52 protein-coding genes and 5 tRNA genes (1 of these 57 running past the window's edge) are annotated in these 57,671 nt (G+C 50.7%); 48 read left to right on the top strand and 9 right to left on the bottom strand.

The window, feature by feature from the left end; all coding sequences use genetic code 11:
- Both CWE06_RS10365 and CWE06_RS10360 read left to right on the top strand, forming a co-directional pair.
- Positions 1-1,504: the 3' portion of a M28 family metallopeptidase gene (locus tag CWE06_RS10365; protein WP_126793830.1), read on the top strand. Its footprint begins 227 nt before the window's first position; only the last 1,504 of its 1,731 coding nucleotides appear in the window; its start codon lies beyond the left edge, outside the window; it ends in the stop codon at positions 1,502-1,504.
- Between the two features lie 60 nt (positions 1,505-1,564).
- Positions 1,565-1,984 carry an HIT domain-containing protein gene (locus CWE06_RS10360; protein WP_126793828.1) on the top strand — a complete coding sequence of 140 codons (420 nt, stop codon included), beginning with the start codon at positions 1,565-1,567 and terminating at the stop codon, positions 1,982-1,984.
- Positions 1,985-2,093: 109 nt separating this feature from the next.
- Here the strand turns inward: CWE06_RS10360 and fldB are convergent, their stop codons facing one another.
- Complete coding sequence (gene fldB / locus CWE06_RS10355; RefSeq protein WP_126793826.1) at positions 2,094-2,630, bottom strand: flavodoxin FldB; 537 nt, start codon at positions 2,628-2,630, stop codon at positions 2,094-2,096.
- A gap of 239 nt (positions 2,631-2,869) precedes the next feature.
- Between fldB and CWE06_RS10350 the strand changes: the two genes are divergently transcribed.
- Together CWE06_RS10350 and CWE06_RS10345 are read left to right on the top strand one after the other, a co-directional pair.
- Entirely contained in the window at positions 2,870-3,154 is a 285-nt protein-coding gene (locus CWE06_RS10350) for a YfcL family protein (protein WP_126793825.1), read from the top strand.
- Positions 3,155-3,305: 151 nt separating this feature from the next.
- The gene (locus CWE06_RS10345; protein ID WP_126793823.1) at positions 3,306-3,926 is read left to right on the top strand and encodes a DUF6088 family protein; all 621 of its coding nucleotides are present in this window, start codon (positions 3,306-3,308) and stop codon (positions 3,924-3,926) included.
- A 56-nt stretch (positions 3,927-3,982) separates the two neighbouring features.
- Here the strand turns inward: CWE06_RS10345 and mnmC are convergent, their stop codons facing one another.
- Positions 3,983-6,070 (bottom strand): bifunctional tRNA (5-methylaminomethyl-2-thiouridine)(34)-methyltransferase MnmC2/FAD-dependent 5-carboxymethylaminomethyl-2-thiouridine(34) oxidoreductase MnmC1, encoded by a 2,088-nt coding sequence (gene mnmC, locus CWE06_RS10340; RefSeq protein WP_126793821.1) that lies wholly within the window; start codon positions 6,068-6,070, stop codon positions 3,983-3,985.
- 209 nt (positions 6,071-6,279) lie between these two features.
- Between mnmC and fabB the strand changes: the two genes are divergently transcribed.
- The 11 genes from fabB (at position 6,280) to CWE06_RS10285 (ending at position 18,327) form a co-directional block, all read left to right on the top strand.
- Positions 6,280-7,491, top strand: a complete 1,212-nt coding sequence (fabB, locus tag CWE06_RS10335) for a beta-ketoacyl-ACP synthase I (protein WP_126793819.1) — start codon at positions 6,280-6,282, stop codon at positions 7,489-7,491.
- A 141-nt stretch (positions 7,492-7,632) separates the two neighbouring features.
- A complete protein-coding gene (locus CWE06_RS10330) occupies positions 7,633-9,009 on the top strand; it encodes a 4-phosphoerythronate dehydrogenase (RefSeq protein WP_126793817.1) in 1,377 nt (458 codons plus the stop codon).
- Positions 9,006-10,022, top strand: coding sequence for an aspartate-semialdehyde dehydrogenase (locus CWE06_RS10325; RefSeq protein WP_126793816.1), 1,017 nt, complete (start codon positions 9,006-9,008; stop codon positions 10,020-10,022). Before CWE06_RS10330 ends, CWE06_RS10325 begins: the two co-directional genes overlap by 4 nt.
- Before the next feature lie 57 nt (positions 10,023-10,079).
- Entirely contained in the window at positions 10,080-11,582 is a 1,503-nt protein-coding gene (locus CWE06_RS10320; protein WP_126793814.1) for a FimV/HubP family polar landmark protein, read from the top strand.
- A 17-nt stretch (positions 11,583-11,599) separates the two neighbouring features.
- Positions 11,600-12,403, top strand: coding sequence for a tRNA pseudouridine(38-40) synthase TruA (gene truA / locus CWE06_RS10315; protein ID WP_126793812.1), 804 nt, complete (start codon positions 11,600-11,602; stop codon positions 12,401-12,403).
- Between the two features lie 113 nt (positions 12,404-12,516).
- Positions 12,517-13,389 carry an acetyl-CoA carboxylase, carboxyltransferase subunit beta gene (gene accD / locus CWE06_RS10310; RefSeq protein ID WP_126793810.1) on the top strand — a complete coding sequence of 291 codons (873 nt, stop codon included), beginning with the start codon at positions 12,517-12,519 and terminating at the stop codon, positions 13,387-13,389.
- A 35-nt stretch (positions 13,390-13,424) separates the two neighbouring features.
- On the top strand, positions 13,425-14,699 hold the full coding sequence (folC, locus tag CWE06_RS10305) for a bifunctional tetrahydrofolate synthase/dihydrofolate synthase (RefSeq protein ID WP_126793808.1): 1,275 nt from the start codon (positions 13,425-13,427) through the stop codon (positions 14,697-14,699).
- 3 nt (positions 14,700-14,702) lie between these two features.
- A complete protein-coding gene (locus CWE06_RS10300) occupies positions 14,703-15,311 on the top strand; it encodes an SPOR domain-containing protein (RefSeq protein ID WP_126793806.1) in 609 nt (202 codons plus the stop codon).
- 126 nt (positions 15,312-15,437) lie between these two features.
- Entirely contained in the window at positions 15,438-15,926 is a 489-nt protein-coding gene (locus CWE06_RS10295) for a CvpA family protein (protein ID WP_126793804.1), read from the top strand.
- Between the two features lie 18 nt (positions 15,927-15,944).
- On the top strand, positions 15,945-17,456 hold the full coding sequence (purF, locus tag CWE06_RS10290; RefSeq protein WP_126793802.1) for an amidophosphoribosyltransferase: 1,512 nt from the start codon (positions 15,945-15,947) through the stop codon (positions 17,454-17,456).
- 4 nt (positions 17,457-17,460) lie between these two features.
- Positions 17,461-18,327 carry a TraB/GumN family protein gene (locus tag CWE06_RS10285; RefSeq protein ID WP_157981169.1) on the top strand — a complete coding sequence of 289 codons (867 nt, stop codon included), beginning with the start codon at positions 17,461-17,463 and terminating at the stop codon, positions 18,325-18,327.
- 144 nt (positions 18,328-18,471) lie between these two features.
- Here the strand turns inward: CWE06_RS10285 and astB are convergent, their stop codons facing one another.
- On the bottom strand, positions 18,472-19,809 hold the full coding sequence (astB, locus tag CWE06_RS10280; protein ID WP_126793798.1) for an N-succinylarginine dihydrolase: 1,338 nt from the start codon (positions 19,807-19,809) through the stop codon (positions 18,472-18,474).
- A gap of 327 nt (positions 19,810-20,136) precedes the next feature.
- Between astB and topA the strand changes: the two genes are divergently transcribed.
- The 12 genes from topA (at position 20,137) to CWE06_RS10220 (ending at position 31,808) form a co-directional block, all read left to right on the top strand.
- Entirely contained in the window at positions 20,137-22,863 is a 2,727-nt protein-coding gene (gene topA / locus CWE06_RS10275) for a type I DNA topoisomerase (protein WP_126793796.1), read from the top strand.
- Positions 22,864-22,989: 126 nt separating this feature from the next.
- Positions 22,990-23,529 carry a hypothetical protein gene (locus CWE06_RS10270; protein WP_126793794.1) on the top strand — a complete coding sequence of 180 codons (540 nt, stop codon included), beginning with the start codon at positions 22,990-22,992 and terminating at the stop codon, positions 23,527-23,529.
- A complete protein-coding gene (locus tag CWE06_RS10265; RefSeq protein WP_126793792.1) occupies positions 23,526-25,031 on the top strand; it encodes a hypothetical protein in 1,506 nt (501 codons plus the stop codon). Before CWE06_RS10270 ends, CWE06_RS10265 begins: the two co-directional genes overlap by 4 nt.
- Before the next feature lie 10 nt (positions 25,032-25,041).
- Complete coding sequence (locus tag CWE06_RS10260) at positions 25,042-26,283, top strand: hypothetical protein (protein WP_126793790.1); 1,242 nt, start codon at positions 25,042-25,044, stop codon at positions 26,281-26,283.
- Positions 26,280-26,822, top strand: coding sequence for a hypothetical protein (locus CWE06_RS10255; RefSeq protein ID WP_126793788.1), 543 nt, complete (start codon positions 26,280-26,282; stop codon positions 26,820-26,822). Before CWE06_RS10260 ends, CWE06_RS10255 begins: the two co-directional genes overlap by 4 nt.
- A complete protein-coding gene (locus tag CWE06_RS10250; RefSeq protein WP_126793786.1) occupies positions 26,819-28,333 on the top strand; it encodes a GspE/PulE family protein in 1,515 nt (504 codons plus the stop codon). Before CWE06_RS10255 ends, CWE06_RS10250 begins: the two co-directional genes overlap by 4 nt.
- 27 nt (positions 28,334-28,360) lie before the next feature.
- Positions 28,361-29,356, top strand: coding sequence for a type II secretion system F family protein (locus CWE06_RS10245; protein WP_126793784.1), 996 nt, complete (start codon positions 28,361-28,363; stop codon positions 29,354-29,356).
- Positions 29,357-29,384: 28 nt separating this feature from the next.
- Positions 29,385-29,828 carry a type II secretion system protein gene (locus tag CWE06_RS10240; protein ID WP_157981168.1) on the top strand — a complete coding sequence of 148 codons (444 nt, stop codon included), beginning with the start codon at positions 29,385-29,387 and terminating at the stop codon, positions 29,826-29,828.
- 141 nt (positions 29,829-29,969) lie between these two features.
- Entirely contained in the window at positions 29,970-30,410 is a 441-nt protein-coding gene (locus CWE06_RS10235; protein WP_126793780.1) for a hypothetical protein, read from the top strand.
- Between the two features lie 49 nt (positions 30,411-30,459).
- Entirely contained in the window at positions 30,460-31,068 is a 609-nt protein-coding gene (locus CWE06_RS10230) for a TadE family protein (RefSeq protein ID WP_126793778.1), read from the top strand.
- Positions 31,069-31,167: 99 nt separating this feature from the next.
- Positions 31,168-31,395, top strand: a complete 228-nt coding sequence (vapB, locus tag CWE06_RS10225; protein WP_126793776.1) for a type II toxin-antitoxin system VapB family antitoxin — start codon at positions 31,168-31,170, stop codon at positions 31,393-31,395.
- A complete protein-coding gene (locus CWE06_RS10220; RefSeq protein WP_241972542.1) occupies positions 31,392-31,808 on the top strand; it encodes a type II toxin-antitoxin system VapC family toxin in 417 nt (138 codons plus the stop codon). The genes vapB and CWE06_RS10220 overlap by 4 nt, the downstream gene beginning before the upstream one ends.
- Before the next feature lie 27 nt (positions 31,809-31,835).
- Here CWE06_RS10220 and folD read toward each other — a convergent pair whose 3' ends face one another.
- The gene (gene folD / locus CWE06_RS10215; RefSeq protein ID WP_126793772.1) at positions 31,836-32,696 is read right to left on the bottom strand and encodes a bifunctional methylenetetrahydrofolate dehydrogenase/methenyltetrahydrofolate cyclohydrolase FolD; all 861 of its coding nucleotides are present in this window, start codon (positions 32,694-32,696) and stop codon (positions 31,836-31,838) included.
- Between the two features lie 312 nt (positions 32,697-33,008).
- Between folD and CWE06_RS10210 the strand changes: the two genes are divergently transcribed.
- The 7 genes from CWE06_RS10210 to CWE06_RS10180 all read left to right on the top strand — a co-directional run bounded on the left by CWE06_RS10210 (position 33,009) and on the right by CWE06_RS10180 (position 36,677).
- Positions 33,009-33,085, top strand: a tRNA-Pro gene (locus CWE06_RS10210).
- Between the two features lie 30 nt (positions 33,086-33,115).
- A tRNA-Arg gene (locus CWE06_RS10205) sits at positions 33,116-33,192 on the top strand.
- A gap of 54 nt (positions 33,193-33,246) precedes the next feature.
- A tRNA-His gene (locus CWE06_RS10200) sits at positions 33,247-33,322 on the top strand.
- A 22-nt stretch (positions 33,323-33,344) separates the two neighbouring features.
- A tRNA-Pro gene (locus CWE06_RS10195) sits at positions 33,345-33,421 on the top strand.
- A gap of 72 nt (positions 33,422-33,493) precedes the next feature.
- Positions 33,494-34,774: a flavohemoglobin expression-modulating QEGLA motif protein gene (locus tag CWE06_RS10190; protein WP_126793770.1), complete on the top strand. Its 1,281-nt coding sequence runs from the start codon at positions 33,494-33,496 to the stop codon at positions 34,772-34,774.
- Positions 34,775-34,896: 122 nt separating this feature from the next.
- Entirely contained in the window at positions 34,897-36,072 is a 1,176-nt protein-coding gene (locus CWE06_RS10185) for a trans-sulfuration enzyme family protein (protein WP_126793768.1), read from the top strand.
- A gap of 2 nt (positions 36,073-36,074) precedes the next feature.
- The gene (locus CWE06_RS10180; RefSeq protein ID WP_126793766.1) at positions 36,075-36,677 is read left to right on the top strand and encodes a YigZ family protein; all 603 of its coding nucleotides are present in this window, start codon (positions 36,075-36,077) and stop codon (positions 36,675-36,677) included.
- Here CWE06_RS10180 and CWE06_RS10175 read toward each other — a convergent pair.
- A complete protein-coding gene (locus CWE06_RS10175) occupies positions 36,658-37,389 on the bottom strand; it encodes a hypothetical protein (protein WP_126793764.1) in 732 nt (243 codons plus the stop codon). The two genes, CWE06_RS10180 and CWE06_RS10175, sit on opposite strands and share 20 nt — an antisense overlap.
- Before the next feature lie 83 nt (positions 37,390-37,472).
- Entirely contained in the window at positions 37,473-39,002 is a 1,530-nt protein-coding gene (locus CWE06_RS10170; RefSeq protein ID WP_126793762.1) for a GGDEF domain-containing protein, read from the bottom strand.
- Between the two features lie 461 nt (positions 39,003-39,463).
- Here CWE06_RS10170 and tig point away from each other — a divergent pair, with 461 nt between their 5' ends.
- From tig to rimI, 8 genes are all read left to right on the top strand, one after another.
- Positions 39,464-40,765 carry a trigger factor gene (gene tig, locus CWE06_RS10165; RefSeq protein WP_126793760.1) on the top strand — a complete coding sequence of 434 codons (1,302 nt, stop codon included), beginning with the start codon at positions 39,464-39,466 and terminating at the stop codon, positions 40,763-40,765.
- Positions 40,766-40,847: 82 nt separating this feature from the next.
- A complete protein-coding gene (clpP, locus tag CWE06_RS10160) occupies positions 40,848-41,471 on the top strand; it encodes an ATP-dependent Clp endopeptidase proteolytic subunit ClpP (RefSeq protein ID WP_126793758.1) in 624 nt (207 codons plus the stop codon).
- Positions 41,472-41,604: 133 nt separating this feature from the next.
- The gene (clpX, locus tag CWE06_RS10155; protein ID WP_126793756.1) at positions 41,605-42,882 is read left to right on the top strand and encodes an ATP-dependent protease ATP-binding subunit ClpX; all 1,278 of its coding nucleotides are present in this window, start codon (positions 41,605-41,607) and stop codon (positions 42,880-42,882) included.
- Positions 42,883-42,994: 112 nt separating this feature from the next.
- Positions 42,995-45,355 (top strand): endopeptidase La, encoded by a 2,361-nt coding sequence (lon, locus tag CWE06_RS10150; protein WP_126793754.1) that lies wholly within the window; start codon positions 42,995-42,997, stop codon positions 45,353-45,355.
- Between the two features lie 203 nt (positions 45,356-45,558).
- On the top strand, positions 45,559-45,915 hold the full coding sequence (locus CWE06_RS10145; RefSeq protein WP_476692313.1) for an HU family DNA-binding protein: 357 nt from the start codon (positions 45,559-45,561) through the stop codon (positions 45,913-45,915).
- Positions 45,916-46,045: 130 nt separating this feature from the next.
- A complete protein-coding gene (locus tag CWE06_RS10140) occupies positions 46,046-47,911 on the top strand; it encodes a SurA N-terminal domain-containing protein (RefSeq protein ID WP_126793750.1) in 1,866 nt (621 codons plus the stop codon).
- A gap of 140 nt (positions 47,912-48,051) precedes the next feature.
- On the top strand, positions 48,052-48,606 hold the full coding sequence (locus CWE06_RS10135; RefSeq protein ID WP_126793748.1) for a hypothetical protein: 555 nt from the start codon (positions 48,052-48,054) through the stop codon (positions 48,604-48,606).
- Entirely contained in the window at positions 48,603-49,202 is a 600-nt protein-coding gene (rimI, locus tag CWE06_RS10130) for a ribosomal protein S18-alanine N-acetyltransferase (protein ID WP_126793746.1), read from the top strand. Before CWE06_RS10135 ends, rimI begins: the two co-directional genes overlap by 4 nt.
- Here rimI and prfC read toward each other — a convergent pair.
- A complete protein-coding gene (gene prfC / locus CWE06_RS10125; RefSeq protein ID WP_126793744.1) occupies positions 49,199-50,782 on the bottom strand; it encodes a peptide chain release factor 3 in 1,584 nt (527 codons plus the stop codon). The genes rimI and prfC overlap by 4 nt on opposite strands.
- 224 nt (positions 50,783-51,006) lie before the next feature.
- Between prfC and CWE06_RS10120 the strand changes: the two genes are divergently transcribed.
- Positions 51,007-51,083, top strand: a tRNA-Trp gene (locus CWE06_RS10120).
- A gap of 96 nt (positions 51,084-51,179) precedes the next feature.
- Here the strand turns inward: CWE06_RS10120 and radA are convergent.
- Positions 51,180-52,553, bottom strand: a complete 1,374-nt coding sequence (gene radA / locus CWE06_RS10115; RefSeq protein ID WP_126793742.1) for a DNA repair protein RadA — start codon at positions 52,551-52,553, stop codon at positions 51,180-51,182.
- 31 nt (positions 52,554-52,584) lie between these two features.
- Here radA and CWE06_RS10110 point away from each other — a divergent pair, with 31 nt between their 5' ends.
- From CWE06_RS10110 to CWE06_RS10100, 3 genes are read left to right on the top strand one after another with little or no spacing between them, the layout of a single operon-like run.
- Positions 52,585-53,496, top strand: coding sequence for a TroA family protein (locus tag CWE06_RS10110; protein WP_126793740.1), 912 nt, complete (start codon positions 52,585-52,587; stop codon positions 53,494-53,496).
- Positions 53,497-54,570, top strand: coding sequence for a FecCD family ABC transporter permease (locus CWE06_RS10105; RefSeq protein ID WP_126793738.1), 1,074 nt, complete (start codon positions 53,497-53,499; stop codon positions 54,568-54,570).
- The gene (locus CWE06_RS10100) at positions 54,558-55,256 is read left to right on the top strand and encodes an ABC transporter ATP-binding protein (protein WP_126793736.1); all 699 of its coding nucleotides are present in this window, start codon (positions 54,558-54,560) and stop codon (positions 55,254-55,256) included. Before CWE06_RS10105 ends, CWE06_RS10100 begins: the two co-directional genes overlap by 13 nt.
- A 98-nt stretch (positions 55,257-55,354) precedes the next feature.
- Here CWE06_RS10100 and serB read toward each other — a convergent pair whose 3' ends face one another.
- Positions 55,355-56,011 carry a phosphoserine phosphatase SerB gene (serB, locus tag CWE06_RS10095; protein ID WP_126793734.1) on the bottom strand — a complete coding sequence of 219 codons (657 nt, stop codon included), beginning with the start codon at positions 56,009-56,011 and terminating at the stop codon, positions 55,355-55,357.
- A 79-nt stretch (positions 56,012-56,090) separates the two neighbouring features.
- Between serB and CWE06_RS10090 the strand changes: the two genes are divergently transcribed.
- A complete protein-coding gene (locus CWE06_RS10090) occupies positions 56,091-56,774 on the top strand; it encodes an AhpA/YtjB family protein (protein ID WP_126793732.1) in 684 nt (227 codons plus the stop codon).
- 21 nt (positions 56,775-56,795) lie between these two features.
- Complete coding sequence (locus tag CWE06_RS10085) at positions 56,796-57,533, top strand: TatD family hydrolase (protein ID WP_126793730.1); 738 nt, start codon at positions 56,796-56,798, stop codon at positions 57,531-57,533.
- Positions 57,534-57,671 lie beyond the last annotated feature (138 nt).

The following is a 57,671-nucleotide window of genomic DNA, read 5'->3' as shown; positions in this document are numbered from 1 at the left end:
TGAAATTGCTTCGGCTTATATTGCCGGTCAATTTACTGCCTTAGGCCTGCAGCCTGCAGGCACTGACGGTTACTATCAGCGCATTACCTTCCGCAGCGCACGTTTAACCGAAACTCAGCCGACGTTTGTGTTGCACACAGACTCTGGCGATCACACGCTGGAGTACCGCAAGCATTTCTCAACCGGCGCAAGCGTGTCCCATGAACTTGCTGAAGTGAGTGCGCCGTTAGTATTTGCTGGTTACGGTGTGGTGTCGGAAGCGTTTGGCATTGACGACTACGCTGGTGTCGATGTGAATGGCAAAATTGTGATTACCTTGAGTGGTGGAACCGAAGGTTTGCCAAGCGAAGAAGCGGCGCACCTTGGCGCGCAGAAATCGCGCAATGCGGTTGAACGTGGTGCGGTGGGTGTGATTACGTTGCACACGCCAGCGATGGAAGAAATTCGTCCGTTCGAGCGTTCGGTGTTGTTTGGCGGAGGCCCGCGCATGCGTTGGTTGTCGCCTGAAGGTCAAGTGACTGAAGAGTTTAGCCAAATTGTTGGTAGTGCGTATGTGGACTATCGTGCGGCCGAGCCAGCTTTTGAAAACTCACCGTATAGTTTAGAAGATATTTTTGCTGTGCTCGAAGCGGGTGAACGTCCAGCAGCATTTGAATTATCAGCGTCGGCCAGTTTAATGCGCGAGTCGCGGTTTGAAGAAATTACCAGCCCGAACGTGATTGCGATGATTGAAGGTTCGGACCCAGACTTGAAGCACGAGTATGTGATTTACACCGCACACTCAGACCACGTTGGTTTGGCACGTGACTTCAGCTCAACGTCGGCGGTAAACAATGGTGCGCTAGACAACGCAGCTGGTGTGGCGGTGTTAATTGAAACCGCTCGTATGTATGCCGAAGCAGCGGCAGCTGGCCATGGCCCGCGTCGTTCGATTCTGTTCGCAGCAGTCACGGCAGAAGAGCGTGGCTTGTTGGGTGCCGATTACTTCGCTCACCATCCGACCGTGCCGCTGGAGCAAATCGTCGCGAACGTGAACCTCGACATGCCGGTTTTACTGTATCCGTTTGCGGACGTGGTGGCGTTTGGTGCGGACCATTCTTCGTTAGGTGCTGTGGTTGCGCGTGCTGCGGGGCAGTTTGATATCGCTTTAAGCCCAGACCCAATGCCAGAACAAGCTATTTTCACGCGCTCTGATCACTATACTTTGGTGCGTCAAGGTGTGCCTGCAGTGTTCCTGATGACTGGCTTTACGTCACAAGACCCAGACCAAGACGGCGGTGAAGTGTGGGGTGAGTTCTTTGCTAACCATTACCATCGTCCGAGCGATGACTTACCAAGCTTGATGGAAAACTTTGGTGGCATTCGTTATGACTTCGGCGCGTTGTTTACTGACATTAACTTTGCGATTGGTATGGAAATTGCCAATGACGACCAAGCACCGTATTGGTTGAGCGACAGTTACTTCGGCAAGATTTTCCGTGGTGACGCAACGTTTGCTAACTAAGTACGAGTGCTTAGCACTTAGGTAAGTTCAAGTGCTTAGCACCGGGAAAAGGAAACAAGTATGACCGAATTTCAGCTCGCAGCAGCACTTGAACAAGATTGCTTTGTGCTTGGTGACTTGCCGCTGTGCCGAGTGTTACTGATGAATGATAGCCAGTATCCGTGGTTCATTCTGGTGCCTCGGCGCGCTGAAATTCAGGAGCTGTTTCAAATGAATTCAAGCGATCAGCGCGAGTTCATGCGTGAGTCGAGTTGGTTCGGTGAGCGGATCATGCAGCATTTTAACGGTGATAAGTTAAATGTCGCGGCACTGGGCAATATGGTGCCGCAACTGCATGTTCATCATGTGGTGCGTTTTCAAACTGACCCGGCTTGGCCAAAGCCAGTGTGGGGCGCGAGCCCTGCGGTGGCGTATACCAGCGACCAGGCTGACGAGTTGATTGCGACCGTGAGAGCTTGGCTGGATGGGTATTCTTTATAACGCTAGCGCGTTGGCTCAGGGCTGTTTTTATAACGCTATCGCGTTGGCTCAGGGCTGGCTTTTGTAACGCTAACGTCTGCTTTTGCTAAAACGCTAGCGCGTTCGCTCATTAGCCTTCAGCGATTTCCTCAAGTATTTGTGTACACCAAGCGGCGATGCGTTCGTCGGACAATTCATATTGCTGATCTTCGTCGAGTGCCAAGCCTACAAAGTGGCTGCGGTCGGCGGTCAGCGCCTTCGACTCCATAAAGTCATAACCTTCGTTTGGCCAATAGCCAATGCGCCGTATGGTGTTGTCTGGGTCAATTTGCTGAATGGCTTCGTCGAGCATGCCAAGTGCGTCTTGGAACCACTCGCTGTAACCGATTTGGTCGCCCATGCCATAGAGTGCAATGGTTTTGTGGCGCAGGTCGAGGTTGGCAATTTCTGGCCAACGGCTTTCCCAGTCTTCTTGAATTTCACCAAAGTCCCAGGTGCTTAAGCCAAAAATAAGCAGGTCGTAAGACTCCGCTAATGCCAGTGGGGTGTCTTTGATATTGTGCAATTCGACAATTTCAGGACCGATAAAGTCGCGCATTTTCTCGGCCGCAATTTCGGTAAAACAGGTGGTAGACCCGTAAAACAAACCAATTCGAAAGTCAGACATTGAATATACCAGTTGAATGCAATTGCAAATGTGCGGGCAAGAATAGCAGAAATTACCGAGTGGCGCAGCTGTTGCTGGGCTATTGGTGGGGGTCTTTGGGAATGACGACACGGAGAATCAAAAAGCATGAGATTTGGCTCGATTTCAAGTACACTTGCGGCCTGAAAATATCAGTGCTTTTGATAGAAATAAAAGCGCAAATTGTCGAAATAAGAGCGCAAATTTGGAAGGGGAAATGCATGTCGAATGAGTCTGCAGTATCGATTATTGCTTATGCGGAGCAGCTTGAGCCGGTGTTTGACCATGCGGTAGAAACGGGTAGTGATGATGAGCTATTTGCTAGCGGTTATTTGCGCGGGCATTTTGACCTGATCGTGGCGCAGTGCGACCTTGCTGGCGAGCACAACCCGGAACAATTTTGGGCACAGCTTGATGCGGCACTTGAGCGCAGTAAAGAAGAGCTGAACCCACAAGACCGCGCTCACGTTCAAAACATGCTGACGCGCCTGAAAGACGCAGGTTAGTTTACAAGCTTCAAGACCTTTAAGATTCATCAGTTTGAAGTCTTAATTTTACTTACCTTATAAGAATAAACCTGACATAAAAGCTGCTATACATGTTGTTTTTATTGGCCTATAATGATTTAACATTGAAGTTAAGTGTCAGGTTTTGTTTATGTCTATTGCCGCGCAAGTTGAAGCTCGAATTGCTCGTATGAGAAAAGGGACTCCCTTTTCCATAGAGGGATTTTACGAGCTAGGTTCTGAAGCTACAGTTCAAAAAGCTTTTAGCCGCCTGGCGAAGTCAGGTGAAATTGTGCGTGTGTCAAAAGGATTTTACGTTCGTCCTAGGTCAATCGAAAGCTTACCAGGTGTAAGAGTCATGCCTAGCCCTGAAGAGGTAGCAAAGGTTTGGGCACGAACGCATGGTTACAAACTCGCTGAGCAAGGTTTTGAAGCTGCTTATCGTCTTGGACTGCAAACGCAAGCTCCTGCTCGGACCGTCTATTGGACAAATGGTCCTTCGCGCGAATTTAAGGTCGGAAATTCGATCGTTGAAGTGAAACATGTCGCAGCTAGTAAACTGAAATGGCTGAACCAACCTGAAGGCTTAATTCTTCGGGGGCTGTCGGTTATGGAGCCCGAGCAGTTAAAGCCAGAGCAGTTTCGTAAAGCATTTAAAAGATTATCTTTAAATCGCATTGAGCGAGAGCGTGTTCTTGAAAATCTCAAACACTCAACGTTAAGTTCTCAGTGGCGCCAAAAACTGACACAAATTCAAAGTGCGTCAATGTAATGGATATTTTTGATTTCTAAGCAGCAACTGATTAATTATTATTTGATTGAAGGACGTTAGCGCAGGCTTAAGGGATCTTGCTTGCGCAAGATAGCTTTTTGTACAAACCGGTCGGCGGCGAGTGCTGCGGCGAGTGAAGCTGATAACGGGTTTGGGCGCTGCATAATTTGACTGGCTAACGCTTCTGCACATAAAGGTGCGCTAGTAAAACCGCGGGCACCGAGTCCACTCAATACCCATAAGTTTGTATAGGTTTCTGCGACATTTTCCGCCACCGATTCTGCGTTGTATCGCGTCCGTACCCAAGGAACTTGGCCAATTACAGGCAGATGGTCTGGTGTTGTGGCGCGGACGCTAGCGCGGCTGGCTGCGATGGCGCTGGCGTCGACGGTATAGCCAAGTTCGTCACAGAGTTGTTGTAAGTTGGCATCGTCGTCGGCAGCGATATAGTCGTTGCTGCTGCGGGTTTTGTCGAAAGTCGCACCAATGCACAACGTTGCTTGGTCGCCGGTTTTTGTGGCTGGCGTTATATAGCCTTTGTGACACACCACGGTTCTCAATTGCGCTAGCTCAGAGTTTGGTTCTACATTTAATTGAGTAATTTGCCCACGTACTGGGCGAATCGGAATCGTCGCTTGCGGTAACAAGTCAGCGAGCTGTGCGCCATTGGCGAGTACCAGTTGGTTAAACGCATCGCTGCTGCCGGTTGTGTTGGTGACGGTCCACAACAACGCGGTTTTTTCTATTGCGACAACCTGTGTCGCAGATTTCACTTCTGTTGTTAATCCATGTTGCTGGCGATACGCCAATGCTTGCTCTGCGATGCTGGCTACCAGTTCAGTGGGCTGCACCCAACCGGCATTGGGGTAATACAATGCGGGTGCGGGTAGGGCGATGCCAGCGATGGTGCTGGCTTGTTGTTGCGTTGCGCCTTGCACGAGGGTTTGCGGGTAAGCACCGAGTGCAAGTAGTTTACGAATGCGACGGTTTGCGTCGCTACCTGTTGCTAATTCAAGCACGCCGGAGAAATTAACGGCCTGCGGAGCAAGTTCGGTATACAAGCGTTGGGCGTAAAGAAAAGCATGGCTGTAAAACTCGCTAGTGCGTGTCCAGTTGGCTTGCAGCAGGGGATAAACCGCGCCTTGTGGGTTGCCAGAGGCGCCGGTGGCCCAACCTTGGCTGGGTTGCAGCAGCGTGATGTTGCCGGGGTAGTCTCGTAATGCCCATAATAACGAAGCTGCGGCAATACCGTCGCCGATGATGCAAAGTGTTTGTGGGCGGCTACTGGCGGACTGCTTAAGGAAAGGATTGCGGCTCTGTGGTTGTGCGAGTTTCTGTTGATAGCCGCGGAGCATTTCTCGTTTGCTGCCAAAGCCTGGAACTTTTTGCATATGAATGCCGGCTTGCTGTAAGCCTCGGCGGACGTGGCCGGTGGCGGTGAACGTCGCAAGGGTTGCGCCGGCACGCATGCTACGGGCGATGCCACGGTAAAGTTCGGGTTGCCACATGTCTGGGTTTTTACTCGGGGCAAAGCCGTCGAGGTACCAAGCGTCGACGCTATCGGCATGGTTGGCGGCCCAGTCTGGTAAAGCTGTTAGCACATCGGCGAAAATTAGGTCGAGGGTGATGTTTGGGTGCAGGTGCAAGCGGTGCTGTCCGCTTAACTGCATGGGGTAATGACGCAGCAGGGTGGCGCTTAATTCACGCAGTTCGGGTATGTGTGCCCAATGGCTCAAGGCGCGCTCGAGGTCTTGACGACGGAGCGGGGATTTTTCAAAACTGGTGTAGTGCAGCATTTGTAACGCTAACGCGTTAGCCGCAGGCGCTTTCTTGTTACATGCTGTCGCATTCGCCGCAGGCGCTTTTTGCAACGCCAACGCATGCAAAAACGCAGCAGCCGTGAGCAAGAAGTTTAGGCCGGTACCGAATCCGGTTTCGGCGATGTGAAAAACTTGGCCGGGTTTGAGGTTTTGCCAACGCTCGGGTAAACCATTTTGTTGTAAAAACACGTACTTGCTTTCGGCAACACCGTCGTCGCGAGAAAAATAAATGTCGTCATAATGGGTGGACTCAGGTACCCCTTGGGCGTCAAACTGTACCGACGCAAACGAAATAGCAGGGGATGTTGCGGACGAACCGGACATATTCTTCGACCTTTTTTGGCTTTTTTTTGGCTTTTTTTAAGTTCGTAGTCATGAGCTTGTACTAAACTCTTCCCAAGCTTGTCCCTAGCTTTTCGTGGCGATATTGGGAAGTTGGACATTGCGTAAGACAGCCGACCACTTGCTGTGCGCATTTCCGTTTTCGTTTGGAACAGGTATGATAACGCAAATTTCATCATAGGACAGATTCAATGAGACGAGCAGTAGTCACTGGCATCGGAATTGTATCCAGTATTGGTAACAATAAAGAAGAGGTGCTGGCCTCACTTAAGGCTGGTAAATCAGGTATCACCCGTTCAGAAAGTTTTGCTGAAATGGGCCTGCGCTGTCAGGTTTGGGGTGATTTAAAGATTAATGTAAGTGAGCTTATCGACCGCAAAGCGATGCGCTTTATGGGCGACGCGGCTGCGTATGCTTACATTGCACTCGAGCAAGCGATTGCTGACGCAAAACTGACTGATGAAGAAGTTTCGAACCCACGTACGGGTTTAGTGGTTGGTTCTGGTGGCGCGTCGGGCGAGCACCAAGTTGCGGCTGCAGACACTTTGCGTGAGAAAGGCGTGAAGCGCGTGGGTCCGTACATGGTTCCACGTTGTATGGCGTCGACCACGTCAGCTTGTTTGGCGACACCGAAGAAAATTAAAGGTGTGAACTATTCGATTAGTTCTGCCTGTGCAACCAGCGCGCACTGTATTGGTCATGCCTTAGAGTTGATTCAACTTGGTAAGCAAGACCGTGTATTCGCTGGTGGTGGTGAAGAGCTTCACTGGACGCTGGGCATGGAATTCGACGCCATGGGCGCGTTGAGCACTAAGTACAACGATACGCCTGAGAAAGCGTCGCGTACTTATGACGCTGACCGTGATGGTTTTGTGCCTTCTGGCGGTGGCGGAATCGTGGTGATTGAAGAGCTGGAAACTGCGTTAGCGCGTGGTGCGAAGATTTACGGTGAAATCGTTGGCTATGGCGCAACCTCTGACGGTTATGACATGGTTGCTCCTTCAGGTGAAGGCGCGGTGCGTTGTATGCAAATGGCGATGGCTGATTTAGACGCCGAAATCGACTACTTGAATACGCACGGAACCAGTACGCCAGTGGGCGACGTGAAAGAATTAGCCGCAATTCGCGAAGTATTCCCAGCTAAAACACCATTAATCAGTGCCACGAAAGCAATGACGGGTCACAGTTTAGGTGCAGCGGGCGTGCACGAAGCGATTTATTCGTTGTTAATGATGGAGCACGGTTTCGTAGCCCCTTCAATTAACATTGATACGCTGGACGAAGAAGCTGTGGGCATGAATATTGTGATGGAGCCGGTTGAGCGTGAGCTGAACTTGGTGATGTCAAACAGCTTTGGTTTTGGTGGTACGAACGCGTCGTTGGTGTTTAAGAAGTACGCGTAAGACTGCTGGGCACGGAATCGCGAATTCCGGTTTTGCCTGCAAGCGATTGATGTGAAAGCCGAGGCCTGCGTGTCTCGGCTTTTTCTATTGGGATTTCGGTGATTTTCTCGGCATAATAGGCGAACTTAATTTGGGGTCGCGATGAAACTGTTGATCGACAAAAATTTGCCGAAAGCACATGAGCTTTTTGTGTCAGCTAACGCTGAAGCTGCTGGCGCTTTTGAGTCCGCTAGCGCAGAAGCCGCAGGCGCTTTTGAGTCCGCTAGCGCAGAAGCCGCAGGCGCTTTTATGTCCGCTAGCGCGGAAGCCGCAGGCGCTTTTATGTCCGCTAGCGCGGAAGCCGCAGGCGCTAGCGCGAGCGAGCACGAGCTGGTGTTTTACAGTGACCGCCAGCCGCCGGCAGCGGAATTAGCGGACTGCGACGTGTTGCTGATTCGTTCGGTGACCAAAGTGGACGCTGAGTTGTTGGCACAAGCACCGAATTTGAAATTTGTCGGTACGGCAACGATTGGCACCGACCACGTTGACCAACCGCTGCTGGCCGAAAAGGGCATTCGCTTTGTCAGTGCACCAGGTTGCAACGCGATTGCGGTGGGTGAGTATATTTTAGCGGCTGTGTTGGCGGTGCTGTTCAAGGGTAACCAAGCGGCGCTGGCGATAAATAATAACGCGACAGATGGCGTCGCAAATAGCCTGTCTTCGGTTAACTTGAATGCGGTCGTGATTGGCGCAGGCCATACCGGTACGCAGGTTTGTCAGCGTCTGTTGGCCTTGGGGATGACGGTTCATGTGATTGACCCACCTCGGCAAGCAGCCGGGTTGCCGGCACCAGAAGGTACCGATTACGTTGACTGGGCGGCATTGGCACAAGCAGATTTGGTCTCGTGTCATGTGCCGTTAACGCGCGAAGGTGAGCACGCGACGTATCATTTGTTCACTGCGGCCGAGCTTGAGCGATTGAAAAGTACGGTGATTTTTTGCAACGCCAGTCGTGGGCCGGTGGTCAACGCCGCAGATTTGCTGGCTTGGAAACGCAAGCGTCCCGACGTCAAGCTGGTGTTGGACGTGTGGGAGCATGAACCGGCCGTGAACCCTGATTTGGTTGCGGTGACAGAAATTGCCACGCCACATATTGCAGGACATAGTATTGAAGGTAAAATTCGGGGCACTTATCAGTTGTACCAGCAGTGGTGCGAGTGGCAAGGGGTTGAGCCGAAAATGGCATTGCACGACGTGCTGCCAAGTGAGTTGGTATTTACCGACGTTGTGGCAAATGCGGAAATAAGTCTGGCGCAAATCGCTGATTGGGTTGCAGCCGTGTATGCAGTGCGAGATGATGATCAGGCGTTTCGCCAGCAGGGTATGACCCCGGCGGGTTTTGATCAATTACGCAAGAATTATCGTTATCGTCGCGAATTAAGTGCGGCGAGACTGAGAAAGGAAAGTGACGAAGCGGGCGACGCAATTGCGAGTCGATTGCAAGCGCTTGGTTTTCAAGTTGAAGTGGAGCGAACATGAGTATTGAAGTGAATGTGGCGGTGCTAGGTGCAACCGGACTGGTTGGCAAGCAAATGATCGAATGCTTGGAAGAACGCAAGTTCCCAGTAAAGAAGTTGTTTCCATTAGCGAGTAGCCGTTCTGCTGGGCAAGACGTTCGCTTTCGTGGCGAAGAAATTACCGTCGAAGACGCAGCAACCTTTGACTGGGGCCAGGTCGATATCGCCTTTTTCTCGGCCGGTGGCAGCATTTCAGCTGAGTATGCGCCGAAAGCTGCGGACGCAGGTTGTGTGGTGATCGATAACACGAGTCAGTTCCGTTACGAGCCAGACATTCCATTGGTGGTGCCAGAAGTGAACGCGCATGCGATTGCCGAATTCCGCAACCGCAATATTATTGCTAACCCGAACTGTTCGACCATTCAAATGTTGGTGGCGCTGAAACCAATTCATGACGAGTTTGGAATTGAGCGGATTAACGTGTCGACCTATCAGTCGGTTTCAGGCGCTGGCGCGTCGGCTATGGACGAGTTGGCTAAGCAAACGGCGACGTTACTGAATGGTAAGCCGGTCGAAATTAACGAGTTTAGTCGTCAAATCGCGTTCAACTGTATTCCGCAAATTGATGTGTTTTTAGACAACGACTACACCAAAGAAGAAATGAAGATGCACTGGGAAACCCAGAAGATCTTAGGTGACGAGACGGTGATGGTGAATGCCACGGCGGTGCGGGTACCGGTGTTCTTTGGTCACGCCGAAGCGGTGCACTTAGAAACGCGCATGCCGATTGACGTTGATCGGGTGAAGAGCTTGCTGGCGAACGCACCGGGCGTGGAAGTGTTTGAAGCGAATGCGGACTTCCCAACGCAAGTGGGTAACGCTGCGGGTCATGACACCGTGTATGTCGGCCGGATTCGCAAAGACTATACCCACCCGAATGGCTTGAATTTATGGGTGGTTGCCGACAATATTAGAAAAGGTGCGGCGACCAACAGCGTGCAAATCGCAGAACATTTATTGCGCGATTATTGGTAAGTTTGTTCAGCGCGAGCTGATTTAATCGCTTTATTTTTCTGGCAGGGAATAAAAATAATGAAAAATGCATACCCAGAAAGAAAACGTCACAACACCAAAGCGTTCGCAATGAGTGCGGGCTTGATTGCAAGTTTGGCACTGACGCCAGCACTGCTTTTCGGAGCGGGTGCTGGCCAAGTGCAAGAGCAGTCTGGTGAGCTTGATGCGCCACAAGTTGAGCAGCAAGCTGCCGAGGCGCGACAAACGCACGGGCCGACGACCTCGTCGGACACGCTTTGGTTAATCGCCAATCGTTATCACCCAGACCGTAGTGTTTCAGTGTATCAAACCATGGTGGCCTTCATGGAGAAGAACCCCCATGCGTTTCCGAATGGCAACATTCATGAATTGCTGCGCGGTGTGCATTTGCATGTGCCGACTTTAGCGGAAGTGCGCGAGGTGGATTTAGCCTCAGCTACGCAAAGCATGGTCGAAGCGCTCGGTGGCCTACCGTCGCCGCGCTTGAATGCACAAATGCGCACGCTACAAGCGGAGTATGAAGCGCAAATTGAACAGCTGCGTGAAGAGCTGCAAACAGCGCAAGCCGATGTAGACGATTTTTCGGCCCGCAATAGCGAGTTGAATGAGCGCTTGCGCGACCTTGAACGCACGTTGGAACAGCTGCGTGCTGACTTAGCCGACGCCAATGCCAATGAACAAGCGCTGCTGCAGCAGTATGCTGATTTAGAGCGTGCGCAAGCTCAACGCGAGCTTTCTAGTTCGGCTCAGCGCCCAGCGGCGAGCTCAGGGCAGCGTGCACTGGTCGAAGACGCTTGGTGGCACCGTGACTACATTGTTTATGCGTTGGCTGCGATTACTTTGTTCTTTATTTTCTTCTCGATGATTCTTGTGCGGCGTCAATCGCGAGTTGCGAAAGCGCTGGCGGCGTCACCGTACGAAGTGGCGGCGTTTAAGAAAATCGAAGCTGAGATTGACGATATTGCTGCGGTTGAAGAAGCGAACGCGAAGAAAGAAGCGGCTGGCGTTGCGGCTGGCTCGACAAACGATGCGACAGACGGTGACGCAGGTGCCGGTGCTAGTGCTAGTGTCAGTGCGACAAACGATGACGCAGGTGTTGACGATACAGTACTTGAAGAAGAGAGATCTGAAGCAGAAGTTGAGTTTTTAACTCGCGAAAACGAAGCGAGCGAAGCTGTCGCCAGTGATTCTGACGCCAGTGACTCCGAGACCAGTGTTCAAGACGATATTGAAAACACTGCTGAAGGCGTTCCTGTTACGCCGGTTTTGAAGCCGGAATATCGAGACATTGACGAGATTATCGAAGAAGCCGAGGCGGAAGCTGACGACGACAGTGATGAAGACGAAGGCCAAACCGAAGAAGAAGCGGTGCGTCATCAGCGTGAGCAGCTCGCAGCGCAGCTTGATTTAGCGCGGGCGTACATTGAGATGGAAGAGTACGACGAAGCTGAGTCGGCAATTTTAAACGTGCTTGAGGGTGAAGACGAAACGTTACGCAACGAAGCGGCGGAACTCTTGAAACGGGTTAAGAAAGACAGTTAAGGAAAGAAAAGACGTTCATGCGCATTGCCTTGGGAATCGAATATGACGGGAGTCGCTACTTTGGGTGGCAGCGTCAGCACGCAGTAACGAGTGTTCAAGAAGAGTTAGAACGCGCATTAAGTAAAGTGGCGAATCATGAGGTGCAGGTGGTGTGTGCGGGGCGGACGGACGCCGGTGTACACGCCACTGGCCAAGTGGTGCATTTTGACACGACTAGTGTGCGAGCCGATCAAGCTTGGACCATGGGCGTGAACACGAACTTACCGGCCGACATTGCCGTGCGCTGGGTGCGAGAAGTGCCTGAAGACTTCAGTGCGCGCTTTAGTGCGGTGTCGCGGCGTTATCGTTATGTGTTGCATAATGCGCCGCTGCGCCCTGGTATTGGTGGGAACTTAGTGACGCATTTTTACGCGCCACTAGATGCAGAGCGCATGCATGAAGCTGCGCAGTGTTTACTAGGTGAGCAGGACTTTTCGTCGTTTCGGGCGGCACAGTGCCAGTCGAATTCGCCGAATCGGAATATTCACTTTATTCACGTGCACCGCTATGGCGACTTTGTGGTGGTCGATATTCAGGCGAATGCGTTTGTGCATCACATGGTGCGTAACATTGTCGGGTCGTTGTGTGCGGTTGGCCGCGGCGAGCAAGACAAGGCATGGTTAGCGGACTTATTGGCGGCGCGGGATCGGACCTTAGCAGCAGCGACAGCAAAGCCGAACGGTTTGTATTTGGTTAATGTGGCTTACCCGGAAGAACTCGGGTTACCGAAAGTGGCGTTAGGTCCACTGTTTTTACCAGAGAAAATCGGCGATCTTGATTAAAAAGGCGGCATTTCGCCAACAGTTTAGACCACTTCAGACTGCACTATTGCGTAAGTTTATGCTTTAATGTGCAGCCATATTACGATCAGCGTAGTCAAAGACAGAAGGTTTTTATGAGCTGGATTGAGCGAATTCTTGCAAAGCCACAATCGAGTAAGAAGAAGAATATTCCAGAGGGAGTTTGGAGTAAGTGTGAAGGCTGCGAGGCGATTTTGTATCGTGCTGACCTTGAGCGCAATTTGCACGTGTGTCCAAAATGTAACCACCATATGCGCGTCACTGCACGCGAGCGTTTAGACGCATTCCTCGACCCAGATGGTCGCGAGGAGATTGGTGCTGAGCTTGAGCCGCAAGATAAACTCAAGTTTAAAGACACGAAAAAATATAAAGACCGGATTGCTGCAGCGCAAAAAGCGACTGGTGAAAAAGACGCATTAGTGGCCATGAGTGGCTCTTTGAAAGGCAATCCGATTGTAGCCACCGCATTTGAATTTAATTTCATGGGCGGTTCGATGGCGTCAGTTGTTGGTGCCCGTTTTGTGAAAGCAGCAGAAGTGTGTCTTGAGCGTAACATTCCGTTGGTGTGTTTCTCGGCTTCAGGCGGCGCGCGGATGCAAGAGGCGTTATTGTCGCTGATGCAAATGGCGAAAACCTCAGCTGCGCTGGCTCGCATGAGCGAAAAAGGTATTCCGTTTATTTCTGTATTAACCGACCCAACCATGGGTGGGGTGTCGGCAAGTTTAGCGATGCTAGGTGACGTTAACGTGGCTGAGCCGAAAGCCTTAATTGGTTTTGCTGGCCCGCGGGTTATTGAACAAACCGTGCGTGAAACTTTACCGCCGGGCTTCCAGCGGGCTGAGTTCTTGTTAGAACACGGCGCGGTGGACATGATTGTTGATCGCCGTGACATGCGTGACCGTTTAGCGGGTTTGTTGGCGAAGTTCCAACACTTGCCAACCACCTACACGGAAGCTGCGGCAGAATAACAGCGGACTAACGATAGACTGAAAGAGACAACAACTTGAACTTGTCGATTGCAGAGCAAGCCACTTGGGATTTATCTCAGTGGCTTGTTTATCTTGAGAGCATTCATAATCGTTCCATCGACATGGGGCTTGAGCGAGTGCGTGCGGTTGCCGAGCGCCTCAATGTGCTAACGCCGCGTGGTTGCTGCTTTGTCGTAGCGGGCACGAATGGCAAAGGCTCCACCGTGCGCTACTTGGAAACCATGGCCATGGCTGCCGGTCATTCGGTAATTGCCTATACCTCGCCACACATCGACCGCTACAGCGAACGTGTGCGTTGGAACGACCAAGAGCTTGCCGAATCTGAACACGTAGCCGCCTTTCAAGCGATTGAACAAGCGCGCGGCGACATTTCCCTGACTTACTTTGAGTTTTCGACGCTAGCCGCGTTGTGGCTGGTGCAGCAAAAGGATCCCGACGTGGTGGTGCTGGAAGTGGGTTTAGGTGGCCGCCTCGACGCGGTAAATATCATTTCTGCTGACGTTGCTGTGGTAACCAGTATCGGCATTGATCATGTGGCCTTGCTTGGTAATAACCGCGACGACATTGGTTACGAAAAAGCGGGAGTTTATCGCCAAGGGCTGCCTGCGGTCTGCGGTGACCCAGAGCCACCGGCGCGGTTGGTGAACCATGCGCAAAGCATTGGTGCCGATTTTTACCGAGTGAACCATGAGTTTCGCGGAGAGCGTCACGCCGATACCTTCGATTTTTATGGGCCTTGCGCCACATGGAAAGACTTGCCGATTCCGCAGTTACCTTATGCCAATGCGCTAACCGCGCTCGCGGCGCTGCAGTTGAGTGGCCTTAGTTTTAACGTCGAAACCATTCGCCAAGGCTTGGCGCAAGCGCGTTTACCGGGGCGGATGGAAGTGTTGTCAACGCAGCCGACCTTGGTGGTCGATGTTGGTCATAACCCACACGCTGCTGAGTATTTGTGTCAGGAATTGCAAGTTCGTTACCCGCATAGCCGTTTTCGGATTATTTGCGCCATGCTCAATGACAAAGATCATGCAGGCACGATGGCGCCGTTTGCAGAGCTGGCTGACGCATGGTATCTAGCGCCTTTATCGGGTGAGCGTGGAACCTCTGCGGAGACGCTGGTCAAACATTTACCACAGCGCGTGCAGGCGCCGGTTCGTTACCAAACATTTGCTAGCGTTGGCGAAGCTTTACAGGCGACGTTGGTAGACATCAAAGAAAATGATGTTATTGTTGGGTTTGGATCGTTCTTGACCGTTGCAGCGATAAAAAAAGCATTTCAAAAGGGGTAGAAAGTGGCTAGTCCGTTACAGAATCGTATTGTTGGTACCGTCATTGTACTTGCACTGGCTGTGATTATTTTGCCAGACCTTTTAACGGGCAAAAATTATCAACCCGAAGAAGACTTTCAAGTCAGCCCACTGCGTCCCGAAGTCGACACACAAATGCGTCGGCCTGAATTTCCTGACAACTTTGACGAGCTAACTGAGCGCAATGAAGCGGCTTACGAAGGTGATGTGGTTGACGACCAGCTTGACCACGAAGTTGATCAGGGACTGCGCGAAGTGGCGGAAGCGCAGCTAGGGGAAAGAGCCGGTCGTGACCCAGCTAACGCTGAACGTGCAAGTTCAGAACAAGCAGCGCCGGTGGTCGAAGGTGAAGCTTGGGCCATTCAACTGGGGGCGTTTCGCAATGCCGACCGTGTTGCTGAGTTAGTCACTGAATTGCGTGGCCAAGGTTTTGCTGCCTATAGCCGCGTGGTGCGTAATAGTAGCGGCGATACCTTAACATTATTATTAGTTGGCCCCGACATTAACCGCGAGCGCTTAGAAGCACAGCTACCGCGGTTACTTGAAGTGGTGAAGTTACAAGGGCGCATTGTTGAGTACGAGCCAGCCCGTTAGCGTCTGACGTTTAGAACTCAGTGCAAGCCCGTAACGGCGACGGCGACAAACACTGCAAAATAACAAGGACATTTTGCGCAAAGTCAGGTAAAATTTCGCGCGAATTGAAACCATGGTGACATAGTGATGGGATGGTTTGATATTGCGATTATCGCAATCATTGGTTTGTCGATAGTCATTAGCCTTATTCGCGGTTTTGTGCGGGAAGCTTTGTCACTCGCCGTGTGGGTTGCAGCATTTGTGGTCGCGAGTCAGTTTTATGCTGAGCTGGCGGCATTTTTTACCAGTATTCAAGACGATATCGTGCGTAACGGTGTCGCTGTTGCCATCTTATTCGTACTGACACTCATTGTTGGTGCGCTCGTTGTTTATCTCATTAGTACATTGGTGGAAAAAACCGGTTTAACCGGCACCGACCGTCTACTTGGCGCAATTTTTGGCGCGCTGCGCGGCATTCTAATTGTCAGCGCTATCTTATTTTTCGCTGATGCGTTCACTGCCATTGCCCAGCAAAACTGGTGGCAAGAGTCGTTATTAGTGCCTCATTTTTCAATTTATATTCAATGGTTCTTTGAGTATTTCGAAAACTCGTCCAGCTTTCTACAGCAGGGTTAATTACTGAGAGGTTTGTGCATGTGCGGAGTAGTAGGAATCGTAGGTAACCAACCGGTTAACCAAGCCCTCTACGATGGTTTAACAATGTTGCAGCACCGTGGACAAGATGCTGCCGGTATCATGACAATTGACGGGCAGACGCTGCGTTTACGTAAGTCGAATGGATTAGTCCGCGATGTCTTTCATACCCGACACATGCGGCGTTTAAGCGGTAATATTGGTATCGGCCACGTGCGTTATCCAACCGCAGGAAGCAGTAGCTCGGCAGAAGCACAGCCGTTCTATGTTAACTCGCCATTCGGGATTGCTATGGCCCATAACGGCAACTTAACCAACGCCGACGAGCTACAACAGTCGCTGTTTAATCAAGCTCGCCGCCATATTAATACCTCGTCTGACTCTGAAATTCTGCTTAATATCCTCGCCCACGAACTTCTCCAAACCAATCAGCTGTCACTCAGCGCTGAGCATATGTTTGCAGCGGTTGAGCGTGTGCATGCGCAAGTGCGTGGTGCTTATGCTGTGGTCGCGATGATTATCGGCCATGGTTTATTAGCGTTCCGCGACCCGCACGGTATTCGCCCGTTGGCATTAGGTAAGCGCGAAACCCCGCAGGGTAGCGAGTACATTGTGGCGTCAGAAAGCGTGGCAATCGACGGTACTGGTTTTAGCTACGTGCGTGACGTTGAACCAGGCGAAGCGATTTATATTACCGAAGACGGTCAGCTGTTTAGCCAGCAATGTGCGGCGAATCCAGTGCATAACCCATGTATTTTTGAATACGTTTATTTTGCGCGCCCAGACTCGTTCTTAGATGGTGTGTCGGTGTATGCGAGCCGAATTAACATGGGCCGTAAGCTCGGTGAAAAGATTCAGCGCGAATACGCTGACCTCGACATCGATGTGATTATCCCAATTCCAGAAACCGCTTGTGATATCGCGTTAGAGATATCGCGCGTGCTGGGTATTCCATATCGCCAAGGGTTTGTAAAAAACCGCTACATTGGCCGCACGTTTATCATGCCGGGGCAAACTCAACGGCGGAAGTCGGTGCGTCGTAAGCTAAACGCCATTAGCGCTGAATTTAAAGATAAAAACGTGTTGTTGGTGGACGACTCAATTGTCCGTGGCACGACCTCGGAACAGATTATTGAGATGGCCCGGGAAGCAGGCGCGAAGAAAGTTTATTTTGCCTCGGCGGCACCAGAGATTCGTTTCCCGAACGTATACGGAATTGACATGCCAAGCGCCAATGAGCTGATTGGTTATGGTCGTGAAGTTGACGAGATTTCAGCGCTAATTAAAGCCGATGGCCTCATTTATCAGGACTTAAGCGACTTAATTGCTGCGGTTCGCGATGAAAACACAAGTTTAGTGAAGTTTGAAACGTCGGTCTTCAACGGCGAGTATGTCACCGGTGATATTAACCAAGACTACTTGGATCGTTTAGATGCGGCGCGCAATGATAATGCACGCCATGGTAGTGATCAGGACGAGACAAACCACGAATTACACAACGAAGGAGACTAGGACGATGAGTAAGTTATTACGGACGATGATGGTTGCGCTACTAGGGTTAGTTTGGATGACCTCTGCGCAAGCGGAAATCCTCTATAAAGCAAAGTTTGGTGAGCAAACTTGGTGGATTTTAGGCACGATTCATGTGGGCACTGGCGATGAGATGCGCTTGGCCGACAGCACCATTGAAGCGTTTTTACAAAGCGACAAGGTGTGGATGGAGTTGACGCCAAGCGAGATGGAACAAGCGGCTATGGTGATGATGCAACACGGTATGCGCAGTTCGAATTTCTTCCCGTCAAACCTTGAGAAAGACACTTGGGCAGCCCTACAAACGCAACTGATGGCAGCTGGTATTCAGCCGGCACAAATTGTTGCTCTAGAGCCGTGGTTGCTTGAGCTGATGATGATTATGCAAATTGCTGCGCAGCAAGGTTTTGACGCAGAAATGGGCTCTGAGTCTCAGCTGATGGCGCGTATTGGCGACATGCAAGGCGAGTTGATTGGTTTTGAAACGGCCGAAGAGCAGATTCTTGCCCTGATTGCTTCTGCAGCCGAGTCTGACCAAGCGCAAATCGAGCGTTTGCTTGAGCAACTCGAGATTGGTGTTGACCAGTTGCATGACATGAAAGATCACTGGGTGAACGGCAACCTCGACGCGTTAATGGCGATTATGATGGAAGACCTTGAGCCAGAGCAGCGTGAAGCCATGCTAGACCAACGTAACCTGAATTGGATGGCGCAGTTGCAGGATTATTTTGGCACCACCAGCGGTACCTATTTCATTGCCGTTGGTGCAGGCCATTTAGGTGGTGAAACTGGCTTGATTCCAGGGTTTGAAGCCGCTGGCGCAACCATTGAGAATCACTCGTCACAGCGTTAATTGCTGCGAATTCGCTGGCTGCCTGAAAGCTAAAAGAAAAAAGCAAAAGCTAAAACGAAAAAACCGCTGTTGGTGTAAACCACAGCGGTTTTTGTTTGCCTGCCAGCTCAGGTGTTGTTGAGCTTTTGGTTTCAATCGGTTGGTTTAAACCCGCTGGAACGGGTAAACCGAGCCAAGGTGCATGATTTGCGTGAGTTCATCGAGCGCGGTGCGCGACTCGATTAGCAAGTTCGGGTCAGCGAGGTCGTCAGATGACAACTCGTCACGGTAGTGCTTGTCGACCCATTGGTTTAAACGCGCGTACAGCTCGTCGGTGAGAATCACGTTCGGGTTCACCGCAGCAAGCTCCTGATCGTTTAGCGCCACACGTAAACGTAAGCAGGCTGGACCACCGCCGTTGCGCATACTTTGCTTCACATCGAAATAACGCACTTCTTTGATTGGCGTGTCCATACCGACTAGGTCGTTGAGGTACTGGGCAACGCGCTCGTTTTCCTGACATTCAGTTGGCGCAATTATCGCCATGTGACCAGGCTTCAAGGTGATCAACTGAGTGTTAAATAAATAGGTTTTGACCGCATCGTCAACGCTGACCACATTCGTCGGCACTTTAATAAAGTGAATGCTTTGGCCAAGCTTTTGTTCGAGCTCGGCAAAGCCTTGGGCTTCATTAATAAAGGCTTCTTCGTGGTAGAACATCACGTTCTGGTTGCCAACGGCAATCACGTCGTTATGAAATACGCCTTGGTCGATCACAGCAGGGTTTTGCTGCATAAACACAACGTTGTCTGGCGACAGCCCATGTAAACGTGCGACAGCTTCTGACGCTTCAAAAGTTTGGCGCGCAGGATAACGGGTTGGCGCCGGCTTTGAACTGTCAAAAGCATGACGTCCATAAACGAATAATTCGACGCCCGCATGGCCGTAGTCAGAGCAGAAGCGGGTATGGTTCGCGGCACCTTCGTCACCAAAATGCTCGTTGTCTGGCAAATGGCGGTGATGTTCAAAATAGCGGCTATTGGCGAACATGGCTTGCAGAATGCGCCCTGATGTTTCTGGCTCTAACGAACGATGAAATTTATTGGTCAGGTTCGCTGGTGTGAAATGGACCTTGCCGTTGCGGGTGTCGGCGCTTGGCGACACAGTTGCAGCGTTGGCTGTCCACATGCTCGAAGCTGAGCAGCAGGCACGGAAAATAGCCGGTGCTTCTTTGGCGGCTTTGGCCAGCACTTCGTGATCTTCACCTTTAAAACCAAGCCGACGGAGTGCATAAATATCCGGGCGCTCTTGCGGTGCTAAAACACCTTGAACCATGCCCATTTCTTGCAATGCTTTCATTTTGGCAAGGCCTTGCTTGGCCGCCGACTTCGGACTTGAGGTACTTTTAGCGTTACTCAGTGACGCAACGTTACCGAATGACAGGCCCGCATAATTGTGGGTTGGGCCAACTAAACCGTCGAAATTGACTTCAAAATGCTGCATAAATGGACAATGCTCCTTTTCGTTCGGTAGCGCGTAAACCACCTTTAGTAGTGGCCATTATACGCAACCGCGGGCTTGTGAACAGCCCCGATTCCGTGCAGGCTGTTGGTAAACCAAGTGACCGAGCGCCGTCGTTGGATAAGTATTCAAGTTTTGTCAGTTTTTACCTATTTCTGCGAATTCGGCTTGTTTCTGAGGCTGAGAACCTATATACCTTAAAAAAGAGCGCCACAGCGAGACTTCACTTGCAGAATTTGTTGTGAAGGTTTATACAGGACGCAAAATTAGGCGTTACATTCGAACATTAATAAAGAGACAACGGATTTCATGGCTAAATCTCTGGTAATTGTAGAGTCCCCAGCGAAAGCGAAAACCATTAATAAATACCTAGGCAACGACTTCATTGTGAAGTCGAGCGTAGGTCATGTGCGTGACTTGCCGACTAAGAGTGTTGCGACAGCGAGCTCGAAGACGCCCGCACAAGTGCGACAAATGAGTCCGGAAAAGAAAGCCGAATACCAACGACAGCGTGACTACGAAAAATTGGTTGCGCGCATGGGTATTGACCCTGAGCACGGCTGGAAACCGCATTATGAAGTGCTGCCGGGTAAAGAAAAAGTTGTCAAAGAATTACAGTCGTTAGCGAAAAAGGCTGACAAAGTCTATCTCGCAACGGATTTGGACCGCGAAGGGGAAGCTATTGCGTGGCACTTACGCGAATTGATCGGTGGTGATGACAGCCGCTATCAGCGCGTGGTGTTTAACGAAATCACACAGAAGGCGATTCAAAATGCCTTTGCTGAACCAGCGGAATTGAATATTTCTCGGGTGAACGCCCAGCAAACGCGCCGTTTCCTTGACCGTGTGGTTGGCTTTATGTTGTCGCCGCTGTTGTGGAAGAAAGTTGCGCGTGGTTTGTCGGCGGGCCGAGTACAGTCGGTTGCAGTGCGCCTCGTTGTCGAGCGTGAGCGTGAGATTAAAGCGTTTGTGCCGGAAGAATACTGGCAGGTGTTTGCAGACCTGAGTGCCCAAGAGCATGACGTCCGCTTTGAAGTATTGAAAGAAAATGGTAGTGCTTTCAAGCCGACCAACGAAGCGCAAACCATGGCGGCCGTGGCGGTTTTAGAAAAAGCGCAATACCGCGTGGTGGGTCGCGAAGACAAACCGACGCAAAGTCGACCGTCGGCACCATTTATTACGTCAACCTTGCAGCAAGCGGCGAGCACGCGCTTAGGCTATGGCGTGAAGAAGACCATGATGTTAGCCCAGCGCTTGTACGAAGCGGGTTATATCACCTACATGCGTACCGATAGCACTCATTTGAGTGCAGATGCATTGCAAAGTGTTCGTGGCCATATTGAAAAGAGCTATGGCCCAGAGTATTTGCCAGCGAAACCGAATTTTTATGGCACCAAAGCGAACGCCCAAGAAGCGCACGAAGCTATTCGTCCGTCGGATGTGAAAGTGAAGTCGTCACAGCTAAGTGGTATGGAGCGTGACGCCGAGCGGTTGTATGAGCTGATTTGGCGCCAGTTTGTCGCCTGTCAGATGACGCCAGCTAAATATGACGCCACCACGATTACAGTTGCGGCGGACCGTTTTGAATTAAAAGCGAAAGGGCGCGTGATGCGCTTTGATGGTTGGACGCGTGTACAGCCACCGGCGGGTCGTAAAGGTAATGAAGATACTGAGTTACCAGATTTACAGAAAGACCAAGCCTTGGCGCTTGACGGGCTGGATCCGCAGCAACATTTCACTCGACCGCCAGCGCGTTACAGCGAAGCGTCGTTAGTGAAAGAGCTCGAGAAGCGTGGCATTGGCCGACCGTCGACCTATGCTTCGATTATTTCGACGATTCAAGATCGCGGTTATGTACGCGTCGACAACAAGCGTTTTTATGCGGAAAAAATGGGTGAGATCGTCACCGACCGCCTCACTGAAAACTTCAGTGACTTAATGAGTTATAACTTTACTGCGGAAATGGAACAGCGTCTCGATGACATCGCCGTGGGTAAACAAAACTGGCAGGAAGCACTGGACCAGTTCTACTTGGATTTCAAAGACAAGCTTGAGCAAGCCGAAGGCGATGAAGAAGCCGGTGGCATGCGTAGCAACCAAATGGTTGAAACCGACATTGACTGTCCGACTTGCGGCCGGAAAATGGGGATTCGTACGGCGTCGACCGGGGTGTTCTTAGGTTGTACCGGTTACAACTTGCCACCGAAAGAGCGCTGCACGCAAACTCTGAACCTGGTTTCTGGTGACGAAGCGGTGAAAGTATCGGACGACGATGATGAAGCCGAAGCGTTGGCATTGCGGGCGAAAAAACGTTGTAACAAATGCGGCACCGCAATGGATTCATACTTGCTCGACCAAAGCCGGAAATTGCACGTGTGTGGTAACAACCCAGTGTGTGACGGTTACTTTATTGAGCAAGGCGAATTCAAGATCAAAGGCTATGAAGGCCCACTGATTGAATGTGACCGTTGCGGCAGCGACATGCAATTAAAGTCAGGCCGTTTTGGCAAGTACTTTGGCTGTACCAACGACGACTGTAAGAATACTCGCAAGCTGCTGAAGAACGGCGAAGCTGCGCCACCACGGGAAGATCCGGTAATGTTGCCAGAGCTGCCGTGTGAGAAGTCAGACGCATACTTTGTGTTGCGTGACGGCGCTTCGGGGATTTTCTTGTCAGCAAACACTTTCCCGAAATCGCGTGAAACTCGCGCGGTCACGGTGAAAGAATTGCAGCGCTTTAAAGATCGCATTCCGAGCAAGTTCCATTATTTGGCGGAAGCGCCAAGTGAAGACGAGCAGGGCAACGATGCCATTGTGCGCTTTAGCCGCAAAAATAAAATTCAGTACGTGATGACCGAAGAAGGCGGGAAGCCGACGGGTTGGCAAGCGTATTATGAAAATGGCAGCTGGACAGTGACCAGCGCGAAAGCGACGGCCAAGAAGGCTCCTGCTAAGAAAGCGGGTGCGAAAAAGAGCGCCACGAAAAAAACAGCGACGAAAAAGAAAGCTCCAGCAAAATCTAAAACGGGTGCTTGAGTAGATACTGACAGTTAATCAACGCTTAGATTTAAGAGAGCAGTAGTAACAACTGACACCGACAGCATAATGGACATGCACCGGTGTGAGTGGCAGGAAGCCAACCTATTTTAAAAAGGACTTTGTATGCAAACCCTTCGTGTATTGCTGACGACGGCGTGTGTCACGTTCGTCGTCAGTTTCTTCTTGGGCGTGTTCATCAGCGCGCCTGCATTCAGTCAGGGTTTACCCGCATGCCCGCCGCTACAGGTAAGCGGTGTCAGTTCGTTGTCTGGGCACGGCGCTGCAGTGCCGGGTACGCACCCGACAGTGCGCGGCGAAGAGCCCGCCCGATTGCACGGCAATTCCTTTATTGAACTCGCGAATAACGCACCAGTCGGCTTGCACTATGTGCTGAAGCCGGGTTTATTGCGCCCGCAAGTCGAAGCATTACTGCGAGAGTATCTGCAAATCCAAGTCGTGATTTGGCAGGTACACGACAGTCATTTCTGGCCCACTGATTTTCGCCTTACCGCTGCTAGCCTCGACGGCTTGCTCGAAGCCTTGTTGCAACCTTATGGCATGGGTATTCGCTTGTATGCCAACCATACTGCTGAAATTTTCTATTTACCTGCTGCCGACGCGTCCTCTTTTAGAGGCCAGAGCGGCCGGGAGCGTGGGCAATGAGCCGGGCTTGGGCGGGTTTGCAGTTATTTGGGCTGATCCTGATGTTGGCAGGCTGTGCGGCATCCGAGAGCAATCAGGCGGATATGCGGGAGCGCATTAACCGTGATTTAGACCAGCAACGCAGCACTTTTGGTCAGGTTGCGACGCAGGACGTCGCAGAGCCGGTGCCGTTTTTAGAAATGCGCAGAGAGCTGTATGTCCCACCCATTCAGGCGGGCAGTCGATTACCGAGTTGGACAACGCTGAATGTCGAAGTAGCGTTCGAGGACTATCCGCTCGTACGTTTGCTGCAAGACATTGCCAGTCCGTTGGGGATTAGTGTGCGCTGGCTCGACCAAATCGATAACCAACAAACCATTTCGCTCGCCCATCGCGGCAACTTGGGCGAGTTCCTACGTAAAATCAGTGACCATACCGGTTTGTATTATCAGCTGGGTGAGAACTTTGTTTCTTGGCACCGCTTTGAAACTGCCGAATTTGATATCGCTTTTTTGGCCGGCAGTACTAACTATTTTCTTGGTGACGATGGGCGCAGTAGTAATCAGGGCAGTATGGGTGGTGGCCAAATGGTTGCTCATACCATTAGCAATCAGTCGCAGCAGTATTTGAATTTCAGCGGCACCGACTTGTCTGTGTGGGGCGATGTGAGTGCCGCATTGGCGATGCTAGTGTCTCCCGACGGCAGCTGGTCACTGAATCAAGCATCAACCTCCGTGTTAGTGCGGGACTTACCCGACCATGTCGAGCTAGTTCGTAATTATTTGCAGCAGTTAAACCGGCGCTTAACCCGGCAAGTCGCCATTGAAATTCAGGTCGTCGATATTGTCTTTAACGATAGTCGTCAGGTCGGCGTCGATTGGGACTTGGTCTACCGTATGACCAGCGGCAGTGGTGTGATTAACTTCGCTGGGCAGTCACTCGTGAACCAAGCGCAAGGTGGTGTGGCAGCCAGCTATCAACGGCTGTCTGGGCCGATGGCCGGCACAGAGCTTTTACTGCAAGCCTTGTCGCAGCAAGGCACAGTGCAAGTAACGAAACACCCACGACTGGTGACCCTGAACAATCAAATTGCGCAAATTCAAATCGAAGAAAATGTCACTTACTTGGCGTCGGCTGGCACGAGCTCGACGGCGAATGTTGGTAGCACGGATATTCTGATTCCTGGGGTGGTGACCACGGGTTTCGAGCTCTATGTGATGCCGAAACTGAGTGACAACCAAGTGCTGCTACAGCTGTCGACCACGCTGTCGGACTTAACCGGTATCGAGCAAATTCGCTCTGGCGATAGCCTCATTCAAACCCCGCAAACCAGTCGCAAGAAATTCTTTATGAAAGCCATGGTGGCGCATGAGGAAACCCTATTAATTACCGGTTTGCAGAACAGTAAAACCGAGCTGAATCAGCGCCAAGGCCTTTTAGGTCAGTTGTTTGGTGGGCGTGAAGAGCAGTCGCGCTTGCAGTCGGAAACTCTAATTTTAATGACCCCGGTCATTTTGAATTAAGGGGATTGCGATGTTGCCACAACCCTATATTGAACCCGTGCGCTCATATTTTCATTGCTGGCAGCGACAGCGCTATTGGCGGTCTCAGGCCGTGGCGGCTGGGTCGGCTGGGTCAGTTGCGTCGGTCGGGCCGGTCGAAAGTAGCGGTTTGAATCAAGCGTCATCGGTGGTGTTTCAACAGGCGAAAATTGGTCGTCAACGCTATTTGTTGCTGACCGCTGCGGGGCAAATGAATTACTTAGCGTGGGCACTGCAGCTATGTCGGCGCCCGCAAAGTGTATTTTGCCTGCAGCTGAGTTCCTGTTTCTTAACCTTGGCGTGGGACGACACTGTGCTGTTAGCGTATGTGTTTACCGACAGTCCGCCTGAATTTCTACTTCGTAATCTGGCTCAGCGCCAAGGCTTCCAACCACGGGTTTATTTTTACTCGCCAGCTGAGGCTTTGTCGCGAGCTGAGGCTCTTTCGCCCGAAAGGCAAGAACAGCCAAACAGGCAAGGGCAAATAAGCGACTTGGGGCAGTTAATAGCCGACTACTTTGTTAGCCCGTGTGAGCTCGTGAGTTTGGCGAATGAGCCAGCTGCGGTTTCAGTGCGGCGAACGCAAGCGAATACAGGAAACCGTTGGCAGGCGCATGTTGGGCGTTCACGTAAAGTGGTAGTGAGTGTGCTGGTATTTGTGGTGCTGCTCATCGGCATGAGCACGGTCTGGTGGCTTGCGACTGTGCTGATGCCGGTAGGTTCTGGTTCGGGCACTGACAAAGTGGTTGGCACCGATGCAGTTGCAACAGATGCAGTTGAAACAGAGGGTAATGTTCTGCCTGCTGTGGATAGCGACACAAGGCTAGGCGTTCAGGTTTTTCCAGCCTTGTTTTTACTGCCAGAGCTGATCAAAGAACAAGATTTGCAGGCGTATCGCATTGAGCTGCAGCAGGGTGGTGGACTGCCAAAGTTGCTAGTTACAAACAGTTCGGAACAAGACTGGCTGCGGGCATTTGAACTTGAGCATTTGCCAGCTCATGAATTTGCGACGGGAGTATTGCCGACACTGCTGAGCGAATGGTTACCGGATTTTGAACTACAACAACAGGGCAACGACTTTACGGTTCGTTTTCGCGAGGCTTGGCTGGAGGATTTAGCCACCTTTGCCTTCCTGGCCTTTACCCATGGTTTTGCGGTGACAGCGATTGATGTGCGGGGCAACGAAGGTTACGTCAGTGGCGAAATTCGGTTTTGGACCAAGGTGGGTTCATGAACATGGTCTGGGTTTTCCTGTCACTGTCGGTGTTCTTCGGGCAAGAGAGCAGCACCGTCACCCTTGAGCGAGAGCAACTACAAGCTTATCAACGGCAACTTGAAGAGGTTGGCACCAGCCGTCAGGCGCAATTATCGCTGCGCAACTTAACCTTGCAAGAACAGCAACTGCTGTTGGAAGTTCGGGTTGCGCGCTTGTTACTACAAAATGCTGAGTTGCAAACTCAGCTACAGGTTCAGCTGCAGGCTCAGCTGCAAGCTCAAAATCAGCAACAGCAAACGGGTCAGCTGCAAGCAAGGCAGCGACTCGAGCAAAGTTTGCGAAATGTGCAAGTGATAGCTGTGATGCGGGTCGGTGATCATGGTAGTGCGCGACTGCGGGTGAATCAGACATTGCGTCTCGTGCGCGACGGTGACATTTGGCAACCCGGTGTGCAAATACAGGTTGGCAGCATTTGGGTGGACTTTGTCATGACCGAGCGTTCAGCGCGTGCGCACACGCAGCGGGTTTACCTCGAGTCAACCGAGGAGCGGCGATGAAAGACTTAATGGTGGTCGATTTGCAACCGTGCGACGAATACTGTCGTGAACTGTTTGCAACCTGTTTGGACTTCCTAAAAACGAATGAGCATCGACAGCATGGCGCCGTAGTGCTTAGCGATGGTCGATTGCTCGCCTCTGCGGAAACTTGGCAGGAACAATTCTTCTTTTTGCAAAACCTTACCGGCCAAGCCCAACGTTTAGGTTTACCGGTGCAATGGGGCATCACGTCGATTGTGGCGCTGCGTCAGTATTTGATGGATTGTGACGGGATGCAGCGGCGTGAGGCTTTGGCGGAAGATCCGGCGCGATATGCCAGCTTGGCACAACAAACTCTCAGCGACATGTTGTTCGATGCGATGCAAAAGCAGGCTAGCGACATTCATTTGCAGTGTCGTGGCGACCAAGTTCGTGTCGCTTATCGCATCCACGGTTTGCTACAACAACAGGCCAGCCGCAACCGCACCTTCATTTCCGAAGTCATGGCTGCGGCATTTAATACCCAAGCGGATGATAGCCAAGAGCTGTTTCATGAGCAGCGTATTAGTGCCGCCAGTTTTGCCGCCACCTTGCCTGCACCCTATGGCGAAGTGCGCGTGCGGGCGCAGCAATCGACCTGTCAAAACGGTTATACCGTGACCTTACGAATTCAACAGCCGATCAGTACCCAAGCGGCGAGCTTTGCTGAGCTAGGTTTTGCACCGGAGGCGATGCTGCAGCTGCAAGCGTTTAGCCACTTAGCTGACGGATTAGTGATTTTCTCGGGGCCGACAGGGCACGGCAAAACCACCAGTTTAGCGGCGTTTAATCGCTTATTTCCAAGTTCACGCAAGGTGATTTCCTTGGAAGATCCGATTGAGATCATTCAAGACAATATTGAGCAAAAGTTCATTGCTGAAACCTTAGAGCCAGGCTCGTTCGCACGCATGGTCAAAGTGGTGCTGCGGGAAGACCCCGACATTCTCGCTATTTCCGAAATTCGTGACGCTGAAACCGCTGCTGCTGCCGTTTCGGCAAGCTTGACCGGACATTTTGTGGTGTCGACGATTCACGCGAGTAGTCCACGAGCCGTGTTAGCTCGTTTGCAGGACTTAAAAGTCGACACAGACAACTTAATTGCCAATGGGATTTTGCGCGGTGTGATTGGCCAGCGTTTAGTACCACAGTTGTGTCCGCACTGCAGTTTAGCTAGCGAGGAGGGCCCCGAATTTGGACGTGAGCTTCAATGTGATTTTGGACGTGAATTGGCGAGTGACTTAGTTACAAACCTGCGCAAATTGAATCCCGAAGGTTGTGCGATGTGTCATTTTAGCGGCACCGCTGGCCGGTTGCTGTTTGCGGAAATTGTGAGTTATGTGCAAGTTGTCGGTCAAACGTCCGGACCGACTTTGGCAGAGCAGGCCGCAATGGCGGTGTTAGCGGGACTTGTTGACCTGCAGCATGCGTGTGAAATTGTCCCGGATTTCCATACCTATTGGCAGCAGAATACGCATGCAGCGAGTTCAGTATGAGCGTAAGTCAGAAGCGAATAGGCCAGCATGCAAATAAGTAAAAGCACCACCCAACGGTTACTCCAGGCGTTACTGTATTGGTTGCGCGGTGATATTCGCTTAGGTGCGGCGCTGCAAGGGATTTTGTTGGTGGCCGAGGAGAACGGCGATCGTAAGCTGTATCAGTCGACCCTGGCGATTCGAACACAAATTAACAATGGCAGCTCGCTGAGCCACAGTTTGCGACCGTTTTTAGCGCAAGATGAATACGCTTTGTTACTGCTCGGTGAGCGCTTTGGTGTCATTTTACCGGCCTTAGAACGAATTGTGGCAACCCGCGAGCAGGCCGCCGCAACAGTTCGTTTGCTGCTGAGTAAGTTGGTGTATCCGCTGTCTTTGTTGGTCTTCAGCACAGCGCTGCTGGCGCTGATTAGCCAATACTTGTTTCCGCAACTACTGCAGGAGCAAATGGACCATGTGTTGCGCGGCCATGCAGAGCACTGGCGGTTGGTAACAGCGGGCTATTTAATCGTGATGTTGGCAGTGATGGCAGGTTTTGCGCTGGTCTGGAGTTGGCGACAGCGCAAAGTGGGTGGTCGTACCCGGCAAACAAATCAGTTATTGCGTACAAGTTTGGCGCTGTATTTCTGTGAGTCCTTCGCGCTATCTTTTCAGGGTCGCGCAAGTTTTCATCAAATTGTTTCTGTGCTGGCGCAGAATGCGTCAATCGCTATTCGGCAGCATGCGCAGCAGATGCAATTGTCGTTGCAAGGAGGTGAGCGCGTACTGGAGCGAATTATGGCCACCGGACTGTTTAGTCCCAGCGCCCTCTATGAAATTCAGTTATTGAGAAAGGAAGGGAAGAATCAGCATGACATGATGCTGAAAATTAAATCGTTAATTTGGTCTCGTTACGAAACTCAGCGATTACGACAAGTGAATGTTTTAGCGTATGTTTGCTATTTCTTCGCGGTGGTCAATATTGGGCTGATTATCGCCAACTTGGCGCAGTTAATTCAACTCACGTTTTTACAGTTCATTTAACGGATGCAAACAGGACATGGAGTCTCATATGCGCAAATCAACAGCAGGTTTTACATTTTTAGAAGTTTTGACCGTGATTACCATAGGTGCGTTTTTGGCCATTGGCGTCGCAAAAGCCGGTCAATGGGTGTCGTTCAACTCGAAGATTATTCAGTTGCAGAATGACGTGAATACGCTGCGGGCTGGTGTCCAGCAGTGGAAAATGAGTAACGGTGCCATGGTCGGTATCGAGGTTGAAAAACTGACCGAAGTGGCGATGTTACCGGAAGTGTGGGGCGACGGCACGGGGATGAGTCCGTGGTTGGGTGATTATACAATTGCTAATAACGCCCTTATTCCTGGAGCATTCGATGTCGTTGTTACTGAAATTCCTAATGAAGCAGTAGCGAAACGAATGCAGAGTTATTTTGGAGAGACGTTGCTGTCTTCTTCATATGCGACCGGTAGTTTATTACTTAAGTTCGCTGACTAACCCAACCTAAGCGTGTGTAACCTCTCGAGTCAACGCTGTATTCGCCGGTTCTTGCACACGCTTTTTTTTTTCGTTATTACCTCGTCATTCAGTTGCAATCGGCAACACGGATCCTAGCTAGCTGAAGTCAAGGAGGGCGCTATGTCTCGGTGTTTTAAAACGGTACGGACGAAAAGTGACTGCGGCTTCGCTTTAGCCGAGGTGTTGTTAGCACTAACGTTGTTTACTGTGCTTGGTGTCATGGCGATGCAGGCGCAAACGCATGCAGTTAAGTTAGCGCAAATTCGCATCGATGCGGCGGAGATTGAAACTGCCATGGATCTGTTTGGCCACTATGCGACGCAGCAGGAGCTGGACGCCGAGCAGGTGGTTGTGGGTAGTGACTTTAGTCAGTCGCTGCAACTGCGTGGTATTCCGGTGCCAAACATGCTCAGTCGTTTGCAGTCGGTTAGCGTGCTGGAGGAAGGCTTTCTATTTCATTGGTATTTGCAGGACTACGCACATACTGCTGCGCTCGTTCGGCGATTAGCAACGAGTCAGCAGCAAGGATCTAATGTGCTGACGTTTGCCGTGCGGCCGTGACCAGCACGACGTGTTGCATAGTATCTCTTAACGAACCAAGGACGGTAGTATGAACCTCAGCATGAATCTCAGTATGAACCTCAATAAGCAACGCGGCCAAAGTATGCTCGAAGCGGCAGTGACTCTCGGTGCGGCGACGATCATTTTGCTGCTGGCGATTCAATTTATTTGGGTGTTTTATGCTTCGCAGTTTGTGCAGTACGCGGCGCTGGAAACGGTTCGGGTGGCGAGCAAAACCAGTATGGATAACCTGACCATGCAGGCGAACTTCAATTATTTGATGAATAAAGATCCGCAATGGCGTTTTTCTTACGTGACCATGACCCGCCTGCGGCCGACCAATAAAGAACTTGAGGCTTACCCGTCAAACGATCTTGATTACAAACACGAGCTATTGGTTGATTACGCCGAAATTAGAATGGCGGGGATGAAGCCGGAGCAACAAGAGCAATATCTGAAAGATCGTATTCTGTTGGTGGAAGTAACCGCCTGTTACCCGTTAAAGGTGATTATTGCCAATCGAATTCTCAATGCGGCGTACTCGAGTTATAGCAAGAACGCCGCATGTTTAGCGCAAGATCACCTCGGTGCTGTGACTTGGCCGATACGGCGTCAGATTCGTGTTCCGCTGCACAGCCCACTTAGAGTTAAGAAGTAGGTTTTTATGCGTCCGCCTGAGATATGCTTGACATATGCTAATTTCACGCCTAGTGTCAATGGTACGAACATAGACAAGCCAGATGCTCTGGAGGTTGATATGAAAACCGCAGCATTATTTATCAATGGCCGCAGCCAAGCGGTGCGAATTCCGAAAGAGTTTGAGTTTCAGGGTGTGTCCGAGGTTGAAATAACCCGAGAAGGTGACGCATTAATTCTTCGCCCTGCGCGAAAAACATGGACAAGTTTTACTGATGTCCCTTTGGCTGACTCAGATTTCTTGGGTGACCGTGAGGACGTCATCGACGAGGGACGGGTCGTACTTTGAAAAAAACTTTTATGTTGGATACCAATATTTGCTCTTATATCATGCGTGAGCGGCCGGAGCATTTATTGAAAGTGCTGCAAGCGCATGTTGAGAACAAAGAGCGCTTGGTGATTTCAGCGATAACCTATGCCGAACTTCGCTTTGGCGCAATTGGCAGCAAAGCTTCACCGAAGCATAATTTGATCGTGGATCAATTTTTAGAACGAATTGACTCAGTTCTACCTTGGGATCAGGCGGCAGTGGAAGCGACAACTGAAATTAAACGCTATTTGGCTCAGCAAGGAACTCCGATTGGAGCGAACGATGCGGCAATCGCAGGAAATGCAATTGCCGCCAACTGTGTTTTGGTGACCAACAACAGAAGTGAATTTGACCGGGTTCCTCAGTTAACCGTACAAGACTGGACGGCTTAACTGAGGCAAGAGGCCCAAGGCAACAGGCTACTGCGGGTCGTGAAAATCTTCGCAGGCTTGTAAGGTGTTCGCCATTAAGCAGGCGACTGTCATTGGGCCGACACCGCCAGGTACTGGGGTTATCCAGCTGGCGTGTTGCTGCGCTTGGTCAAACTCTACGTCACCACAAAGAGAACCGTCACTGCGACGGTTTATCCCGACATCAATGACAATTGCGCCCGGTTTTACCCAATCACCAGGAATAAAGCCCGGCTTACCCACGGCAACAACTAACACGTCAGCTTGGCGAACATGGTGTTCCAGATTTTGGGTAAAGCGGTGACACACAGTGGTCGTTGCACCAGCGAGCAAGAGCTCTAAACTCATGGGTCGACCAACAATGTTGGAAGCCCCGACAACCACGGCATGTTTACCATGCAGGTCAATACCGGTGGAGTTCAGTAGATGAATCACGCCATATGGGGTGCACGGACGCAACACGGGAATGCGCTGTGACAAGCGACCGATATTATAAGGGTGAAACCCGTCAACATCTTTGTGTGGATGAATGCGTTCGAGAATGCGCGTCGAGTCAAGCCCGGCTGGCAATGGCAACTGCACCAAAATACCGTCGATTTCTTGGTCTGCGTTCAGCTCGTCAATTAAGGCTTCTAAGCTTGCTTGCGAGGTGGTGACGGGTAAGTCGTAGGCTTTCGAAACAAAACCGACTTCGTCGCAGGCTTTGCGTTTGCTGTTCACGTACACTTGTGAAGCTGGGTCTTGGCCAACCAAGACGACGGCGAGGCCAGGGGCACGATAACCAAGTGAGCGGCGAGCCGACACTTTGGTTTTAACGGTATTTCGAATTTCTTGGGCGATTTTTTTGCCATCAATCAGTTGCGCAGTCATTAACGAGTTCTCTGTTCAGGAAAATCAGTTCTGGGAGTATTGCTGATTGGGGTGCTATTGTCGCAGAAAATGAGCACAGAAAACAGTGATTCGTAACACCTGCCGTGACAGCTTCACGAGAACCCCAATGCAGACGAGTCATTCTCGTTTTTGTAAGTTTGCTGCTTAAATAAGTGCCAAAAAAACCGATATTTGTTTAATTTATTGTCGGGTTGCTTCAAAAATAGCCATCTGATCAGGTATTCTTAAAAATTGTTTGACGATGACGCAGCAGATAGGTAATATTCGCCCCCGTTGCCACCAGCAACAGTTCGGCGAGTAGCGCAGCTTGGTAGCGCACTTGGTTTGGGTCCAAGGGGTCGCTGGTTCGAATCCAGTCTCGCCGACCATTTTCCCAGCGTTACCGCAGGAAGAACAGCGCGCCCGTAGCTCAGTCGGATAGAGCAGCGGCCTTCTAAGCCGTCGGTCGCAGGTTCGAATCCTGCCGGGCGTGCCAGGTCTGCTAATGTCGGGAAGTCATACGATTGACGCAGTGCTAGGTCATTCAGTGGTGGGTGTAGCTCAGTTGGTAGAGCCCCGGATTGTGATTCCGGTTGTCGTGGGTTCGAGTCCCATCATCCACCCCATTCTTTAGAAAATCTCAGTGTTCGGCGAGTAGCGCAGCTTGGTAGCGCACTTGGTTTGGGTCCAAGGGGTCGCTGGTTCGAATCCAGTCTCGCCGACCATTTTCCCTTTTGAACTTTCTATCGAGTTCAATTCCAAGGTAAGATATTGAAAAATCTACTTTGGAGCCGAAAATGGTTGAACAACACTTTCTAGAACACGCCCGCGTTTTGTCGGATCGCCTTGTTCAACTTCAATCGCCTATTCGTATTCTCGATGCCGTTAACTGGGATCGCAGCGTGCGCGAACGTTTTTTCCAACGCAAAGCTGAATTTAATCCGGAAGTCACCCGCGACTTTTACCGGCAAAAGCAGTTGGGTTTTGATCCTGCCGATTTACGTCATCAACTAGCAGTGTTGCAGCGCGATATTGTCAGCCAACTGGGGCGATTGAGCCCGGTTTCGCAACTGATGAGTCGTGCCTGTCGCGAGTATCGTGACGTGGTGCGGATGATTGAAGCGCGCGGCACCCAAGAGTTTCATGAACTGTCGGTGGAGCTCTTTGGCCACCCCGACGATGTCTTCCATGCTAACGAACCGTCGTTGGCGCAACTTGCCACTATGCTACAAAGCCCGCTCGATACGCTATTGGCAAGCGATGTGCTGCCCGAAGAAAAGAAAGATATTGACGCTGCTACGGCTGTCGAAAAACTCCAAGCCCAGTTAAATAACAGCATGCAAGGCGTGAATGTGAATGTCATGCTGTCGGACGGCATTGTCAGTGACGCTGCGGCAGGGAGTGACCGCATTAAGCTGAACCAAGATGTGAAGTTTTCTCAGCGCGAACTGGATATCCTTGAGGTTCACGAGGGTTGGATTCACATTGGTACCACGCAAAATGGCTTGCAGCAGCCGTACTTAACTTGTTTAAGTAAGGGCACGCCCAGTGCGACCATCACCCAAGAAGGCTTAGCTGTTCTTACCGAAGTGATTACCTTGCGCTCGACACCGCGGCGCTTAGCGAAGTTAGTGAGTCGGATTAATGCGGTAGCGATGGCAGCGGATGGCGCTGAGTTTGTTGAGGTGTTCCGCAAGTTAGTGGCTGACGGAATGAGCCAAGACGAGGCCTATACGCTGACACAACGGGTGTTCCGTGGCAGCTTGCCAGACGGTAAGCCGTTTACCAAAGACTTGGCCTACATTCGTGGTTTTGTGTTGGTGTATAACCTGATTCGGGTAGCTGTGCAGCTTGGCAAAATCGACCGATTACCGTTGTTATTAACCGGCAAGCTTGCGATTGATGACTTCCGCCTGATTTGCGAACTCGCCGATTCAGGGGTTATTCAACAACCGACTTTTGTGCCGCCACATTTTAAAGACTTGCGTGGTTTAGCAACTTGGCTTAGTGTCGGTCGCTTCCTTGGGGATTTCTCATTCGCTCAGTTAGAGAACGATTATCGGCCGCTGATACCTTGATGACACCTGATACCTAGATGACATAAGGTCTCTGAAAACAGAAGGCCTCTGAAAATAAGCCCTCCGAACTCCAGACTTGATTGGAGTATTGTGATTCAAGCATTGCGATTGGAACTATATACATGACTCAGCACAAACAGGCAGGCCTGTCGATTCAAACTCGTGTGGCGCAGGCGCTCGGCTTTATCGACGAGCAAACGAAAGGGCTGGTGCCACCGATTTATCCGTCGACAACCTATTTACGTGACGCCGATAACCATTATCGTTCGGGCTTGATTTACTCCCGTGACGATAACCCGACCTATCGAGTGGTTGAAGGTGTGCTGGCGGATATTGAGTCGGGCGCCGACGCCATGTTGTTTGGTTCTGGTATGGCTGCTGCGGTTAGTGTGTTTCAAGCGCTGCGCCCAGGTGACCACGTGATCGCGCCAAAAGTTATGTATTGGGCATTGCGCAACTGGTTGATTGATTTTTCAAAAACTTGGGGTGTCGGTATCGATTTTGTTAACACCTCGGACATTGATGCGATAGCAGCCGCCATTCAACCGGCGAAAACGAAGTTAATCTGGCTAGAAACACCAGCAAACCCGATGTGGCATATTGCTGATATTCGTGCGGCTGTTGATGAGGCGCAGAAGCAGTCGCAGGCACACCCTATTCGCGTCGCAGTTGACTCGACGGTGGCCACTCCCGTGCTGAGTCGGCCGTTAGAGCTGGGTGCCGATATTGTTATGCATTCGGCAACGAAATATTTAAATGGTCATTCTGACGTGATTGCTGGCGCTTTGATTTGCGCTGACAAGGACGACGAATTTTGGTTGCGTATTCGCAAAGTACGGCGCCAAGGTGGGGCAGTGTTAAGCCCACAAGACAGCGCGCAGTTGTTGCGTGGTATGCGTACGTTAGTGTTACGCGTGCGCACGAGCTGCGAGTCGGCCATGTTTCTCGCCGAACAACTGCAACAAACTGACGACGTCGTCGAAGTTTTGTATCCGGGGTTACCGTCTTTTGCTGACCATGCGACAGCTTTGAAGCAAATGGAAGGCGGCTTTGGTGGCATGTTGTCGATTCGTGTTCGCGGTGGCGCCAAAGCCGCAATTGAGATTGCTGCACGCACACAGCTGTGGAAACGCGCGACGTCACTCGGTGGCGTCGAAAGTTTGATTGAACATCGCGCCAGTATTGAAGGCGAAGACACACCGGTACCGAATGATTTGTTGCGCTTGTCGGTCGGTATTGAAGACGCACAAGAGCTACTGGCTGACCTTGTTCAAGCGATTCAAGCTGCACACAGCTAAGCATGAGTTACCCGGTACCGAAAGACAGCTGCGAACGCGAACTGGAAATTAAGAAAAGCCGATTCATTGGCTTTGCTACTCGTGTGAGCAGCCGCGAAGAGGCGCTAGCACAAGTGGCTGCGGTAAAAGCGAAGTATCCTGACGCGCGGCATCATTGTTGGGCGTATGTACTTGGTAATGCGGTCAGTGCAGCGATGAACGATGACGGTGAACCCAGCGGTACCGCCGGTAAACCGATTTTGAATGTGCTGCAACATAAAGGCATCGGTGACATTTTAGTGGTAGTAACGCGCTATTTCGGTGGTGTGAAACTGGGGGCTGGCGGCTTAGTACGCGCTTACTCGCAAACTGCAGAGCTGGTGGTGTCGGCGTTGACGCTCGAGGTGCAAACACCACAAACTCAAGCTCAAATTCACTGTGATTTTGCTACCGAACAGGCTATCCGCCATCAACTTGAGCTTGCTGAAGGGCAGGTTGTTCGCGCGGATTATAGTCATGAAGTGGAACTGACGGTGTCGTTTCCCGATAGTGCGTTCACCACGCTGCAACAGTTTGCTGCTGCAGCGGGCGCACGTTTGCAGGTGCTTACTGCGGCACAAAGTTAAAGTAATTGCTTAAATTCACTTTGCAGTAGCTGTCTGGGTAGTGAGCGAACGGGTCACTGTCTTGTTCAAATGTCGTTGAGCCAAGCCCAAGGGCTAAGAGACCAGCAGACGAATAGTAAAACCCTTCCATGTTTTCCACATCACAACCTAAACGTTCATCAAAGCCCAAGACGGTGATGTCTTGGCTTACATTAATGCGCTCGAAGAAACGCGCTTCGCGACGTAAATAGGTGTCGGAATAACGGGTGAGAAAATCGCGTGTGCCCGGCAGCATGTAAGTACGCCAAGGTAAAACGCGACTATGGGACATGGCACCACCGCGCCATGCGACAACAGATGTCGCAGTGACAGTGCGGTGTTTCGCTGCCGTAAACAGGTAGTTAGCGCATTGGCCAAGGCACTGGCCGTCAACAATTAGGGGTAACTCGCTGCGATGCAATAGGTAGCCGAGCTGCATGGCAGAGAGTGGATCGCCACTTTCGCTATTGACGACAAAGGCTTGTAAATTCGGGTTTTCCTCGACTAATTGCTGAAATCGAGGTGGTGTTGCTTCACTGATAATACCGTCGAGAATGAGCTGGTTGCCTTCGACTCGCAGGTTGTCTTGATGATATACCACGGGCTGGCTGCTGCAGGCACTGAGCAAAGTACCCATGCCGATAATGGCTGCTACAGTGAACAATTTATTCGGTAAGACTTTCGATAATTGCATGACTACCTCGCCATTTTTTACGTCGTTTGCAGATTCTCACGGCTTATGCGAAAAAGCAAGGTAGTGCTTGCCTTGTGCTGTCGTTACAGAACCTGATCGCCACCTTGTAGGTGAGCTTCGCAAGCATTGTTTTGCGCTTGCATGAGCAAGTCTTCGGCGTCCATGTCGGTTTGCCATTGAACAATGCCAGAACTCAGCGTGATTGGATTTGACTGAATGCAATGCAAGGTAGCGACCTGGCCGAGAACTTTTAATGCCCGTTCGCGGGCAATGTCGATGTCCGCATGAGGGAGAATAATGGCAAATGAGCAGTCATCGAGGCGCGCAAGCACTTCACCGTGGCGACGGAAACATGATCCGATGCGAGCAGCAATGTCTTGAATTAAGTTGTTCCATTGCGACTCAGAGAGACGTTGCTGGGTTTTCTGCCCATGATCGAGTGTAAACACGCATAGAGAGAGTCCATACGACTGGCGGCGAGCGCGGGCAATTTCTTCGTTAATGCGCAGTTTGAGCTTGGGTAAGGTTGGTAAGCCAGTCAGTCCGTCTTGTAATGCTAGTTCGCGTAAGGCGCTATTGGTTGCTAGGAGTTGTTTTTGGGATAAAGCCAAAGACTGCTGCAGGCGTGACGAATGAATCGCTGTAGCAATCAGGTCGGCTACTATGCGAATGCGGCGGACGTCGATTTGTGACCAACGACGTTGGCGGGCAACCATATCAAAACCAAGGAAGCCGATGAGGCGCTTATTTGCATACATACCGACACAGAGTATCGATTGGATATCTTCTTTTAAAAACTCATCGCGCTCATGCTTTGCTTCGTCACCGAGTGCTGCAGTGTCAGTGAGTTCCACTTTACCCACGCTAAGCATTTGTTCGAAAAACCAAGGCAAATGTTCCTGTTGGATGTCTTGAAGCTCGTCAATATGTGAGGTAATCCCATGATTAACCCATTCGTGGGTGTTGCTCATGTGGGTATGGTCGAAGTCGAACAGGAATACATAGGAGCGGTCGACTTGGGTAAACTCACCAATAGCCGCCAGTGCACTTTCAATCCGATCGTCGAGATCTTCTTGTTCTGGCTGTAACTCAGAGGTGAGTTGACTCACCAGCTTCTCAAAGTTAATGAGTTCTTTAATCGATAACTCTGTGGAATACGTGTCCAGTTGCGTGTTGCGGTAAATAAACAGGCGGTGATCACGAAGCTGCAAGGTCACTAAGGTGACGACTTTGTCGGCGTTGTTACTAAGCTGGACACTGCTCAGTTGCACGGGAACGTGTCCAAGTAACAGGTCGCGCCGGTCGGTTTGTGACTCGCTAAGTGCTGCGATAATCGGTGATACCATGTCACTTGCGGCAACTTGATGTTGTAAGGGCTCTTCGATACTAAAGTTTAAATCGGCAATTTGGGCGGGAAGTTCACTCAATGGGTCGAGTTGACACAACGTCATTGCAGTCTCGTTGACGGTCACTTCGGCTTTTTGTAGGGCACCTTTCTTTTGCCCCACGTCACTGATTTCGCTCAGATTATCGTGGCAAATGCAAATGGTGGCCACGGGTAAGGCGTCCATGATTTGCGTTGTGCTAACTTGCGTTGTCAACGGCTGTTTCATTTCTAGTCCGGCGGTTTATTGTTGTTATTCTTTGCTGTTTTCAGCTCGGTTAGCGCCTAGGTTTGCGTATTTCACGCGCTATTGTCAATGGGGAATACCACTCAATTGCTCCGATGAGTTGGGACGAGTCAGGCCGAATTTTTTCTGCGCAGGAGCATGGCTTTGTTAAAAAATATGACGAGCCTGAGTGAGAAATTACCCTTGTTGACTCGACTCGCAGCAGCTTGGTCGTTATAATGTCGCGTCATTTTTTCACCATTAACGCTTCAGTTGGTGGTATAAAGAGAGCGCGAGCGGGGCTTGTAGCCGGTAGCAAAGGCTAGGAACCGCCGCCAGATTTGGAGTAGTTGGTTTTGATTTGCAACGCAGTGTGCACCACATATTTGGCGCATGTTGGGGTTGGCACAATCGGCTACAGTAATACGAAACGCACGTTTAAGTGATGCTGAGGTAACAAAGCAATGCAGGTTTCTGTAGAAGCAACAGGTTTAGAGCGCCGGTTAACCATCACAATCCCGGCTGATAAAATTGAAAACGAAGTGAAAAACCAAGTCAAGCAACGTGCACGCACGGTTCGCATGGACGGCTTCCGCCCTGGTAAGGTACCAGTGAGCCTAGTCGCTAAGCGTTTTGGCCCAGCGATTCGTCAAGACGTGGTCATGGAGCAAATCCAGCGTCATTACATTGAGGCGTTGATTCAAGAAAAAATCAACCCAACTGGCGCACCGCAAATCGAGCCAAAGTTTGACGAAGAAGGCAAAGATTTAGAGTTCGTGGCAACAGTCGAAGTGTACCCTGAAGTTGAATTGAAAGACCTCGACAAAGTTGAAGTTGAAAAATTCGCTGCAGAAGTAACCGACGCTGACGTTGACAACATGCTGGAAACCTTACGTAAGCAACACGCAACTTTCAAAGAAGTGAAGCGTGGCGCGAAAGAAGGTGACAAGGTTACTTTCGATTTCTTAGGTCGGGTTGACGGTGAAGCATTCGAAGGTGGTAAAGCAGAAGACTTCACCCTTGAGCTTGGCCAAGGCCGCATGATTCCTGGTTTTGAAGACGCAATGATCGGTCTGAAGGCAGGCACTGAGAAAACTATCGAAGTGACTTTCCCGGAAGAGTACCACGCTGAAAACCTGAAAGGTAAAGCAGCTGAGTTTGATCTTGTGATCAAAACAGTTGAAGCGCCTGAGTTACCGAAGCTTGACGACGAGTTCGCAAGCCAGTTCGGCATTGGCGACGGCGGTATCGACGCGTTGCGTAGCGAAGTGCGTAAAAACATGGAGCGCGAGCTGAAAAACGCTGTAAAAGGCAAAGTGAAGCAGCAAGTGATTCAAGGCTTGTTAGCAGCAAACAACGACGTGCCAGTTCCGGCCGCTCTGAAACAGCAAGAAATTCAAGTGCTGCGTCAGCAAGCGATGCAACGTTTTGGCGGCAACGCACAAAACATGCCTGAGTTGCCAGCTGACTTGTTCAGCGAGCAAGCAGAAGAGCGCGTTAAAGTTGGTTTGTTACTTGGCCAGGTCATCAAAGACAACGAGCTGAAAGTTGAGCAAGCACGTGTTGACGAAATGCTTGAGAGCCAAGCGTCTGCGTATGAAGATCCACAAGAAGTGATCAACTACTACAAGCAGAACGCTGAAGCGATGCAGCAAATCCACAACGTGGTTTTAGAAGATCAAGCAATTGACTTCGTGTTGACGAAAGCAAAAGTGACTGAGAAGCAAGTAAGCTTCGACGACGTGATGAACCCGCCAGCAAAATAAGCATTTGCTGAATTCTGTAAGAATTGGTTTAATGGCTCAGATGTTTCATCTGAGCCATTTTTATTTGAGGAGAGAAGTTCTAATGGGAAACAACTTGCCGGATCCAATGGCTGCGTTAGTACCAATTGTTGTTGAGCAAACAGCAAAGGGTGAGCGCTCGTTTGATATTTATTCCCGCTTGCTTAAGGAAGGCATCATCTTTTTGTGTGGTCCTGTCGAAGAGCAAATGGCAAACCTGATCGTTGCCCAGATGTTGTTCTTGGAGTCTGAGAATCCAGAAAAAGACATCTTCTTGTATATCAACTCTCCGGGCGGTTCGGTCACTGCGGGCATGGCGATTTATGATACCATGCAGTTTATTCGCAATGACGTGTCGACTATTTGTATTGGCCAAGCGGCGAGTATGGGCGCATTTTTATTAGCAGGTGGCGCCAAAGGTAAGCGTTTCTGTTTGCCTAATTCGCGGGTGATGATTCACCAGCCACTGGGCGGTTTCCAAGGCCAGGCCTCGGATATTGAAATTCATGCCCGCGAAATTCTGTACATTAAAGAAAAGCTGAATCGCTTATTGGCAGAACACACCGGGCAGGATTTTGACCGGGTTGCGCGCGATACGGATCGCGACAACTTTATGAGTTCGCAACAAGCGCTCGAGTACGGCATTGTGGACAAAGTTTTAGAAAAACGTGCGGCACAAGCGAAATAAAGTGGTGCAAACCTGCTATTTTAAACGATAGCAGGTTGTTTTTCGGGTTAAGATAGTTATATATAAGTTTAGATGTACGAACGATTAGAAGTACAAACGATTAGATGTACAAACGATGGTACTGGAGTAGTGAATGACGGATTCAACAACTGGCAGCGGTAAAGGCACCAAGTCGCTTTACTGTACATTTTGTGGCAAGAGCCAGCATGAAGTTAAAAAGCTGATTGCCGGCCCTTCAGTATTCATCTGTGATGAGTGTGTCGACCTGTGTAACGACATTCTCAAAGAAGAAATTAAAAACATAGCCCCGCAAGCAAGCGAAGACCGTTTGCCAACACCGAAAGAGATTCGTCAGAACCTCGACGATTATGTCATCGGTCAAGATCTCGCTAAGCGCGTTCTCGCAGTGGCGGTGTACAATCACTATAAGCGCTTGCGTAATGCGGGTGTCGACACCGACGTTGAGCTAGGCAAAAGTAACATTTTGCTGATTGGCCCAACCGGTAGCGGTAAAACGCTATTAGCCGAAACGCTTGCGCGTATGCTCGACGTGCCTTTCACCATGGCCGATGCAACCACCTTGACGGAAGCCGGTTATGTGGGTGAAGACGTTGAGAATATTATCCAAAAATTACTGCAAAAATGTGACTACGATGCTGCGAAAGCAGAACGTGGAATTATTTACGTGGACGAAATTGATAAGATTTCGCGCAAATCTGACAACCCGTCAATTACCCGCGGCGTGTCTGGCGAAGGTGTTCAGCAAGCCTTGTTGAAACTGATTGAAGGGACGATTGCATCGGTGCCACCGCAAGGTGGTCGTAAGCATCCGCAGCAGGAATTTGTACAGGTCGATACCTCAAAAATTCTATTTATTTGCGGCGGTGCGTTTGCCGGTTTGGAAAAAGTCATTGAGCAGCGTTTAGCGACCGGTACCGGTATTGGTTTTGGCGCTGAAGTGAAGTCGAAGTCAGAAAAAGCTGAAATCAACTTACTAACGCAAGTGGAACCGGAAGATCTAGTTAAATACGGTTTAATTCCAGAGTTTATCGGTCGCTTGCCGGTCGTCGCGAGCTTAACTGAGCTGGACGAAGACGCTTTAGTACAAATTTTAAGCGAGCCGAAGAACGCACTGACAAAACAATACGGGGCGTTGCTGGAAATGGAAAACGTTGAGCTTGAGTTCCGTGAAGACGCGCTGCGTGCAATTGCTCGCAAAGCGATGAAGCGGAAAACCGGTGCACGTGGTCTGCGTTCGATTGTTGAAGAAGTACTGCTCGATACGATGTATGAATTACCGTCGCTCGAAAATGTGAGCAAAGTCGTGATTGACGCGTCAGTGATTGCTGGCGATTCGGACCCGATTCTGATTTATCAGAATCAGAAAGAAGCGCACGCATCGGGCGAATAATCACCACTTGGGGGCCGAAAGGCCCCTTTTTGTTAGAAAGGGATTGAACTTTCTCAGTTTAACCGCATATTAATGGATATTGGTTTCGAGAATTAAGCATATGGGAACAGAGATGACAGTAGAAAGTGGTGAACGTCTGGGCATTCCGGTTTTACCTCTACGTGATGTGGTGGTTTATCCCCACATGGTAATTCCGCTATTTGTTGGCCGTGAAAAGTCAATTCGTTGTTTAGACGCGGCTATGGACGCGGATAAGCAAGTTTTCCTTGTTGCGCAAAAAGATGCTGGCGTCGAAGAGCCAGCGGAAGGTGATATTTATGACGTCGGTGCTGTAGCGACGATTTTGCAGCTGTTGAAGTTGCCAGACGGCACTGTGAAAGTGCTAGTAGAAGGCACACAACGAGCGAAAGTGAAGTCGTGGCAGCCGGACGGCGATTTCTTCCGAGCCGATATTGAGCTGTTGGAAGTTGGTGGCATGGACGAGCGCGAAGAAGAAGTTCTGATGCGTTCAGCCTTGAACCAGTTTGAAGGCTACGTGAAGCTGAATAAGAAGACCCCACCGGAAGTGTTGACGTCGTTAAACGGTATTGATGATGCTGACCGCTTAGCGGATACCATGGCCGCGCATATGCCGCTGAAGCTCGCTGACAAGCAACGCGTACTTGAAATTATTAGTGTGCAAGACCGTCTTGAGCACTTGATGGCGTTGATGGAAGGTGAGATTGATATTCTGCAAGTGGAGCGCAAGATTCGTAACCGCGTGAAACAGCAGATGGAAAAGAGTCAGCGTGAGTACTATTTGAATGAGCAAATGAAAGCCATTCAAAAAGAGCTAGGCGAGAGCGAAGACGGCGTAGACGAGTTTGAAGCCCTGCAAAAGAAAATCGACGAAGCACAAATGCCGAAAGAAGCGTTTGATAAAGCCAAGTCGGAGCTTTCGAAGTTACGCATGATGTCACCCATGTCGGCGGAAGCCACGGTTGTGCGCAGCTATATCGAGTGGATGACGAACGTCCCATGGCATAAGAAGTCACGGGTGAAGAAAGATTTAAGCCAAGCCGAGTCGATTCTTGATGCGGACCACTATGGTTTGGAGAAAGTAAAAGAACGGATTCTTGACTACTTAGCGGTACAGCAGCGCAGTAAAAAGGTGCGTGGGCCGATTTTATGTTTAGTTGGACCGCCAGGTGTGGGTAAAACGTCACTTGGGCAGTCGATTGCTAAAGCAACGGGCCGTCAGTATGTGCGCATGGCACTTGGTGGCGTGCGTGATGAAGCGGAAATCCGTGGTCATCGACGGACCTACATTGGCTCGATGCCAGGTAAGTTAATGCAGAAAATGGCCAAAGTTGGTGTGCGTAACCCGCTATTCTTATTGGACGAAATCGACAAGATGTCGTCGGATATGCGTGGCGATCCAGCGTCTGCCTTGCTGGAAGTGCTCGACCCAGAGCAAAACAGCAGCTTTAACGACCATTACTTAGAAGTCGATTATGACTTGTCTGACGTGATGTTTGTGGCGACGTCGAACAGCATGAATATTCCAGCGCCATTACTGGACCGCATGGAAGTGATTCGCTTGTCGGGTTATACCGAAGACGAGAAGCTGAATATTGCCAAGCGCCATTTGTTGGAAAAACAAATGGAGCGGAATGGGCTGCGCAAAGGCGAAGTCGAAATTAAAGACGATGCGATTCTTGGCATTATCCGTTATTACACTCGGGAAGCGGGTGTGCGGAACCTCGAGCGTGAGCTGTCGACCTTGTGCCGCAAAGCGGTGCGCCGGATCTTGCTAGACAAAAAACTGAAGAAAGTGGAGATCACTGAGAAGAACCTTGAGGACTTCTTAGGTGTTCAGCGCTTTGATTTTGGTAAGGCCGAAGACGAAAACCAAATTGGTCAGGTCACTGGTTTAGCCTGGACCCAGGTCGGTGGTGACTTACTGACGATTGAAGCGACCAATGTCTCGGGTAAAGGCAAAGTGGTCTGTACCGGCTCGCTAGGCGATGTCATGAAAGAGTCAATCAGCACCGCGATGACAGTCGTACGCAGCCGTGCAGAAAAGCTCGGTATTGCCGATGACTTTTATGAGAAACGTGACATTCACGTGCACGTTCCTGAGTGCGCAACGCCGAAAGATGGACCCAGTGCAGGTATTGCGATGGTAACTGCGTTGGTGAGCTCGTTAACGGGTAATCCGGTACGTGCCGACGTAGCCATGACCGGTGAAATTACCTTACGTGGTGAAGTTTTAGCGATAGGTGGTTTGAAAGAAAAACTCCTTGCGGCACACCGTGGCGGTATAAAACGGGTACTCATTCCGAAGGAGAATGAGCGGGATCTCAAGGAAATTGCGGACAATGTGAAGGCGGATCTGGAAATTTTTCCGGTGCAATGGATAGACGAGGTGCTGACCTTGTCCTTGCAGGAAAAGCCGTTTAAGCCTTTGAAAAACAAAGCAAAAAAGAAATAGGCTAGATTCTGGGATCGCCCGCGAAAAGCGGGCGAAGTGAAAAATTGTTAAATTTTAACGAAAAAAGACTTTTCATCCTGAATCACTGTGATAGCCTAGTGACTAACCTCTCAACCCTTATTGCTTAAGGCATGCAGTTAAGTTGGGGTGGTAAAAAATAAGTAAATTGAATGCTTGAACTAATGGTATAAGCTTGTTATAAAATTTGCTGGACCATTAAAGAAACCAAGAACCAAGAACTTAATGGAACCAAGAACTCCATAATAACAATCGAAGGGGATGATACTGTGAACAAGTCTCAGCTTATTGACAAAATTGCAGCGGACGCAGAACTTTCTAAAGCATCTGCAGGTCGTGCTCTGGACTCTTTTATCAGCGCGGTTACCGAAGCTCTGAAAAACGATGACCAAGTAGCACTCGTTGGTTTCGGTACTTTTACTGTGCGCGAGCGTTCTGCACGCACTGGCCGTAACCCACAAACTGGCGCAACCATTGAAATCGCTGCTGCTAAAGTACCAGCGTTCAAAGCGGGTAAAGCGCTGAAAGATGCGGTAAACTAAGTAATTAGCGATTCAGAAGCGTCGTGTATTTATGATATACTGCGCTTTGTGATGACAAAAAGAAGCGCATCGCAAGATGCGCTTTTTTCTTGTTGTAAGTTTAATGGTTTAGCGGTCAAAGAGTCATATCATGCTCGAGAAGATACGTGAGGGTGCACAGGGCCCGTTAGTTAAAGTTCTCCTGTTCTTAATTATTCTGACATTCGCCTTTACTGGGGTTAGTGCTTACTTAGGTGGTAGCGCTGATGACTTTGCAGCGAAAGTGAACGACACCGAGATTTCGCGCGCTGAGTTTGATCGTGCGTATCAAAACCAACGCGCTATGATGGAACAGCAGTATGGTGAAATGTTTGCGTTTTTAGCGCAAGACGAAAACTATATGCGGCAACTCCGTCAGAGCGTCCTCGAGAACCTAATTGAAGAGCAATTAGCGTCTGAGTTGGCGAAAAAAATCGGGATCACTCAGTCGACTGCGGCACTGCGCGAAGCGATTGTGCAAATGCCAGAGTTCCAAATTAACGGCCAGTTTAGTAACGACACCTACTTACGTGCGTTAACAAGCGTGGGCTTTACACCAGCCTCATTCCGCGATTACTTAGCGGTGCAAATGAACCGCGTCATGCTCATGCAAGGTGCTTTTGGTTCTGAGTTTGCGTTGCCGTCGGAAGTTGCCAAGCTACAAGTCTTGCAAAACGAGCTACGTAGTGGCCGTTATGCGACTGTGTCAGCGAGTGACTTTATGGGTCAAGTAGACGTGACCGACGCGGAAATTGAAGAATTCTATTTTGACAACCAAGAGTTGTTCGAGCAGGAAGAACAAATTCGCTTAGCTTACGTTGAACTCGACTTTAACGATGTGTTAGCGCGTATTAACGTCACTGAAGAAGACGTGCGTGCCTACTACGACAATAATCCAGCGGCATTCCAAAGCCGTGAGAGCCGTCGTATTGCTCACATTATGGTTGAATTCGGTGATGACGAAGCAGCAGCGCGTGAGCGTATTGACGCCATTTATGCGCGTGTTCAAGCAGGTGAAGATTTCGCTGAGCTTGCGGCGAGTGAATCAGACGACTTTTTCAGCGGCCAAGAAGGCGGTGATTTAGGGATGCTTGAGCGTGGCTCACTAGACCCTGACATTGAAGACGCAGGTTTTGCTCTGTCGGCGGAAGGTGAAGTGTCTGATGTTGTGCGTAGCGAATTTGGTTACCACATTGTCAAGTTGACTGCCTTCAACCCGCCACAAACCACTGAGTTTGCTGAAGTTGCTGGTGAAATTCGTGACAACTTGGCACGTGTAGAAGCAGAGCAAGAATACTTCAATATCCAACAAGAATTAGCGCGTATGTCGTTTGAAATTGACCACACGCTAGATGTTGTTGCCGAAGAGCTTGGCTTAGAAGTGAAAACGTCACCTTGGTTGCGTCCGCAAGTGGGTGCCGAAGGCTTTGATCAGCCACAGCTATTGGCACAGGCATTCTCTGAAGAAGTTCGTGAGCTAGGCTTAAATAGCGACCTGATTGAACTTGACCAGCGTTCGTTAGTGATTCGTGCCGAGGAATATCAGCCAGCACGGATTCTAGACCTTGCTGACGTGCGTGATGACATTGCTAATCACTTGCAAGCACAAGAAGCTGAAGCATTAGCCAATGCCTACGGTGAAGGCTTATTGGCTGCGTTAGAAGCAGGCGAAGCCGTTGACTTGGAGTTCACTGAGTTTGCGGGTGTCCGTCGCAATAGCACTGACGTTCCTGGGGCAATGCGCCAAGAATTGTTCCGCATGGTACCGCCGGCGGAAGGCAACACCACGTTTAGCGTGATCACTCTGTCAAACGGTGACACCGCTGTGGTCGCATTGACTGAGGTGACAGCTGGCACCGTCGATCCTGAAACGCAAGACCGCGTGCAGCGTCAGCTGGAAGGCCAATATGCAGAACTTGCTTATCGTGCCTTGCTTGAAGCGTTGAAAGCGAATGCAAAGATTGAGCGTCGACTCTAAGTTCTGAGTTAGTCTGCACAATCAATTAAGCGATTATGAAAAACCACTTCACTTTGAAGTGGTTTTTTTTCATCTGCGGTTTGGTCGCCGTGCGATCTCGTATATCATAGATGGCCTGTTTTTTGATAAAAGTCGCTGCTATGTCTGTGAATGAAACACTGCCAAATGACCACGAGTTATACTCGCCCGCGCAACTTGCAAGTTTGCGTGCGCTTGGGGTTAGCTATCAAGCACTTGAACTGGCCGTTGAATTGGCCGTTGAGCCGGTGTCTGCAGCGAAGTCAGCGGTCGCGGCAGTGCCCGAAAAAGCGGCAGCGGCAGTGCCTGAGCCTGAGCCTGAGCCGGAGATAAAAGCGACTCCTGCAGCCGAGCCAGAACCGACGGCACGGCCAGAGCTTGCGTCCGAGGCCGAACCTGCGGCTGAACCGGTTGCTGAACAAGTGGGTGAACAGGTGGGTGAACAGCCGCAGCCGGTGTATATTCGCTTAGGGAGTTGGTTGCTGTACTTTTGCGATGAGTTACCGGTACAAGGCTTACCGTGGATGCGTGACTTAGAGTTATTTTTAGGTGGCAAATTAAGTCGGGTGTCGGCACCGAGCAACCCCGATGACGCCATTGACCTTTCTGAATTCGCTCGACTTGAACTGAGCGCTAGCGAAAAACGTGCCTTGTGGCACAAGCTGTCACACGCATGATTTTAGCAACAGAAACCGAATTAACACCGGCGCACTTCAGTATTGAGCAGGCTGCGCATGTGGCACCATGGTCAGACAACGTATTTCGCCAATGCTTAGGTGCAGGCTATGTGGTTCGCTCTTTGTATGTGCCTGCCGGTGATTCATTTGCTCATAATTCGTCTGGAAAGCACGAGCTTGCAAAAGACGAACCCACAAAACATTTACCCACAAAAAAATGCACTCATTTGAGTGCAAGCGAGCCACAATCGATTTCTTCGCGCTCAGGAGCATGGCGACTAGCTGGTTATTATGTGGCCCACACCGTGGCGGACGAAGTGACTTTGATGAATATCGCAGTTGATCCGGCTTTGCAGGGACGTGGTTACGGTGCCGTGTTGTTGAATGACCTGATTGGCCGTTGTGCGGACTTACAAGGGGAGCTGCGGGCAAGGTTGTTTTTAGAAGTTCGTGAGAGCAACGAAAGTGCGCTGCGCTTGTATTACCGTTATGGTTTTTCGGAGGTTGGCCGTCGCCCTGGTTATTACCCGGCTGCCAAAGAAAATGGCAGTCGGGAGACTGCCATTGTGATGGCGCGCTTGCCACTCGAGGCTTAGACTTCCCGCGTGTGTTTGAACGTCACGTCCGGGAAGCGCTCTTGGGTTAAGCTTAAGTTGGCCATAGTCGGGGCGATATAGGCAAGGTTATCGCCGCCATCGAGCGCCAAGTTATGCTCAGCTTTACGCTTGAATTCCTCAAACTTCTTCACGTCGTTGCCATATACCCAGCGGGCGGTGGCAACTTGCACGTTTTCATAGATAGCTTCGACTTTATATTCTGACTTTAAGCGATGCACAACCACATCAAACTGCAGCACACCGACCGCACCTACAATGAGGTCGTTGCTAATTAGCGGGCGGAAGACCTGCACTGCGCCTTCTTCTGATAGCTGAACTAAGCCTTTCAGCAACTGTTTTTGCTTCAGCGGATCTTTCAAACGAATGCGGCGGAACAGTTCTGGTGCAAAGTTTGGAATACCTGAGAATTTAAACGAGTCGCCCCAAGTGAAGGTGTCACCAATTTGAATGGTGCCATGGTTATGCAAACCAATAATGTCACCTGGCCAGGCTTCTTCGACATGCTCACGGTCGCCGGCGACGAAGGTCAGGGCGTCGGCGATACGGACGTCTTTGCCAATGCGAACATGTTTAATTTTCATGCCTTGTTCGTATTTACCGGAAACAACGCGCAAGAAGGCGACGCGGTCACGGTGTTTCGGGTCCATGTTGGCTTGGATTTTAAATACGAAGCCAGAGAAGCGCTCGTCGCTCGATTCGACAAACTCGCCGTCTTCACGCGCACGACCTTGCGGGGTTGGTGCCCATTCAACAAGACCGTCGAGCATGTGGTCGACACCGAAGTTACCGAGTGCGGTGCCGAAGTAAACTGGAGTAAGCTCGCCGCTGAGGAAAAGCTCAAGGTCGAACTCGTGCGAAGCGCCTTTCACTAGTTCAATTTGTTCGCGTAACTCGTCGGCATAGGAGCCAACTCGCTTGTCCAGTTCTGGGTTGTCGAGGCCTTTAATAACGTCGAGTTCTTGAATGCGATGACCTTGACCGGTTTTGTAGAAAATCGTTTCGTCACGCAGCAAATGGTAAACGCCTTTGAAGTTCTTACCTTGACCAATTGGCCAAGTAATCGGCGCACACATAATTTTCAGAATGTCTTCCACTTCATCAAGCAACTCCAACGGGTCGCGAATGTCGCGGTCGAGTTTGTTCATGAAGGTAATAATTGGCGTGTCGCGCAAACGCGTGACTTCCATTAACTTAATGGTTCGTTCCTCAACACCTTTGGCGGCGTCGATGACCATTAAACACGAGTCAACCGCCGTTAATGTGCGGTAAGTGTCTTCCGAGAAGTCTTCGTGGCCAGGGGTGTCGAGAAGATTAATTAACGACTCGCGATAGGGGAACTGCATGACCGAGGTGGTCACCGAGATGCCCCGTTCTTTTTCCATTTCCATCCAGTCTGACTTGGCGTGTTGCCCTGACTTTTTACCTTTAACGGTACCGGCTTTTTGCAGCTTTTGGCCGTGTAAAAGGACTTTTTCGGTGATGGTGGTTTTACCCGCATCTGGGTGTGAAATAATCGCGAACGTACGACGCTTGGCGACTTCTTTTTGAACCTGACTCATTATTTTGCCTTGCACTAATTTTAATGCGGCGATTTTACCCTGTTCGTGGATCTGAGTAAAACAAACTCCCCAAGCAATTGTGCTTTCGGGTGGGGATTTGTGGCTGTTGGCGCGGCACAAGCCATTGTTGGCACTGAATATGCGTAGAAAATAAGCAAACGAAAGTAATTTTGCATAAAACGCTTGCTGATGCTAATTCCCGCTGTATAATTTCGGCCAGCAATAGGGGTGTAGTTCCAATTGGTAGAACAGCGGTCTCCAAAACCGACGGTTGGGGGTTCGAATCCCTCCACCCCTGCCAAGATTCAGAGAAAGCGTGAACATTTCGGTGTTCACGCTTTTTTTGTGGTGGAGTTCGGGGTTGGCTGAGCTGACGCTCAGCCGAGAAAGCAGCTGGTTACAGCAGGTTCAGGGCTTCCTGCAGGTTTTTCACACCGTGAATTTCGAAGCCGTCGAGTTTACCTTTCGGCAGGTTAGCAATCGGTACAATGGCTTTCTTAAAGCCGTGCTTAATAGCTTCATTAATGCGCTCGCTGCCATTGGGCACGGGGCGAATTTCCCCTGACAAACCGACCTCGCCAAAAATGATCATTTCTTTTGGAATTTTAATTTCCCGATAGCTGGAAACAATCGCCATCAGGATAGCTAAGTCGGCACTGGTTTCGGTGACTTTAACGCCACCGACAACGTTCACAAAAACATCGAAGTCGCCGAGCATCAAGCCCCCGTGGCGGTGTAAAACTGCCAGCAACAAGGCTAAGCGATTTTGTTCGGCGCCGACAGCAACGCGGCGTGGGTTCGACAGTTGTGACTGGTCTACAAGCGCTTGGATTTCGACCAAGAGTGGTCGTGTGCCTTCCCACAAGGTGAGGACAACTGAACCACAGCCGTGATCTTCGCTGCGACTGAGGAAAATTGCTGATGGGTTTTTGACTTCTTTCAGGCCGTCGCCGAGCATGGCAAAGACGCCAAGTTCATTGACCGCACCAAATCGGTTTTTGGTGCTACGTAAGGTCCGAAAGCGCGAGTCGGAATCGCCGTCGAGAATGACCGAGCAGTCGATGCAGTGTTCGAGCACCTTTGGTCCGGCTAATGAACCGTCTTTGGTCACATGGCCGACCATGATAATGGCGACGTTGTTTTGTTTTGCGTAGCGAGTCAAGAAAGCCGCGGTTTCGCGGACTTGGGAGACACTGCCCGGGGCCGATTGAATGTCGCTCAAGTGCATGACCTGAATGGAGTCGATGACCATGATTTTCGGTTTTTCTTGATTGGCCAGCTCACAAATCACCTCGACGGAGGTTTCCGATAGTAGGCGTAACTTGTCGGTTGGCAACTTTAGGCGCTGAGCGCGCATGGCGACCTGTTGTAATGATTCTTCGCCGGTGACATATAATGTCGGCATTTGTGCGGCAAGCAAACACATGGTTTGCAATAGCAGGGTACTTTTACCGGCGCCGGGTGAGCCGCCAATGAGAATGGCGGAGCCTGGCACAATACCGCCACCGAGAACCCGATCAAATTCCGCAAAACCGCTGGAAAAGCGTGGTACAGTTTGCAGGTCGACTTCGTGCAAGGTTTGCACTTTAGCTTGCGTTAAGCCGGCAAAGCCACCACGGCTGGCACTGGTGTTGCGAGTGGTTTGGCTACCGAGTCGCACTTCAGAAATGGTATTCCACGCGTTACACTCGCTACACTGACCTTGCCAGCGCGGGAAGTCGGCGCCACAGTCGGTGCACACATAGGCTACTTTTTGACGGCTTTTGGACATGAGATTACCTAAACGAACGGAAAGTGTTTGAATGATTGCAAACTTGGCAGGGGAAAGAAAGTCGTTTTTGACGCAATTACTTGCGCGCACTTTATTTCTTGTTTTTGTGCTGTGGGTAGCCGTCGTTTTTATGTTGCCAAAGAACGCGCTGGCCGAATCTGAAGCTGCAGATACTCAGACAGCCGAGCACAAGACGGAATTGCGTTGGACGTCCTTGAACCTGTGTGTGGACCAGTTTATTCAAAAGCAATTTGCGCTTGCGGCGCATGCGGATGTTGACGCAAGCGAACCGACTCGGCAAGCAGCGCGAGTCAATGTTCAGTTTGTTGCTGAACATCGCGGGCGCGTCGAGCGAATTGTGGCGTATGCACCGCAGCACGTGTTGGCAACCACCTTTAGTAATCCAATTTTAGTGCAGCATTTGCGCAGCAAAAACTTAGTGGTGACTGTGCTAAATGAGCCCGACTCATTAGCGCAAGCGTTGGCCTTGCAGGCTGAGTTATTCCGTTTGCTGCATGGCGCTGAAGCTTCTAAAAGTAATGTACCACTAAGCGCATTAAATACGCCGGAAGCAAAGGCGAACCTGTTGCACGAACAACGCGTGGTGTGGTTGCAACCGAATCATTATAGTTTTGGCAGTGACACCTTGTTTGACGAACTGCTGACCTCACTTGGCGCTGAGAACCTTGGGGCGATTAAAGGCTCAGGTTTGGTGCGTTTTACTTTGGAAGATGTGTTGACGTTAAAACCAGATATTATTTTGCTGGAAGTTGCTGATGAGGAGCATTTTAGCCTCGCGCACAGCCAATTAGCGCATCGAGCTTTACAGCGTTATCTTGCTAACAGTGACGCACAGTTGTTGTTGATGCCACGCACGGTTATGGGTTGTTTGGCCTATGAACTGGATACATTTGTGCAATTGCTCTTACCTCAGGAACGTTAAATGACGCCTATTTTTTATCACCGTCTGCTATTGCTGGTTGCACTATTGATTCTGCTGGCGATTGGGCTCAACTTCGGTGGCAGTTCGATACAGCTGCGTGATCTATTTGCGAGCGACGAAAGCGCTGATTTGGCGCGACTCATTTTGCTGGAAGTGCGTTTGCCGCGGTTACTTTTAGCTGCACTGGTCGGTGCGGCCTTGGGGATGTCGGGCGCCGCAATTCAAGGATTACTGCGCAATCCGTTGGCGGAGCCTGGGATTCTGGGGATTTCTTCGGGCGGTGCGGCAATGGCCGTGATTGCGCTTTACCTGGGTTTTGCGGGGTGGGGCTTTACAGGATGGGGTTTCTCAGGATGGGGTTTTGCCGGAGCAGGTCCGTCGGGGGCAGGGGGCAGCGGTTTGAACGCATGGTTGTTGCCGCTGTTTGCCATAACCGGCAGTGGTTTGGCGTTAGCTGTGATCGTCTGGATTGCCCGCATGAACCGTTCGAAAGTCACCATCATTCTTGCCGGTGTGGCGATTTCTGCGTTCTGTAGCGGTTTAATTGCCTTAGTGTTGAGCTTGTCGCCCAATCCTTTTGCCTTCCAAGAAATTAGCTATTGGCTGCTCGGCTCACTCAATGGCCGAGATTTAGGGCACGTAGTTTTAATGCTCCCAGGTTTGTTGATCGGCGGGTGGTTATTGTTAACGACGCGGCGCTATTTAATGAGCTTAACGTTGGGTGAGGATGTGGCGCACACCTTAGGTTTTAGCAATCAACATTGGCGCACGCGGGTGTTGGTTGGGGTGGCAATTGCCACTGGCAGTGCGGTGGCCTTGACGGGCATTATTGGCTTTGTCGGTTTGATTATTCCGCATTTGGTGAGGCCTCTGGTGCGTGGTCGACCGGATTATCTATTAGTGAGTTCGGCACTGGCCGGTGCGGTATTCCTGTTAGGGCTCGACATACTTGTGCAACTGCTGCCAACCGGGCCGGAAATTCAGGTCGGGGCATTGGCGGCAATTATTGGCGGGCCATTCTTCTTATACTTGTTGCTGACGAACTTGCTGAAGGGGGACGTATGGCGATCGTAATGCGTGATGTTCAGTTCGGCTATCATTCAGGGCAAGCTGTCTTGCGCGGTGTTGACTGCCACTTTGCGCCGGGCCAGTTAGTCGCCGTTGTCGGTGAGAACGGTAGTGGCAAAACAACCTTGCTGAAGTTGCTTGCTGGGATTCTGCGCCCGCAAGCGGGTGAAGTGCAATGGCTTGACGGCAAACGTCAGCAAATGAGCCACCAAATTGGTTACTTAGCGCAGCAGGAAAACCCGAGTTGGGCGTTGCAGGTTGAGGACATGGTTGCCATTGGTTTGCCTGCCGAACTCACTGGAGCAGCCGCAGAGGAGCGCATTCATGCGGCATTGCTAGCGACCGATAGCTTGCAGTTCCGAGGGCGCAATGTGGCCGAGCTGTCGAGTGGTGAATTGCAGCGTGTTTTATTTGCTCGTGTGTTGGCCGCAGAGCCGCAGATTATTTTGGCCGACGAGCCCACGGCTGCACTCGATTTACGTCATCAAGAAAGTATGCTGAACTTGCTGCAACAACAGGCGCAACAAGGGCGCAGTGTGGTTGTGGTGATGCATGACCTGCGCTTAGTCAAGCGCTGGTGTGATGCGCTCGTGGTGTTGCAAAACGGTCGTGTTTTTCGGTCTGGCGCGGTCGCCGCAACACTAACCCCCGAACTAGTTACTGATGTGTTCGGGGTGACCGAGGTTATTTAAGTTTTAGTGCTTTCAGGTTAACCCCGAGCAGGCTAACCCGGACCAAGCTCACCCCGACCAAGTAACTCCGACCAAGCTAAACCCGACCAAGCTAAACCCTATAGGGCACGATTCAGTAACGGAATTAGGTCGGCAAGGCTACCGGCAATGGAAATATCGGCTTCCGCTAAGAGAATTGGTTTGCCATTGAAAGCAACGCCAAGTCCAGCTTCATTCAGCATGGGAATGTCATTGGCGCCGTCGCCAATGGCAATGACCTGTTCATTGGCAAAGCCGTACTGCTGGCGCAACGCCACAAGGTAACGTGCTTTCGCGTCGGCATCGATGATTTCGCCAACCAACTTACCGGTTAGTTTGCCGTTTTTAACTTCAAGTGCGTTACAGGCAATAAAGTCAGCGCCCCAACGCATAGCCACAGTGTCGGCAAACCAAGTAAAGCCACCGGACAGAATGGCAATTTTCCAGCGCTTTTTACGGAAGAATTGAATCAGTTCGTCGGCGCCTGGGGTAATAGGTAGGTTGCCTGAAATGGCAAAAATACGTTCTTCGTCGATGCTGGCTAAGAAGCTGACTCGTTGTTCGAGTGCTTGGCGAAAATCGATTTCTCCACGCATAGCTTGTTCCGTTAAAGCGGCAACTGCTGTTTCCTGATTATTCAAGGCAGCGAGAGTGTCGATACTTTCTAATTGAATTAAGGTGGAATCAAGGTCGAATACGACTAACCCCGGTTTGTCCATGTCGGGAAACTGTTGCATATTTCAAAGCCCTCTCTCGGTCACCTTCGCAGGCATAGATTTCGTTGCGTGTCGGCACTGGTTCAGCTAAAGTTCGGATATGAACCTAGCACATCAACCTCACAATCCTGAATTCCTTCGTCGCCCTTGGATCGTTCCTGGAGAACGGTATTATCGGCGCGTTGTGATTTTTATTGTTGCCACTTTGTTACTTCTCATTATTGCTAATGTTTGGCTGCAAGCCAACAAAAAAGGTGAGGAAGTCATTGTTGCGCATACAGAAAACCTCGCAAAAGTGATTCTAGCTCAGGCTGAGCACGAGGCAAGGGTATGGTTTTTAAGTGAAAACCCTACCGGTTTAGTGAGTCTGGCCAACCATTTGCAGAGCCAAGAAACCATTCTTGAGGTGAGTATTCAGGACCAACAAGGGCGCAACCTTGTGCGGGCAGGACACGATTTACCCATTCATGATTATTTACGGCAACTACCACAGTCGATGTGGGCGGTACCCATGGTGGCGCCGGTCTATGATCGTAGCGGTGCCGAGTCGCAATTGCTCGGCTTTGTCCGCATCACCTTTGATTATGATCGCATTACCGCGCAATCACGGCCGTATCATCGAGTGTCTGGGCAGCAACAGTTGGTCGGCTTAGGCATGGCGTTTCTTGCTGGTATGTTGGTTGCATTTGGGGTACTCCGTCGTCGTCGGCCAATTCCGGTGCCAGCGGAAGCAGATGCGGCGGATCAAAAACCAGAACAGCCAGCCAAACAGCCTGCTGACTAAACTGCGAGCACTGGAGCGCTGATGCGAACACTGCGAAGCGAATTTCCCTCTTTTGACCCCAAACAAAAGGCGTGGCAAGACAGCCATTGCCATCTCGACTTTGCTGATTTTGATGGCGACCGTGATGCCATGCTCGCCCGCGCACAAGCGGCGGGTGTTGATCGTTTCTTGGTGCCCGGTGTCCGTCAAGCAGCTTGGGCGCGGCAGTTTGAGTTGGGCTCACACTATGCGAGTTGGCACTTAGCGTTTGGTTTGCATCCTTATTATACTGCAGAACATCAGCGCGCTGACCTTGACGAGCTGCCGCAATGGTTAGAACGAGGGGCTCTTGCGGTCGGCGAAATTGGCCTCGACCGCACAGTGGACGATTTCGACAAGCAATTAAAGTTCTTTCAGGCGCAGTTGAGTATTGCTGAGTCGTTGCAGTTGCCGGTGATTTTGCATCATCGGAAAAGCTTAGACGTGATGCATAAGCTGGTGCGTGAAAGCGGTGTGCGCGACGGTATTGTGCATGCGTTTTCTGGCAGTTATGAGCAAGCGCAACAGTGGCTAGACTTGGGTTTTCGACTGGGGGTGGGCGGCGTTGTCACTTACCCACGGGCGCAAAAAACGCGGGCGACTTTGGCACGAGTTCCTGCTGCGGGTTTAGTGCTGGAAACCGATAGCCCCGACATGCCGCTGCAGGGCTATCAGGGTCAACGCAATGAACCAGCGCGTGTTGCCGAGGTTTTTCAAAGTTTGTGTGCGCTGCGACGCTGATTTTCGTTATAGTGACTGCTCCCCGCCCTAAGCGCTAAAGCGCCACGGGCGAGGCTTCCAACTTCTCAGGCAGCAACTGGTACGTGACCAGATTGACGCTTGCCTCCATTGGCAGAAACCGACAGTCCTGCGGCCTTT

Origin of the sequence: Aliidiomarina haloalkalitolerans, from assembly GCF_003987315.1 — a bacterium.
Taxonomy (GTDB): Bacteria; Pseudomonadota; Gammaproteobacteria; order Enterobacterales; family Alteromonadaceae; genus Aliidiomarina; species Aliidiomarina haloalkalitolerans.
Note: the sequence above shows the minus strand (reverse complement) of the source record. Positions and strands in the feature narration are given on the sequence as shown.

Excerpts from the sequence above, each read along its gene's own strand:
- CWE06_RS10360 (WP_126793828.1), top strand. The coding sequence starts at position 1,565 with ATGACCGAATTTCAGCTCGCAGCAGCACTTGAACAAGATTGCTTTGTG.
- fldB (WP_126793826.1), bottom strand. The coding sequence starts at position 2,630 with ATGTCTGACTTTCGAATTGGTTTGTTTTACGGGTCTACCACCTGTTTT.
- CWE06_RS10350 (WP_126793825.1), top strand. The coding sequence starts at position 2,870 with ATGTCGAATGAGTCTGCAGTATCGATTATTGCTTATGCGGAGCAGCTT.
- CWE06_RS10345 (WP_126793823.1), top strand. The coding sequence starts at position 3,306 with ATGTCTATTGCCGCGCAAGTTGAAGCTCGAATTGCTCGTATGAGAAAA.
- mnmC (WP_126793821.1), bottom strand. The coding sequence starts at position 6,070 with ATGTCCGGTTCGTCCGCAACATCCCCTGCTATTTCGTTTGCGTCGGTA.
- fabB (WP_126793819.1), top strand. The coding sequence starts at position 6,280 with ATGAGACGAGCAGTAGTCACTGGCATCGGAATTGTATCCAGTATTGGT.
- CWE06_RS10330 (WP_126793817.1), top strand. The coding sequence starts at position 7,633 with ATGAAACTGTTGATCGACAAAAATTTGCCGAAAGCACATGAGCTTTTT.
- CWE06_RS10325 (WP_126793816.1), top strand. The coding sequence starts at position 9,006 with ATGAGTATTGAAGTGAATGTGGCGGTGCTAGGTGCAACCGGACTGGTT.
- CWE06_RS10320 (WP_126793814.1), top strand. The coding sequence starts at position 10,080 with ATGAAAAATGCATACCCAGAAAGAAAACGTCACAACACCAAAGCGTTC.
- truA (WP_126793812.1), top strand. The coding sequence starts at position 11,600 with ATGCGCATTGCCTTGGGAATCGAATATGACGGGAGTCGCTACTTTGGG.
- accD (WP_126793810.1), top strand. The coding sequence starts at position 12,517 with ATGAGCTGGATTGAGCGAATTCTTGCAAAGCCACAATCGAGTAAGAAG.
- CWE06_RS10295 (WP_126793804.1), top strand. The coding sequence starts at position 15,438 with ATGGGATGGTTTGATATTGCGATTATCGCAATCATTGGTTTGTCGATA.
- purF (WP_126793802.1), top strand. The coding sequence starts at position 15,945 with ATGTGCGGAGTAGTAGGAATCGTAGGTAACCAACCGGTTAACCAAGCC.
- CWE06_RS10285 (WP_157981169.1), top strand. The coding sequence starts at position 17,461 with ATGAGTAAGTTATTACGGACGATGATGGTTGCGCTACTAGGGTTAGTT.
- astB (WP_126793798.1), bottom strand. The coding sequence starts at position 19,809 with ATGCAGCATTTTGAAGTCAATTTCGACGGTTTAGTTGGCCCAACCCAC.
- topA (WP_126793796.1), top strand. The coding sequence starts at position 20,137 with ATGGCTAAATCTCTGGTAATTGTAGAGTCCCCAGCGAAAGCGAAAACC.
- CWE06_RS10270 (WP_126793794.1), top strand. The coding sequence starts at position 22,990 with ATGCAAACCCTTCGTGTATTGCTGACGACGGCGTGTGTCACGTTCGTC.
- CWE06_RS10265 (WP_126793792.1), top strand. The coding sequence starts at position 23,526 with ATGAGCCGGGCTTGGGCGGGTTTGCAGTTATTTGGGCTGATCCTGATG.
- CWE06_RS10260 (WP_126793790.1), top strand. The coding sequence starts at position 25,042 with ATGTTGCCACAACCCTATATTGAACCCGTGCGCTCATATTTTCATTGC.
- CWE06_RS10255 (WP_126793788.1), top strand. The coding sequence starts at position 26,280 with ATGAACATGGTCTGGGTTTTCCTGTCACTGTCGGTGTTCTTCGGGCAA.
- CWE06_RS10250 (WP_126793786.1), top strand. The coding sequence starts at position 26,819 with ATGAAAGACTTAATGGTGGTCGATTTGCAACCGTGCGACGAATACTGT.
- CWE06_RS10245 (WP_126793784.1), top strand. The coding sequence starts at position 28,361 with ATGCAAATAAGTAAAAGCACCACCCAACGGTTACTCCAGGCGTTACTG.
- CWE06_RS10240 (WP_157981168.1), top strand. The coding sequence starts at position 29,385 with ATGCGCAAATCAACAGCAGGTTTTACATTTTTAGAAGTTTTGACCGTG.
- CWE06_RS10235 (WP_126793780.1), top strand. The coding sequence starts at position 29,970 with ATGTCTCGGTGTTTTAAAACGGTACGGACGAAAAGTGACTGCGGCTTC.
- CWE06_RS10230 (WP_126793778.1), top strand. The coding sequence starts at position 30,460 with ATGAACCTCAGCATGAATCTCAGTATGAACCTCAATAAGCAACGCGGC.
- vapB (WP_126793776.1), top strand. The coding sequence starts at position 31,168 with ATGAAAACCGCAGCATTATTTATCAATGGCCGCAGCCAAGCGGTGCGA.
- folD (WP_126793772.1), bottom strand. The coding sequence starts at position 32,696 with ATGACTGCGCAACTGATTGATGGCAAAAAAATCGCCCAAGAAATTCGA.
- CWE06_RS10190 (WP_126793770.1), top strand. The coding sequence starts at position 33,494 with ATGGTTGAACAACACTTTCTAGAACACGCCCGCGTTTTGTCGGATCGC.
- CWE06_RS10185 (WP_126793768.1), top strand. The coding sequence starts at position 34,897 with ATGACTCAGCACAAACAGGCAGGCCTGTCGATTCAAACTCGTGTGGCG.
- CWE06_RS10180 (WP_126793766.1), top strand. The coding sequence starts at position 36,075 with ATGAGTTACCCGGTACCGAAAGACAGCTGCGAACGCGAACTGGAAATT.
- CWE06_RS10175 (WP_126793764.1), bottom strand. The coding sequence starts at position 37,389 with ATGCAATTATCGAAAGTCTTACCGAATAAATTGTTCACTGTAGCAGCC.
- CWE06_RS10170 (WP_126793762.1), bottom strand. The coding sequence starts at position 39,002 with ATGAAACAGCCGTTGACAACGCAAGTTAGCACAACGCAAATCATGGAC.
- tig (WP_126793760.1), top strand. The coding sequence starts at position 39,464 with ATGCAGGTTTCTGTAGAAGCAACAGGTTTAGAGCGCCGGTTAACCATC.
- clpP (WP_126793758.1), top strand. The coding sequence starts at position 40,848 with ATGGGAAACAACTTGCCGGATCCAATGGCTGCGTTAGTACCAATTGTT.
- clpX (WP_126793756.1), top strand. The coding sequence starts at position 41,605 with ATGACGGATTCAACAACTGGCAGCGGTAAAGGCACCAAGTCGCTTTAC.
- lon (WP_126793754.1), top strand. The coding sequence starts at position 42,995 with ATGACAGTAGAAAGTGGTGAACGTCTGGGCATTCCGGTTTTACCTCTA.
- CWE06_RS10140 (WP_126793750.1), top strand. The coding sequence starts at position 46,046 with ATGCTCGAGAAGATACGTGAGGGTGCACAGGGCCCGTTAGTTAAAGTT.
- CWE06_RS10135 (WP_126793748.1), top strand. The coding sequence starts at position 48,052 with ATGTCTGTGAATGAAACACTGCCAAATGACCACGAGTTATACTCGCCC.
- rimI (WP_126793746.1), top strand. The coding sequence starts at position 48,603 with ATGATTTTAGCAACAGAAACCGAATTAACACCGGCGCACTTCAGTATT.
- prfC (WP_126793744.1), bottom strand. The coding sequence starts at position 50,782 with ATGAGTCAGGTTCAAAAAGAAGTCGCCAAGCGTCGTACGTTCGCGATT.
- radA (WP_126793742.1), bottom strand. The coding sequence starts at position 52,553 with ATGTCCAAAAGCCGTCAAAAAGTAGCCTATGTGTGCACCGACTGTGGC.
- CWE06_RS10110 (WP_126793740.1), top strand. The coding sequence starts at position 52,585 with ATGATTGCAAACTTGGCAGGGGAAAGAAAGTCGTTTTTGACGCAATTA.
- CWE06_RS10105 (WP_126793738.1), top strand. The coding sequence starts at position 53,497 with ATGACGCCTATTTTTTATCACCGTCTGCTATTGCTGGTTGCACTATTG.
- CWE06_RS10100 (WP_126793736.1), top strand. The coding sequence starts at position 54,558 with ATGGCGATCGTAATGCGTGATGTTCAGTTCGGCTATCATTCAGGGCAA.
- serB (WP_126793734.1), bottom strand. The coding sequence starts at position 56,011 with ATGCAACAGTTTCCCGACATGGACAAACCGGGGTTAGTCGTATTCGAC.
- CWE06_RS10090 (WP_126793732.1), top strand. The coding sequence starts at position 56,091 with ATGAACCTAGCACATCAACCTCACAATCCTGAATTCCTTCGTCGCCCT.
- CWE06_RS10085 (WP_126793730.1), top strand. The coding sequence starts at position 56,796 with ATGCGAACACTGCGAAGCGAATTTCCCTCTTTTGACCCCAAACAAAAG.